This window comes from Bacillus cereus group sp. BfR-BA-01355 (assembly GCF_022663675.1).
GTDB classification, from domain to species: Bacteria; Bacillota; Bacilli; order Bacillales; family Bacillaceae_G; genus Bacillus_A; species Bacillus_A thuringiensis_S.
This window is the reverse complement of record NZ_JAKUFY010000031.1, coordinates 1-57671: the sequence shown is the minus strand read 5'-3', so window position 1 is coordinate 57671 and position 57671 is coordinate 1. Positions and strand designations below refer to the sequence as shown.

Below are 57671 nucleotides of genomic sequence, written 5' to 3'. Positions count from 1 at the left end.
TTTGGCGAATACCAGCTGGATCTAATCCATTTGTCGGCTCATCTAAAATTAAGATTTTCGGCTGATGAAGTAATGCCTGTGCAATTCCTAAACGTTGTTTCATACCAAGTGAATATGTTTTCACCTTTTTATGAATTGCATGCTCTAATTCAACAAGCTTTACAATCTCAGCAATGCGCTCTTTACTAATTGGTTTAATGGCCATGTTCGCAAAATGCTTTAAGTTTTGCATTCCTGTCATATAATCATATAGTTCAGGATTTTCTACAATCGCTCCAATTTGCTCTAGTGCCTTTTCACGCTCCGAGCGAATACTATGTCCACAAATTGTAATATCGCCCTCTGTCATTGAAATAAGACCTGTCATCATACGGATCGTCGTCGTCTTACCGCTACCGTTCGGTCCAAGGAATCCGTATACTTCTCCTTCACGAACCTCAAATGATAAACCACGAATAATTTCCGTTCCACCAATCCTTTTTCGAACATTCTCTAACTTTACTACTACGTTTCCCAATGCTGATTCCTCCTTTAGACTTCTAGTTTTTTATCGATAATATAAGCAATTACATATATTATTAGAGCACTAACCATTACCATGAAACTTATATTAAAAATGTTAAATCCATTTTCTTGAAACATATTAATAAACAGACTCTTGCTTTCACTATGATATTCTACTCTTCGTAATACTTGGAAAGCTGGAGCTAATTTTCCTAGCAAGGTTGTCGCTAAAGTAATCGCTATATTTATTACTAGGAAAATAATAACGATTAGTATATTTTGCGCCTTTTTCTTTTTCGTAAGTAACTTTACTAGAGTAATTACCAATATGATTTGTAAAACACTAAACAAAAACTCAAATAAATCGCTTATCGTATATATTAAATTATTAATTATGCCTACTTGCATAATCTCTTTTGCTTCTACATATACAGAAGTCGTAGGAAAAGCTAATACATAACTTACGTAGAAAAGAATTCCACATATCCCATACCATATAGCCATTGCGATAAATGAGAAAATAAGCATAGAAATTACATATTGTTTCCCAGATATTGCTGTAAGTCGTAACATTGGATTAGTTAGTAAGCGTGAATATGATTTCATTGTTTGTATAAACATATAAACAATATAAAAGAAAAATATAATCATAATGATTCCAAATATACCCTCTTGTCTACTGATAGCCGCATCACTTTTTCTTACAATCATTTGTGAAAATAACACAGCTTCAATTAGCACAAAGAATAAGAAAGTAACAATATATCTTTTCTTATTTACATTCCATAAATAGGAAAGTACTGACTTCACTTACTAAACACCTCCTTAAACAATTCATGAACTGCTTTTCCTCTCTGAAAACGAATTTCTTCTACATTTTCATATAGAACCATTTCTCCATCTTTTAAAAAGATCACTTCATCAAAAATATTTTCAATTTCATTTATTAAGTGAGTGGAAATTAATATCGTACAATCTTCCCTATAGAACTGTAGAATTAGATCCAATACATGTTCTCTAGAAACAAGATCAATTCCGCCCAATGGCTCATCTAGTACATATAGCTTCGCTTTTCGAGAAAACGTTAAAATAATCTGCAGCTTCTCAACCATACCTTTTGACAATGCTGTAATTTTTTCTTCTAGCGGTATTTTAAATTCCGCTATCGTATCTACCGCTTTTTGAATATCGAAGTCTTTATAAAAATCCCGGTAGAAAAATAAAGCGTCTTTTACAGTCATCCAATCATCAAAGATTGGCTTATCGGACATAAATGAAACGATTTCTTTCGTCTGTAATCCTACCTTTTTACCGTCTATTGTGATACTGCCTTCAGAAGGGTGTTGCAAGCCTGCAATCATTTTCAATAACGTCGTTTTCCCGCTCCCGTTATCTCCAACAAGCCCAACGATTTTCCCTTCCGTAATCTCTATGTTTAATTCACGGATCACTGCTTTTAATCCGTATCTCTTCCATAAGTTTTCTATTTTTAATAGCTCTGTCATTGGCTCTCCTCCCTCTTATCATGCAATGAAGAACGAAGAATTGTAAGAATTTCTTCTTCTGAAAAACCTAAATTGTCCATTCCATCTATAAAAGAATGAAGTAATTCTTTCGCCATCTCTTTTCGCAGCTCCATTATTTTCTCCCCTTCATTCGTTACATACCGTCCCATTCCTCTACGTGTTACAACAACTCCATCCCGTTCTAGCTCTTGAAATGTACGCTGAATCGTATTTGGATTCACTTGTAATTCACTCGCTAATTCACGGACAGAGGGAATTTTATCACCAGGCAATAACTGTCCTGTTACGATCTCTTTTTTTATGTATTCCATTACCTGAATGTAAATTGGTATATTTGGAGAAAACTCTATTTTCATTTCTTCCCTCCTTTTGTATTGGTGTACTAGTTAAATAATACACTGATACAAAAAGTTTGTAAATACCCATTTAATTACAAAAAGTTCTATCCGTTAACCGAATAGAACTTCCCAAACATAAATCGCTATATAGAAATAATAGTGTTATGTAAACAAAATTATAAAGAAAAGCTGTCTTATCAATGAATAAGACAGCTTTTCTTTATAATCCTATATTAAAAGTTAAACACGAAGTCATCGTCAGCTAACTTTTCAACGTTCGTTGCTTTTACGTAACCATTTCCTTTTACAGAGAAGAAATCATGGTTTTTCGTATCTGTACGTAAACCATTTAAAACGATTGGGTTAATTTCTTCTTCTTCAAACTTCGGCTCAAGTCCTAAGTTCATAAGCCCTTTATTCGCATTGTAACGAACGAAACGATTTACATCTTCTACAAGACCGATAGAAGTGTAAATTTCTTCTGTATAGGCCATTTCAATTTCATATAGTTCCATTAATAACTCTTGTGTTTCTTTTTGCACTTCTTGTTGCTCTTCTGCAGAAAGTTCTGCGAAGATTTGTTGTGCTAAAATACCGACGAATACGCCGTGAATTGACTCATCCTTTACCTTCACATAAGTTCGCTACTCCTATGCCGTTTATACAGCTTACAGTTTCCTGTAAGAAGAGACTATATCATCTACCTTCTCAGGTAGCCCTCCATTTCGATTTAAGGGATTCTCACCCACCGCTTGGCCCTACTCCTCTTGCGGAATTTCACCGCCATTGGGATAGTCGTTGAACGTTCCTTTATCTACGTATCGCACCCACCACTGTCTATACAGTTTTCGATGTCTGATACTTCCGTACATGTTATCGCTAGATAAAGGCTTCGCTGCTGATTGCCCTATCAGCTATTCTCCTTTCCATCTATTGATAGTTAGAGAATAACCTGAATGCATATATTCATCAATAATAATACAGATAAATTTACAATAGGGGGTCCCAGCAATTAAAAGGGTTTTTCAATTGGTATCTCTACCAAAAGCCGCCATAAGTTAACGGATAATAAGGTTAATAATTTCACCACTTGCCGTCAGTTTACCTTGACCAGCTAAGTAAAGTGGATAGAAGAATCCACTATAGAATAAGTAACTTTCTAAGAACACACTTGCTACCATTGCCATGTATAACTCTTTTTTCGTTACTTCAGGCTTTAATAAACGACGATAGTAACTAGTAATAATACCAGCTTTTTTCTCAAGTAACGGATGATTGTCTACCCAGTCAAAAATATCATCAATTTCTTCTTCTGTAGCTAATGTTGTGAAAATGTGACTATAACTTTTCGCATGTACTTCTTCCATAGCTCCCATGAAAGCTAATACACTTTTCGCTTGTAAATTTTCAAGATGAACAAGTACAAGTGGCATTCCTTCGCCACCTTGTTTCGTATCTAAAAGTGTTAAACCACCTAATACACGCTTATAAGCAATTTGCTCTTCTTTCGATAATTGCACCCAAGTATTTTTGTCAGACGAAACCGCTATTTCTTCTTCTGTCCAAAACTGAGCGATGTTTTGCTTCCAAAACATTAAACTGAAATCATCTTCCTTTTTATTCCAGTTAACAGCGCGCATTGAATCACCCCTATATCTATTATTGTTCTACTGAACGGTTAAATTTCCATCTAACAATGAAAAGCTAACCGTTTAGTAGAACAAACCAAGTATGAGCAGGGTTCATAACCCTGCTCATACTATTGGGTTATTCATTTAGTATGGCAATATGCCATTAAACGGTACACGCCACACACTCTTCCACGCTTAATTTACGTGTTCTCGTATAATACAGACTCTTTAAGCCTTTTTTATGTGCATAGATGTAGTAACGTGCTAATTCACGTGTTGAAATATCACTATTAACGTAAAGAATTGTACTAATTCCTTGATCAATATGTTCTTGAATTTCTGCGATTAAATCAATTAATTTAAACTGATTCATATCGTAAGAAGATTTATAGTACCAGAACGTATCTTTTGATAAATACGGCATTGGATAATATGTTGTCGCGTTCGCATATGTTCTTGATTCGATTTGACTTACGATCGGCATTACGCTTGAAGTTGCATTTTGAACGTAACTGATTGATTGTGTTGGAGCAATGGCAAGACGATATGAGTTGTATAAACCATTCTTTTGCACTTGCTCTTTTAAACTTGTCCAATCTTCTTTTGTCGGAATATGAATTCCTTCAAATAGTTGCTGAACTTTTTCAGTTACTGGGCTGTAATCTGTCGTTTCATACTTTTCGAAGTATGTGCCATTCGCATAATCAGATTTATCGAAGTCTTTAAATGTCTCGCCTTTTTCTGTAGCGATTTCCATACTTTTCTCAATAGAATAGTAATTTAACATCATAAAGAATGTACGAGCGAATTCTTTCGCTTCTGCACTTTCATAAGCGATTTTATTTTTTGCTAAATATCCGTGTAAGTTCATTGCTCCAAGTCCAACTGAATGAAGCTCGTCATTTGCTTTTTTCACAGTTGGTGCATTCGGAATAATCGTCATATCAGAAACAGCTGTTAAAGCTTCCATTCCCGCATGAACTGCTTCACGAATTTCTTTATTTTCCATTACGTTTACGATATTTAACGATCCTAAGTTACAGTTAATATCACGACGGATAATGTCATCTGTACCGTAATCATTTATTTCTGAAGTTTCTTGAAGCTGGAAGATTTCTGTACATAAGTTCGACATCTTCACAGTTCCAATATCCTTCAATGGATGTTGATTATTTGCATTTGATTTAAACATTAAGTATGGGTAACCAGACTCAAGCTGAATCATAGCGATTTTAATAAGCATATCACGTGCACTAATATCTAGTGGCTTCTTCTTCACTTTCGGATTGCTCATTAATTCATCGTACATTTCATCAATGTCAATATCATCTAAATGCTTGCCATATTCTTTATAAACCGTATAAGGCGCGAAAACATGGAAAGGTTCGTTTTTCTCAGCAAGCTCAAAGAACTTACTTGGAACGATAATTCCGATTGATAGAGACTGAATACGGCTCTTCTCATCGGCATTTATTTTTTTTGTATCAAGGAATTCAATAATATCCCAATGGAAAATGTTTAAATATACTGCGCCGGCACCTTTTCGTTGGCCAAGCTGATTCGCATATGAAAACGAATCTTCAAGCAATTTCATAACAGGCACTACACCACTTGCAGCGTTGTCGATACCTTTAATTTGCTCACCACGTGCGCGTAGCTTAGATAAGTTTAAGGCTACTCCCCCGCCGATTTTCGATAATTGCATCGCAGTATTAATGTTAAAGCCAATTGAATTTAAGCTATCGTCCATCTCTAACAAGAAACAAGACACCATTTCTCCTCTTCTGCTTCTTCCCGCATTTAAAAAGGTTGGTGTCGCTGGTTGGTAGTTTTGTTTTACAATCATGCTTGCGAATTGTTTTGCCTTCGAAACATCACCGCGTCCTAAGTATAATGACACAATTGCTACACGATCTTCATAGCTTTCTAAGTATTGTTTTTGATCATTCGTTTTTAACGCATAATCTTTGTAGAACTTAGATGCTGCCATATAAGATTGGAACTCGAAGTTTTCACCATAAGCGATGTTATATACTCCCTCTACTTCCTCCAAGCTATACTCGTCCAGAACGTTGTAATAGTAATCATGTTCTTTCATATACTCCATTCGCTCTGCCACGCTATTAAAAGGAACGGTATTCTCTCTAGCTTCTTCCATAAAGACTTCTAATGCCTCTTTATCTTTATGAAGCTGATAAAAACCGTCCTGCATTTGCGTGATTTCATTATTCAGTTCAATGTGTCGCAATCTCCCGCACCCTTTCCTTAAAATATTCTACATCGTTATTTGTTCCAGATAACTCAAATTTTGATACAATAGGCACTTCATATTTAGTAGAAATCTTGTCAGCACTTGCACCGAACATGTCTCCCCAGTTACGATTGCCGCTTGCAGATACGCCTTTTAATTTTTCATTATTGCGCTCTAAAAAGTCTAAAACACGTTCTGGTACATTGCCAAAACCTGTTGTATACGTAATAAGAATAAAGTCTTCATCTATTACTAGATCTTCATCAATTTGAACGGCCGGCATATTTAATTTGTGAATGAAACGCTTCACGTTTCCTGTCATAGAATCATATGCAACTAACATTTCCGACCCTCCCTCTCAAATCTATATTCTCTATATGTTGTTCTTGATTTCTCTATATATTGTATTACGTTTCAAAATAAGACACAAGATATATGTATAAATTCTTTCTTTTTTTAACTTTTACTTTTCGACATGATAGCCGTTTTTTTTCAATACAATGACTATGAAACAACATTCTAAAACTCATGTCAATAAAGTGCTTTTCAAAAAAGTTGTCAACGAATTTAATCTTATTTTAAAAAAAGTTAACAATATATTTTGTCATAAAACGGTAGATGCTGAAGAAATATATTTCTCCAGCATCACGCAAAAAAGAACAGATATGAAACTATAATCTGCTCTAAAAAACGATTACATTTATCAAATTTACCTTATTAAATATATTATACATATACTTTCGTTTTTCGTTACATACTAAAAGATAACTATTATAGAAAAAGATTATTATTATGGAACTTCAATTTATTTATGAAAAGTTTATTCAGAGTGCTCAATACGCAAAATATCTTTTACAAATATGTGATGTGGATTTTCATCTTTATCAAGCATTGTACATACAGGAGCCTCTTCATCAAAGTATACAATCATTCCTTCTACGTACTGATATGTATGTTGAACTTGTACAGTTACTTTAATTTCTACCGCTTCTTCATATGCTCTTTTTATTTTCTGAAGCATTTTTGCTGAACATTTTCGTTTCTCTGGATACATAACCATTCCCATAAATCTATTGCCGGCTCTATCTTTCCACATATAATCCCAATGTGGTAAAATGCCTTGTTTAAAATCGCCCATAATTCCCCTCTCCTTTATCTTTTATTTATCCCGCATTAAACGTTCGATTGGTGTCGGCTACTAATCAGTGAGGGATGCCCTGCTGATCAAAATTCCCCTTTATGAACGTGGCGTTTCTGAATATGTATAAATCACTTGCCCGCCTCGTTGTGCGTTACCAATGAAATGCTTAAAGTCTTCTCTATTTACAACAACTTCTCTGAACGTATAAAATACATCTTTCGTAACAACATACTCCGTTATTTCACCATTTTTCAGCTGATCTAAAATTGTATTTGCTAATTCTTTATCCATGTATTTCACCTCTCTGCAATATTTTATTTTATCGTATATTCTATAGGTCAACAACTGTAAAATTATCCCGCTATTTGCAGGCGGTCCGATTGGTGTTGGCTACTAATCAGTCGTGGAATGAACAAAAGTCTTACTGATTAACGTTTCATTTTATCTCGTTGTTATGCCATGATTTTATTTTCGTTATTTCGCAAACAATATCGTTTTACTATATGTCCACTAAATATCATATACTAACATAGCTACTTCTCTATATCAAACATTTCGGCATTCAATTATGCAAAGTTCCATACCACTATGCTACAATATACAAATAGAACTAGGAGGGATACTATGATTCGGAAAGCAAAAAAGACAGATGCAATGGCAATAGCTCCTTTATTGTATAATGCTCTGCATGAAATTGCTGAAAAAATCACAGGTAGCACAGTTAAAGCAGAAGTATTACTAGGACTTGAGACATGGTTCTCAAAAGAAAATAACCGTCTGAGCTACGAAAACTGTTTTGTCTATGAACAAGACGAGAGTGCAGTTGGGATTATTGTCGCTTATCACGGTAGTGAAGCAACACAGCTTGACGCACCAATTGTACATCACTTAAGAGAATTACATAAAGATGAATCAATTACGTTAGAAAAAGAAGCTGAGCTTGATGAGTATTACATTGATACATTATCAGTTTCAAGTGCACACGGCGGAAAAGGTATAGGTTCTAAATTAATTGAAGCTGCCGAAATCTATGCAACTGAAAAAGGGCATGAAAAAATCGCTTTACTTGTTAATTTAGAAAACACACGCGCCTATTCACTATACGAAAAGTTAGGTTATAAAAAAGATGAAATTGTTATGCTAGTAGGCGAACCTTATGCTCATCTCGTAAAAACATTAAACGTCAAAATTTCTATATCTTAAAAAGAAAGCACACGATTTATATAAATCGTGTGCTTTTATGTTAAATTCGTATTTAATATATTTCCATCCATCGCCTCGTGAAACGTATATGTTGTACATCCCCATGGCTTTCTATGCAAAATAGGAGAACCAGACCATCCCATTGCCCTCAGCTCCGTTCCAATCATCGAATTAAAATACTTATGACCTACAAGAGCAATACTTCCATGTACGAGAGCATAACGATGTAACAGGTAAGCCGCTTGCCTTGCCCTCTCTCTTACTTCCTTATAAGACTCAACATCTTTATGGTAGCCAAGTATCCATAACGTTCGTCCAATGAACATCCATACCTTAATTGTGCATTTCAACCACTTCGGAGCAAAAAAGCATGAAGGAACTTCAGCTTCTCTAAAAAGAGAATTTTGCATAAAAGATAAAGAATCTGTCAATTCAGCTGCTGATTGTACAGCACGCCTTTGATCACTTGTTAAGACAAATTTCGCTGCTTCAATTGCCTCTATTGTTTCTATCGGCATTTTAGCTTTTTGTATCATTGACTCGGAATCATACTGTTTCATCCATTCGTGAAATGAATTAATTGTCATCGGTTCTCTTATACGACCTAAACAACCATGACGAATAAAAGAAATCTTCATTCTTTTCACTCTCCATTCATCACTTACGAACTCTATTATGCACTAGTTCTAAATATCATACCACGCAAGAAAAGAAAGTTATATACCTTTACATCTCCCCACCACTATCATGTGTTATCGAAGCATGGGTACCATCCATCCCATCAAAATATGTATTCGTATCATATTGACGAATCTTTTTTAAATGCATATAAGAAAATAAAAATAAAATTAAAGCTATAACACTCCCCACAAATTCAAACATCATTTTACCGCCTCTAATTTCTCCCACTTCAGCAGGTTATTCTACTTTTTCATTATACCTCGATATAAAGATTTCCGCATTTTTGCTATTTTTTTCAAATAACATGGATTTTCTACATATTTTCTTACAAAAAGTGAATATTTTTCGAATTTTTACTTTGGAAACATTTACAAAGTAGGAAATATGGTTCAAAATAGGAGGAAATAAAAAAACCCAAATTTATTCTTTTTTTGGGAAAACTGTAACAAGGAGAGTTGCTTATGCAGATCGCAGAAACTGGAGATATCATCGAATTTAAAGGTGGAATGCAAGGCCGTGTTCAAAAAGTAAATCAAAACTCTGTTATTGTTGATATAACAATTATGAAGAATTTTAGAGAACTAGATATGGAACCTCTTACAGTTGTAAGTCATAAAAACTATACTGTCATTAATCAAAATGCATAATATAATAGAAAGAAAGGGCCTGTATAGTATACAGGCCCTTTCTTTCTATTAACGATTATCAATTGTTTCCGGATATAGATCGTGGTTCATCATGCGGTAGTCAGCCATTTGTTCATACTTCGTCCCCGGGCGACCGTAGTTGCAGTATGGATCAATTGAAATGCCACCACGTGGTGTAAATTTCCCCCATACCTCAATGTAACGTGGATCCATTAATTTAATTAAATCGTTCATAATAACGTTCATGCAATCTTCGTGGAAATCACCATGATTGCGGAAACTAAATAAATACAACTTTAAAGATTTACTCTCTACCATTTTTTGCTCTGGAATATAGCTAATATAAATTGTTGCAAAATCTGGTTGTCCTGTTTTCGGACATAAACTTGTAAATTCAGGACAATTGAATTTTACAAAATAATCACGGTTTGGATGATTATTATCAAATACCTCTAATATTTCTGGGCTATATTCAAATAAATATTTTGTATTTTGATTTCCTAGTAATGTTACATCTTTTAAATCTTCATCTAATCTTCCTGTCATTTTAAACATCCCTTCTCATTATACGCCGCGTTTATTTCCCCATACTAACGCATGAAGCTGGGGCAATACTTTTGCATCATTCATCTCTTTACAATTTACAGCTTTATCAATCAGCCACTCATACTTATCTAATAATTTTTTAATAAGCATCGCATCATCCACTGTTTTTGTATCATCGTTTCCTACTTGCAAGAAAAATGGTACATCTGGATAACGTTCGTGCATCTTAACTGCATATTCAAAATCATGATCATCGAATACTACTACTTTTAAACTAATATCTTTTCCTGCTAGTTTCTGAATAATAGCATCTAACTTCTGAAAATCTGTTTTCATCGTCGAACTTGGTGGTTTTGGAGAAATTGTTACTTCATCAATTTGAAGTAACCAATCTTGCCATTTACTCCCTTGAGTTTCAATTGCCGTCCGCATTCCATTTTCTTTTAATATAGAAAGAAGAAACTCAATATTTTTCAGCAATGCCGGATTCCCGCCTGAAATCGTAACATGAGAAAATTTTTCTCCTCCAATTGCAACAAGCTCATCCCAAATATCTTCTGCTGTCATCTGTCTAATTTGATTTTTAGCTGATCCATCCCATGTAAAAGCAGAATCACACCAAGCGCAGCTATAATCACAACCAGCCGTACGGATAAACATTGTCTTTTGCCCTACAACCATTCCTTCACCTTGAATAGTCGGACCAAATATTTCTAAGACAGGGATTTTACTCATCGAGCATCCACTCCCGTCTTACTTCCGCATAACTAGTCGGCGTCTCAAATAGACGAACAAATTCTACGCGAGCTCCTTTATATTCGTTCACTCGATTCTCTTTAGTTAGTGCCTCTGCCATCTTTTCATAAATCCAAACGACCATATTTTCAGCAGTCGTATTCATTGCAGGTAACGTTTCGTTTAAATAACGATGATCTAAATAAATTTCGATTTCATTCTTCCAAATCTCTTTTATATCACCAAAGTCAATTGCAAGTCCTATTTCATTTACATATCCACTAATTCCAAATACAACTTTATATGTGTGACCATGTAAGTTTTTACATTTCCCTTCATAACAGTGTAAATGGTGTGCTGCATCAAATGTAAATTCCTTGCTGACCATTACTCTTTTATTATGGTATTTGAGCTGTTTACGCTGAATATCCTTGTCCATTTTTTGCAAATTTTCTACGATGCGAAATCCAAAGAAATTATCCATTAGTTGTTCGCTCCTTCGCGTTCTTGTAGGTACGTATCTAATCCTGCTTTACGAAGTTGGCACGCTGGACATTCACCGCAACCATCACCAATGATTCCGTTATAACATGTTAATGTTTTTTCTCGAACAAACTCAAATGCTCCAAGTTCATCTGATAATTTCCATGTTTCAGCTTTATCAATCCACATAAGTGGCGTGTGAATGACAAACGGGTAATCCATGGATAAATTTAAAGTAACGTTTAACGATTTCACAAACACATCACGGCAATCTGGATAACCACTGAAATCAGTTTCACATACACCCGTTACAATATGACGTGCTCCAACTTGTTTTGCTAATACAGCAGCAAATGATAAGAAGAGTAAATTTCGTCCATCTACAAATGTCGATGGCAATTCACCTTCTTCATGTGTAATCTCCATATCCGTTCTCGTTAACGCATTTGGAGCAAGTTGATTTAATAGACTCATATCTAGTACCGTATGCTTTATTCCTAGCTCTTTTGCAATTTTCGCTGCACAATCAATTTCTAGCTTATGACGTTGATTGTAATTAAACGTTACAGCTTCTACCTCTGCAAACTGCTCTATTGCCCAAAATAAACATGTTGTACTATCTTGTCCTCCACTAAAAACAACAACTGCTTTTTCTTTTTTCATTTCACTCATTCTCCTTCTCTACTATAAATAAGAAGAAAGAACGTTCTTGAACTGTCACAATAAAAAAACAAAACAATACCTAAGGATATTGTTGTTTCCATAGTTTTTTATAGAGGGAGTTCGCGAACCTCTCCCGCGCGGTGCACGGAATTTCTTCTTTCATTGACACAGCTTATTGTAACATATTGTATACTAGCGTAAAAATTTCTGATTTTTCCGCTATTTATTATTTCATTTCTTACATTTTATAGTATGATTAATTTAATATAAGAAGAGAGGAGGCATCCCACTGAAATCCTTTATTATTTATCTCTTTTTAAATATATTATTCATCCTTATTACAATGCTCGTATATCATTTATTTTGGAATCAAAAAGGGAAACGCTCTCCTAAATTAAATTCAGCTATATTTATTGTATTGTGTTGCCTCGCTACCGTACTCTGTATTACATTTGCAGCAAAAACAAATAATGGTTTTCAATTTGATATGCGCCATATTGTATTAATTGTCGGTACATTAACGGGAGGGCCTATTGCTGGTGGTTCTATCTTAGTTGTATTAAACATATATCGCTTACTATTAGGTGGGGTAGGTGTTTTCCCATCTCTTATCGGTTCTGTTCTTCTATTTATTGTTCTACTATTAACATATAAATTTTTCAATCGAACTTCTAATCGTATAAAAATAACACTTGCTATTATCTACAGTCTCACATATGGATTTAGTTGGATACCTTTCTTTCTTTCAAAGGTTACAAATAAGACTGATTATATACCGCATATTATTGTATATGAGTTATGTTCAATGCTTGGTACGATCCTAATTTTATATTTACTACACATATTACAAACTCAAGTTCGTCTCCAAAACGAACTTATAAATGCTGAAAAGTTTCATTTAATTGGTGAAATGGCAGCGTCTATCTCTCATGAAATTCGCAATCCATTAACTTCAACGAAAGGGTTTTTACAACTGTTACAATCAGATACATGCACTGAGCAGGAACGAAAATTATATATCGACATTGCCATTAACGGCATCGAACAAGCAAATCATGTTCTTACAGATTATTTAACTTTTGCCAAACCAAGCATTGAAAAAGAACAAACATTACAGTTAGAAGAAGAATTACTACATGCATTGTCGTTAATTACACCGCTTGCTAATTTAACAAATGTACGTACTCATTATATAAAGCAAAGCACTTCTTTTTTTATCGCTGGAGAAAAACAAAAACTAAATCAATGTTTATTAAATATTTTTAAAAATTGCATTGAGGCTATGCCAAAAGGCGGTGATCTTTATTTCACATTAGTTCCTGATCATAAGCATATTCAGTTATATATAAAAGATACAGGAATCGGTATGGATTCAGAACAAGTAAAACGTCTTGGTTCGCCTTTCTATTCAACGAAAGAAAAAGGCACTGGACTTGGAATGATGGTCGTATTCAGTGTTGTTCAAGCTATGAACGGAAAAATTGATATTATAAGTGAAAAAGGAATCGGTACAACCTTTTTATTAACTTTTCCACTCATACAAAAAACGTGATGAAATAATCATCACGTTTTTTCTGTTCCTTCAACTAATTCAGCAAAAGCTTTCACTTTTCCGTGCGGTTGTTGATTTTCTTTACGCGCTTTCCAGGCGCGCTCCTCTTCTCGCTTCTTCTTAGACATATTTTTTCAACTCCTTCTTTTCTTTCTCCATGTAGTATTCCAAAATAAGAAAGAAAACTATGCACATATCAAAAAAGAAGTGGTTTCCCACTTCTTCCACTTTAGCGTTGCAAAATTGCATGTTTCGCCTCTTTTAACTGCGTAAGATGTCTTTGTTCATGCAAATCAAGAAATTGAACCCATTGATACAAATTCAGATCATTAAAAACAGGATGCTTTAATCCATTTTCAAATAGATCTTTTTCATCTATAACACTATGAAGCGCGTGTAATAGTTCTTGTCGTGAATGTTCTAGTAATTGAATTCCTTGCTGTTTTTTCATTAAAGTTTCTGTTGGTTGCATTTGCTGAGGAGCTTCTCGTTTATGTGTGCGATCAAGCGTAAGTTGGAGGTCTTTAAATGGAGTCATGTTTCTTTCGTTTTTTTGTAAAGCATATACAAGGGCAGACGTGACAGATTGTTCAACTAAATGCAAGTGGTGTAAAATTTGAGTAATACTCCATTTATCACGGCGTGGCTTTACATTCACTTCTGTATCATTTAACATTTCAATTTCTGATAATAGCGTGCTTCGGGTAGACTGTAATGAGTTTACTAAACTTTCTAAACTCACATCCATATTAGATTGAAGCATACTTGTTCCCCCCTTTTGTTGGTGAAAAGAGGTGCTCCTTATTAGAAACACCTCTTTAGTATTCTGAATTTTCTTTTATTATCTCATCATTTTCCCATTATGTCGATGTTAAACATGTGAAAAAAAGCGCATGTTTTTTACAATTTTGTGTCGTCAAACGCATGTAACCATGCTTCAATTTCTGTAATAACACTTTTCACACAGCCTTCAGCAAATGGTGATGTTAAATTTGCAACTTCTACTAATTCTAAGAACGATTTACTTCCACCTTGTTGACACAGATTCACATAATCTTCCCACGCCTCTTGTCTATTATCTCTTGCACGTTTCCAAAATTGTAGCGCACAAATTTGAGCAAGCGTGTAATCAATATAATAGAAAGGTGAACTATAAATATGCCCTTGACGTTGCCAAAAACCACCGCGCTCTAAATAATCATTATCTTCATAATCACGATGCGGTAAGTATTTCTTCTCTATGTTACGCCATGCTGTCTTACGCTCTTCAGGTGATGCTTCAGGATTTTCATATACATAATGTTGATATTCATCAACTGATACGCCATAAGGTAAAAACAGAAGTGCTGAACTTAAGTGAGAGAAGTAATATTTATCTGCATCTTCTTCAAAGAATAGCTTCATCCATGGCCATGTAAAAAATTCCATACTCATAGAGTGGATTTCACACGCTTCATATGTTGGCCAATTATATTCTGGAATTTCAAATTTACGACTTTCATATACTTGGAAAGCATGACCTGCTTCATGTGTTAATACATCAATGTCACCAGATGTTCCATTGAAGTTTGAGAAAATAAATGGCGCTTTATAATTCTCAATATATGTACAATATCCGCCACCAGCTTTTCCTTTTTTCGCAACTAAATCTAATAAATCATTATCTAGCATGAAATTGAAAAATTCATCTGTCTCAGCCGATAACTCTTTATACATCGTCTTTCCATGATCAACAATCCAATCCGCATCTCCTTTTGGAGTTGGGTTCCCTGTAGCAAACTCAAAGTTTTCGTCGTAATAAGCTAACTTCTCTACACCGATACGTGCTTGTTGTCGCTTTCTTAATTCCGTTGTAACGGGAACGATATAATCCAGCACTTGCTGACGGTAATTAGCCACCATCTCCGCATTATAATCTGTACGGTACATTCTTGCATATCCAAGTTCAACAAAGTTTTTGAAACCTAAAGATTTTGCGATTTTCGTTCTCACTTTAACAAGCTCATCATAAATACGATCTAGTTCTTCCTCATTTCCAGCTAAAAATCCGTAGTATGCTTCACTTGCTGCTTTACGTTCGCTTCTTTCTTTTCCTTGCATAAACGGAATCAGTTGCGATAACGTTCTTTCTTCTCCAGCAAAGTCAATTTTTGCAGATGCTAATAACTGTGTATATTGCGACGATAATTTATTTTCTAATTGTAAATCTTTCACGACTTCATCTGAATATGTTTTTAAATCACATTCTGCTAGAGCAAATAATTGTTTTCCATAATACGCCTCTAATTCTTCACGAAATGGAGAATTAATGAGTGCCTTATAATATTTTGTACCATATCCTTGTACAACTGGAGAGAATTCATCAAAGAAATCCTGCTCCTCCTTATAAAAAGTATCCGTCGTATCAACAGAATAGCGAATGTAACAAAGGTTTCCCATTGTACCAAAATCGTTGCGAATTTCATTAATTGAATGAATGACTTGTTTTTGTTCTTCTACAGTTTTTGCGTTATCAAACTTCTCTAAAGCAACAGTAAATTTCTCTTTTAACTCTTCAATATTTGGGCGTTTATATTCATAGTCTTTAAATGACATGAACGAGCCTCCTCTCCATTACATACCTTTACTATAATTCAATACGTATTCCCGAATTCCCTCTTAATTTTCAACAAAATTCGGCAGTTACTACCCTGAGTTCATTGCAAATAAAAAAGCCTTGGATTTATTTATCCAAAGCTCCTTTGGAACATATTATTATTTTTCATACTTCCCAATTTTTTTTAATAGATCAAGTAATTCATCTTTTTCATCTTTCGTTAACATTTCAAAAGACCGATGTATAACTTTCTCATGCCCCGGAAAAATAGAAGCAATAAAGTTCTCGCCAGACTCAGTTAATTGCGCGTAAATAACACGTCTGTCATTCGGGCATGGGATTCTCTTTACTAATCCCTTTTTCTCCAGCTTATCTACAACATATGTAATGCTGCCACTGGCTATTAAAATGCGCTCACCAATTTGCTGGAGTGGTTGACCGCCTTTATGATATAGCAGTTCTAATACAGCAAATTCCGTTGGATTTAACCCGTTACTTTGTATAGATTTATTTGTAGTATCCATAACAGAACGATGTACACGAGATAATGCAATAAATACTTTTAAAGATTGAGAAATATCTTCTCGTTCATTATTTGATGTCATACAACTTTCAACCCTTCACTTAAATTCTCAGCAATAAAAAGAAAATGCCACTTCATACTTCATGTGAATTCCGAATGAGCATTCACTCATCCATTTCCTCTCCCCTAATATATTAAGAATCATTCTTGAATAAAAACATGACAATTTTAACATAGTTTATATATAATGATAATAAAAAAAGAAGGAGTACCACATTTGAAAGTCAAATTCCAAAGCATAATTATATATATATTGCTTGTTATCCTACCGACAATAGGGATTGGTGCTACATTTTATTCGTATCATACATATAAAATGAAACAGGAAAACAAATTATCCGCTCATACAGTTCTCTTTTTATATAGAGATTATTTAGATCATCATCTTGGTGAAGCAATTTCTGCTTTAGACATGCTTGCAAAAGTTGTAGGCACCGAGACTGGTAATATAAATGGCATTAAACAAATTGTACATGATACAGATGGAAACGATGCACGCTTTTCTGGTCTATATTACGCTACACCAAAAGGGGTCATTACAATCGCATCTGAAGATGAATCAAAGCCCGTAGATGTTTCAGACCGTAAATATATTCAAGACGTTCTACAAACTAAAAAAACCACTGTATCATCAGTCATTACTGATCGCGTTCTTGGACATAAAGCTATTATGATTGCTGCCCCCATATTCAATAAACAGAAGGAGCTCTCAGGATTATTATTAGCTAGTTTACGCTTTGATTACATTTCATCTTCTTTAAATGCCATTAAACCACAATACCATTTTGAGGTAACTGATAAACATGATGTAGTTTTTCTAACCGATGATAATAATGACACAAGTGATACGCATTCTAATATGCTTACTACTCCACTCCAAAGATTAAATTGGAAGGTCTCTGTTTCACCATTACCTATTCATCAAAAAAACTTATACCAGTGGGTTGCAATAGAGTGTATCGCTACTTTATTTTTAATGTCTATTTTATTTTTACTTGCTCAATATATGTTGTTAAAACGTCAAACAAAACTTGAAAGACAACAAAATGAACTACAGAAAATTGAATTAGTTGGAACTTTTGCAGCAAGTACAGCACACGAAATCCGTAATCCTCTTACTGGAATTAAAGGACTCGTCGCTCTATTAAAAGAGAAATATAAAGATGAACAAGATCAGTTCTACTTTTCCGTAATTGAACAAGAAATAGAGCGAATCAATGAAATTGTAAGTGAATTTCTTATTCTCGGCAAGCGAACCGCCATCATCGAACAAACATATGACGTAAGAACAATTCTAAATGAGGTAGCATTAATTATTCAATCTGAGGCGAATTTACATAACATTGTATTCCATTTACATTTGCCAGACCATCCTGTTCATATCCGTTGTTCGAAAGACCATATGAAACAAGTGGTTTTAAACATTACAAAAAATGCAATTGAGGCCATGACTTCTAGTGATACACTAACCATTGTAGTAAAAAACAATGAAACACACGCACAATTGCAGATTACAGATACTGGAAAAGGGATTCCGCAACATATTCAAAAACACCTCTTTCATCCGTTCTTTACTAATAAAGATACTGGAACAGGTCTTGGACTTGTCATATGTAAACGAATTGTAGAGATGTATAATGGGCATATTTTTATTGACAGTACAGAAAACGAAGGAACGACAGTTCATATCGAAATTCCGTTACACATAGTATAATTATCCTTATCCTATAAGGGTAATTATACTTATTTCATAAAACCAGTGACAAGCATTCGCCAAAAATTATTTGATTTTCCTTCATACCCGATTTGGAAAATTGGTATTTTTATAATTGAAAACCATTTCGGTGTTTGTTTTTCTTTATAACACTGATATTGTAAAATAAGCTTGTCCAATTCTTGACTAACTTGAATTGTCTCCCTACTATTTAGCCCACTTGTTAATCCTAGTTGAATCATTTCTTCACGTTTCATATGAATATCACGTGAAAGCTTTTCTAATGTGTACTTCCTTTTTACAGTAAACATCCATATCCCCCTTATTATACTTCCATGCTCTCAACTTCACTTCTCCATTGACCTTTTGAACTACTTAATCATATACAAATTTGAAGAATCAGAAATTTTAACATTTTCTCCCTGTAATTTACAAATCTTTACCCTCACTTTGAGAATTATTACAAATTATTCTATCTTTGTAAATACATTCGCAATAATAGACATTTTTTTCATCTTCTTTTTTTACAAATTCTACGTAAACCGGGGATTCTTAATTTTCCACCTACTTTTCTTCGACATTTTTTGTTTAATTTATATAAAAAAGCAAAACATAATGATGATTGATAAAGTGAAACTTTAATCAGTGTTTTTTGTTCAGCCCCACTGATTATTAGCATTCACCAATCGTGCGTTTATAGGCAGTGAATCTCCCACCTATCCAGCCCAATGTTGAGGTGGGAGTCTTACTACCCACAAATAGCGGGATAACAATAGAAAGGAAATATTTATATGCGAAAATATACGATTACATTGTTCATCATTGTTTTGTTTTTACCGTCCTTCTTATTTCCTATTCAAGCAAATGCTCATACGAATAAAGTTGCTATTGTCATTGATGATTTCGGCAATAATATGAAGGGGACTAATCAAATGTTATCACTTCCCATTCCGCTCACTGTTGCTGTTATGCCTTTTCTTCCTTCCACAAAAGAAGATGCAATAGCTGCCCATAAAAAAGGCCATGAAGTTATTATACATATGCCAATGGAACCTATTAAAGGTAAAAAAGAATGGCTTGGACCGAAAGCAATTACAACCGATTTAAGCGATGAAGAAATAAACAACCGACTTGAACAAGCGATTCAAGAAGTTCCGCATGCAATTGGAATGAACAATCATATGGGGTCAAAAGTAACAGCGGATGAAAGAATTGTTCGCCTTATACTTGCTGCTTGTAAAAAACACGGTTTATTTTACTTAGATAGTAAAACTAATCCTAATAGTGTCGTCCCAAAAATCGGAAAAGAATTAGGAGTTCCTATTATTGAAAACCAACTATTTTTTGATGATGTGTATACAGCAGGACATATTTCAAAACAAGCCCAATTACTCATCAAAAAAATTCAAGAAAAACCTATTATGGTAGCTATCGGGCATGTGGGCCCCCCAGGTGAAATTACATCACGCGTTATTGAAACTTCTATCCCTAAAATTCGTGAGCATGCAGACTTTATTTTTTTATCTGATCTAGCATTATCCCCGCCTCCTGTTTCAAAATAAAGTTTATTACTCACAAAGAAAAGTACCTATCTATATATAACAGATAGGTACTTTTCTTTTTAACTTAAATATAATCTACATGACTCACTCTGAATCCTTTTTTCTCTATTTTTCCGATTAATTGCTTTAATCTTGTTTCATCTAACTCATCTGATATATTTACAATAACGCGGCGGATATATTGATCACCGTTATCAAGTGTAAACAACCCACCGATATTATATGCTTTTAACAATGTCCCAAGCTCTTTAATCGTTCCCTTACAATCTTGTGTTGCAATTGTTAATATATAACCACCTGTCCGCATACCAAATGAATCTTCAATAACATCAAATATATTCGAATGCGTTAACATACCGACAAATTCATTATAATCATTTAGCACGGCTAAAAACGGAAGCCGACGAATCACATAAAAGGCTCTGAAGAAGGAATCCTTTTCAAAAATAAATGCATTGGAATTGTCAAGCATATCTCCTGCACTTACATGCTCTAATCCGCTATTGCATTTTTTTTCTAATAAATCTACTTTATAAATAATACCCGTGAATTTCTTCTCATCTTCTGCTAATACCGGGATGGCTCGAAATCCCGTTTTGTTCATCGTTTGCAGTGCCTCTTCACCAGAATCATTTATTTTGCAAAATGTTACTTGCTGCTTTGGCAGAAAATGATATTTAACTCGCAAAATATGTTCCTCCTTACATGTCAACATGTAATCTATATATAATAAGGAGACCTATATTTTATGAGTGAAATTATTTTTAAAACGCTTTCATTTATTTATTAACTTGTGGCCATATCACATTCATTTTTATATAACAGAGCTTCTTGCGCCCTTAATCATTAATAATTTCACATGATAGTTCATTAAATATTCTATACCCTCTAGCCATTTTTTCGCTTCTTCTGGCGTTTTTCCCCACACAATCATGCCGTAATTATGAACAAGAACTACTCCTCCACCTTCAATGAAATTCGGAACATTGCTTTCTAATAAATCAGCGAATTTTTTTTCATCTTCTACAATTGGAATGGTCATTTCTGTTATACCTTCTTTTCCGAAAACACGTTCCACACTGCGTTTATCGAACGTTACTTCTCCTTCTTCTCCATATAACTCTGATATTAAATGACTATCTACAGTCTGCACTTGTAAAATACATCCTGCACTACTTTTTTTATAAATATCCGCATGCATAAATGACTCTGCAGCTGGTTTTTCTTCATTTTCAAATACTGACTCGCACATGCAATTTACGACAATAAAATCTTCTTCCGAAAATAGCCCTTTATCTCTTCCCTCAACATTTACTAAAAATGTTAACGGCTCTTTTGACGTACATAGCGACAAACTAATTTTGGTACCATAAAACCAATCACGAAGTGCCAATTCAGATTTCACATCTTTTAATTCATTCCATTTCTTCAGAAAAAATAACATTTCGTCACCCCCGGCATAATATTCATATAAGGTTCGAATCCTTTCTATGTAAAAGGAATATTTTTTGATTATTCTAAAAATTTAATTGAATTATCACATGAGAATGCTTTTTTGTCAATATAGTTTCGCGGTTCTTCTTTAAAATAGGCTATTCATATGTCTATACTCCTATCTATTGCCTATTTCATTTTGTACATAAAAAAATGCACTATTCTTTAATTAAAGAATAGTGCATTTTCCTCACTTTTTATCCCGCTATTTGCTGGGCAGTAAGACCCCCACCTCAAAATGCAGCGAAAGCAAAGAAGTTAGGCGGGGATCGGGCTCTGCCCGTAAAAGCCCGATTGGTGAGGGCTAATAATCAGTGGGGGATAAACAAAACCCCCACTGATTAAAGTTTCATTTTATTTCTTTATTGCATTATATAAAAACTGTGCATATTGTTCACGTGTTACGAAATTATCTCCTAAAAAATTCCCTTCCCCGTCACCTTTTGATATTTTATTATCTACTAGAGCTTTCACATATCCTTTCGCCCAATGGCCATTTGGTATATCTTTGAAATTCTCTGCACTATTTTCATTTTCTTTTAACTGAAATACTCTTTGTAGTACTACTGACATTTCATATCGAGTTAATACTCCATCTGGACGGAATATATCATTTCCATACCCTGTCATAATACCAGCTTGAACCACTGCATCAATAGCCGTTTCATACATATTTCCTTTCGTATCTGTAAATGCCGTTTTTGGTTCTAGATTATTTTCTAATTTTAAATACCTTTGTATTAGAAGAGCTACTTGTCCACGAGTAATGTTATCACCAAATCCAAATTCACCATTTCCATAGCCTATAAATAACTTTTCTTTCGCTAAGTAATTAATTGCTTCTTCTGACCAATGTCCCTTTGGTACATCTTTAAATTCTACCACTTCTGTTTTCTCATCTTCTTTAGATGTATTACCGTCTTTACTTTCTACTACATTTTGAATAACAGACCCTGTAAAGAAGATTCCTGTATCCGCAAATGGATCTTTCACACCAAATTCATATACTTTCTCACCTGGTGTACTCCATTTCACTACACCATTACTATACGTACCGTTATCGCTCTTCAGACGAATTTTCGTAGAAATCTCACCATCTTTTTCATATATAGGTACTTTTACTTCTTTATTTACTTCTGTTTCCTCTAAAAATACTTTTTGGTTTTGGACATTGATATAAGCCGTCTTACTTAGTTCTATAACTGGTCGGACATCACGGATTTCATTTGCAACAAAACTTAGAAATACTAATTTTTTCAAATTGCTCACTGGTGATAAGTCTGTAATATAATTCGCTTCTAAATCAAGCTTTTGTAAGTTTACTAGACTTGATAATGGAGTAATATCTTTTAATTCATTATTAGGTAAATCTAATTCTGTAAGCTGAGTCATTTTAGCAAGTGGTGTCACATCTTTAATTTGATTTTTCCCGACAAATAATTTATTTAATTGATTCATTTGATCAATACCCGATAAATCTTTAACATTATTACGCGTTAATACTAAATCTTTTAAAGGTAATGAATATAACGGTCTAATATCTTCAATTTGATTACCTGCTAAAGTTAAGTATGTTACATTTTTTAAAGCACTTAATGGAGCAACGTTCTTAATTTTATTATTTGCTAAATTCAAGTAATCTAGTTGTTCCATTTTTGCTAATGCTGTTACATCTTCTATTTGGTTGCCTGATAGATATAAAGTTTTTACATTTTTCATTTCAGTTAGTGGTGCAACATTTGTAATTTTATTATTACTTAAATCAAGAGACTCTAAATTATTCATCTTAACAAGTGGCGTTACATCTGAAAATTCATTACCACGCAAAGCTAAATGATTTAATTGCTTTAGGTTCGCAAAGAACGACGGATCTTTTATCTTTGCATTCGCAACTGTTAAAGATTTTAAATTTGGCATATATTTTAATGCACTATAATCAAGTATCTCGTTTGTATTTAAAAACAAATCCTTTACTTGTAATAACTCTTCTTTCGTAATTGGTGTATTTAAATCTTTTCTATTAAATACTTTTTTATTAACAAGTTCTCTTAATTTGTTATCTGTTATCATGTTTTGATTATCAACTGGATTATCCGTTTCCGTATTGCCTGAATTAGAGTTATCATCTGGTTTCTCTGTTTCTTTGTTACCTACAGTTGGATCTTTAATTTCAAATTGAACTTGATATTTGTGATCATATCCAATAGCTGGAATAAGTATATGCATTTGCATATTGTGCTTCTTCTCAAACTCGCCAATTTCAAATTGAACTACTTTCGTTCCATTCTTCCTCTTATCTTCTGACAAAACTTTCACATCATGAAATACACCAGGCTGGTTTCTATCTTCTATTCTAAGATATTGAAAATAATCGCTATCTTGCATTGTTACAGTGACAATTTTTTTGCCAGCTGCAATTGTTACTTTAGGATCTTTTATATATTGAGAAACCATAGATGGCTCGTCTTTTTGATCCTTATATATTTTAATCTCAGTATCATACGTGCGATCACTCGCTGCTGCTACCGATTGATTTGCTTCAACTTTTAGTGCTGCTAATGCTGGAGTAGAGTACGTAGCAAATGGAATTGCTAATGTTGTCGCTACTACTAGCGCCTTCATATAATTTTTTTTCAAAATAATATCCCCTATCATATATAATTTTTATAATTGATAATACTTATCAATTATCCACAAATAAATGATAATGAATATCATTATCATTGTCAATGAGAATATTACATTAAATTTATATTTTTAAAGATAAATAATAAAAAGCCCTTTATTCAAAGGGCTTTTTTACCTATCGTATGAAGAATTTCACTTTTTTCCTTCTCATTGATGACACCGATTTTTTGCAAAATATTCGCGTACAATACAAGTTTATTATATATTCGTTCTGACATGTTCTCCCTTCTTTCCTTCGACCAACTTTTTTTGTATTGGTAAATTATATGAAAGAGATGAGAAAATGTGTCCACTTTTTGCATAAATGCAAATCTTTTATTTTACGATTTACAGACAATAAAACTCCCTCCTAAAAATTAGGCGGGAGTTTAGGTACTTTCACTGTATTTAACAAACTGTCCACTGAATATTATGCTTCATAAGTTCTTCTTCAAAACTATATGGCATTTTTTTATCACAAATTACATGTTGAATACGTGAAAATGCTGCTATACGATAATTCCCTTTCACGCCTACCTTCGTATGATCACATAAAATATATGTTTTCTCAGCTAATTTCATCATCGCCTCTGACAATTTCGCTTTCTCTAATTCAAAGCTGGAAACTCCAAAACTAGGTAATAGCCCATCAATCGAAACGAACGCTTTATGAAAATGGAATTGCTGTATTACTTGCTGAGAAATAGACCCTGATACACGCGAATGCTTTGGAGATACTTTTCCACCTATAAATAAAACTTCACCGTGAAACATCTTTTTATTAATAGAAGAAATTAATTGTGTTGCGACTGGAAATGAACTTGTTACAATCGTTAAGTTTTTACGATGAACAAGGTATGGAACCATTTGAAGCGGTGTACTTCCATCATCAATTGCAATGACATCACCATCTTCTACAAATGTCGCTGCTTTATAACCAATTCTTTTCTTCTCTTCTATATGTAGCATTTCTCTTTCTAACATTGGTGCCTCTACCCCAGCGCCTGGAAGTTGAACAGCTCCACCATACACTTTTTTCAACTTCTTTTCACGATCTAATTCTTCTAAATATCGACGAATCGTTTCTGTTGATACAGCAAATTCTCTCGCTAATTCTGAAACCTTTACTTTCCCTTTAAATTCTACCTTTTCAAGAATGGTTCGCTTTCTTTCTTCTCCTACTACAGACATAGCTTCACCTCATTTATATCTCCCTCATAAACTTCCTTATTTATACAAGGTTGTAATTTTCTTTATAAGCAGAAACTTTTTCATGAATATGAATACCGCGCTTTGCTAGCTCATCAAAAATCAATTGTGGATTTTCAAAAGCTTCTTCAGGCGTAACAACACCCACCCTATTTACATTTCCATTTGCAATTAACTCTGCAGCAATCCCAAATGGAATACCGACGTTTCTCGTATAAGCTCTTAATTTTTCCCATCCTACAACAGAGCCATCAGATAACGGATGTGTATGATATAATACATGTCTTTGCTTCTCATTATTTTTCATACCTATTACTTCTACATGAAGTGCATAACCATAAACCTCTGTTTCTTGTCCTTCTTTCGATTGTAATAAATACTGCGAAATACAATCCATAATACCAATTTCTTTCCCATTTATTTCAATCTGATCATTACGCAATATGCCGTAATCATATAAAGCATGTACAAGTTGCATATTTTGCTTTGGCCAAGTTCCTCTCGTCTCTATCAGTTTGATACCTTTATTTTCTAGTGCCTTTGCTAACGTAATTGTTTCAGAATGCGGGATTATATACTGCGTTGTCTTACCATAAGGCGCTGGCAATTCTATTTCTCTTGGACGCGCAAACGGAAGTACTTGCTTAAATTCACCATCTTCATACACTGTACGCGATGGTAAATGTGGATCATATTCATATGTCGTTGTCTCTGTAATTGATGCAGAAAAAGCAATCGGACGATACGAACCGTGACTTACGCGGATCGTATCTACAGTATCCAGTTGATTTGCTGCATGCATTGCCATCATTTGCGTTACACCTGGCGTCATGCCAAATCCAGGTAAACATGTTTTTTCGTTTTGAACAAATATAGCATGCGATTCATTTTCTTCACCAAATCCATTTAAGTTCACACCGTGACACCCTGCTTCTGCAATACAGCGGGTCGACAATCCGTTTAGCTTTATCGTCGTACCGTCCATTACAATGTCATAACCAATCATTTTTGCAACCGTATCCTCGTGATTCGTTACATCTACTTTTACAAAATCAACACGAGGATCGTTGAGCCATTCTACTACTTTACGGCCCTCTTCCTCGTTAAAATCAGCTACTGTAATCGTCTCAAAAGATGAAAATTGAACTAAATCCAAAATAGCTTCACGACAAATTTTACCTGCTCCACCTAAGCAAAATACTTTCATCCAATAACAGCTCCTTTAGCAATACTATCAACTAAGCGATTAATATCTTCTTCATGTACATCACCGATATTTCCAATGCGAAACGTATCTACTTTCGAAATTTTTCCAGGGTAAATAACAAATCCATAACGCTTTAATTCGTTATATAACTGTTGAAACTCGAACCCCTCTTTTGGATAAATGAAAGATGTAATAATAGGAGATTGATATTTCTCATCTACTAGTGGCTTAAATCCGATTTCTCCCATTCTATTCACTAGTAGTTTTTGATTGTTGTAATATCGATTGTAACGCGCTCTCACTCCCCCCTCTTTTTCTAGTTCAAGTAGTGCTTGATAAAAAGCATGTACAACATGTGTAGGTGAAGTAAAACGCCATTTCCCATTTTGTTTTTCCATCGTTTCCCATTGATCATATAAATCAAGAGATAAAGAACGTCCTTTTCCTTTACACTTCAATAATTCATCACGTTTTACGATTACAAATCCGAATCCAGGAACCCCTTGAATACACTTATTTGCACTACTAATTAAAAAATCAATTTGTAAATCAGCAATGTCTATTTCAATCCCGCCGAAACTACTCATCGCATCAACAATTGTAACCTTTCCATACTGCTTTCCTAATTTACATACATCTACAATTGGATTTATAATACCTGTCGTTGTTTCACAATGAACAACTGCAATATGCGTAATCTCTTTATCTTCTTGCAATAACTTTTCTACTTCTACAATATTAGTAGGTTCCCACTCTTCTGTTTGACTGACCACTACATCAATCTGTAACATCTCTGCCATTTGCACGATGCGCTTACCGTACGCACCATTTGTACAAACGAGAAGCTTCCCATTTGCCGGAATAACAGAACCAATTACTGCTTCAACTGAAAACGTACCGCTTCCTTGCATTAACACTGTTGTATATTTCTCTTCTTCCTTCGTCGCTAACGATACAAGTTTAGCTCTTACTTCTTGCACCATCGTATTATATTCAACATCCCACGTACACCAATCGTATAGCATAACTTCTTTTACTGATTTTGTTGTCGTTAATGGTCCTGGTGTTAATAATAAATAGTGATTTTCATTCATGATCCAGTGCCCCTTTTATGAAATAATTAGTTCTTGTTTCTCGATATGTTCTATTATGTTTTCGAGCTCCTGCATCGTTTCAATCGTAAAATGAGCCCCATTTTCAACAAACCGATTACGAACTACTTCTATTTTTTCACGAAGCTCTACCGAATCCATACTCTCCACTTCCTCTTCCGTTAAACCGAGCTCACTACTTCCAAGAATTACACCAACTGTCCACATTCCAGCATTTCTACCTTCTTTCATATCTGATACTGTGTCCCCTACTTTTATCATATGGTTCATCGGATACACATCAAGTTCCATTGCATTTTTATAGCACATCCATGGATATGGACGGCCTGCTGGAACATCATCTGGCGTAACAAGAAAATCAGGTTTATATCCTTGTAACGCTGCTTCCTTTGCAACAATATCCATCATTTCTCTCGTATAACCAGTTGTTGAACCGATTTTAATGCCTCTCTCACGTAAAGAAGCGATTACTTCTTTTACCCCCTCAATCGGCGTAGCATAACTTGGCAAAATAGAAAAGAGAATTTCTTCAAACTCTTCATACATCTCATGAATGTCTACTTCTGTTGGTAATTGACCGAAGACACGCTTCCACTCATCCGCAATACGAGGCATTTCTGTTAGTGCCCTTACATGATCTATTTTTAATAATCCCATTGGCTTACGTGCTTCTTCTACTGTAATTTCAACGCCGCGTTTATGAAAAATCTTCATGAATACTTCTAGTGGTGCAAAACATCCGTAATCAACTGTCGTACCTGCCCAATCAAAAATAACTGCTTCAATTTTCATTCTGTCCATCACCCTTCTTATTTATCTTTTTTGCCATTGCGAAGTTCGGTTACGAAGTGCTTTCGTTCCCCATTCATATACAACTCTCACTACAATATTTGTAATAACAATAAGTACACTCATTGCAGCTGCTGGCGCTACATTTCCTGCATCATCCATATTTACGATTGATACGGCAGCTAGTTTAAAATCAGCTGCATATAAGAATACAACTGCTGACACAGTTACCATCGAATTTACGAAGTAGTACATCACCATTTCTAAAATTGCTGGTAAACACATTGGTACTGTTACTCTAAAGAATGTTTTATAAAACGGAATACCCATTGACTGCGAAACAAGCTCAAACTCACGGTCTAATTTCTTTAAGGCAGTCGTTGCCGTGACAAATGTTACAGAATAAAAATGAATGATATTTACTAGTACTAACACAGCGATTGTTCCGTATAAAGAATGAAACGGATTCGTTACTGATAGTCCCAGAATTTGAATCGTTGGTTGACTAAAGAAAAAGACATATCCTAATCCGAGTACTAAACCTGGTATCGCTAACGGCACTATAGAGAAAAAGTAACCTGTTTTTCTAAAAAATTGTAGCTGGTCTATTTTCTCAATTGCATATGCGAATACAAATGTTAAAATCGCCCCAATAACTGCTGTAACTGCTGAAACAATTACGCTATTTTTAAATGCTTCAAGTCCATCTCCTGTTAAACTCGAAAAATTAAAATGCTCAAATGTAAAACTCATATTATATGGCCATACTTTCACACTTGCAGCAATACCAACTGCAACAAATAATAGAATGATCATAAGTGTAATTACACTACAATATATGAATGAGATTACATCTCTTTTCTTATTAGCTATTATTCTGTATGGTACTGCTTTTGAAGATAAGAAATTCGCCTGCTTTCTTTGCGTAATACGATCAACTACAAATGCGAATATAGCTGGGATTAATAAAATCATTCCGACAGTTGCACCCATCGGCATATTTTGCTGTCCAATTACTTGTTTGTATACGTCAGTAGCAAGCACATTATATTGCCCACCAACAATTTTTGGTGCCCCAAAATCAGTAAAACTAAGTGTAAACACAACAAACATTGCACTAATTAATCCGTACTTTACACTAGGTAAAGTAACCGTGAAAAATTGCTTTGTTTTACTCGCCCCTAACATATTAGAAGCTTCATATAATCGATAATCAGATCCTTGAAAGGCAATTAGCAATATAAGAAATGCTTGCGGAAATGTATACATAACTTCAGCTATTACAATTCCTACTGGTCCATATAAAGGGATTTGTATACCTTCAAATAACCCAAACATCCCTTTCGTTACTAGCCCTTGATTACCAAATAAATATGTAAGTGCTATACCGTGCATCATCGTTGGTGCGAACAATGGTAATAACGCTACATACTGAAATACACGCTTTCCAAAAACATTCGTACGGGCAATTGCATATGCGTAAACGAATGCGATTGCAACTGAAATAATTGTTGTTGCGCCCGAAATCCATACTGTATTTTGTAAAGACTGAACTAAAGTTGGTGTTGTGAAATATTTACTGAAATTCGCTAAACCAATGAAAACTCCATCTTTATTATAAAAAGCTTGTGTAAATATTTGTAATAGCGGCAATACAAGTATGATAAGGAAGGAAAGGATCATACCGATAATTACGAGCCTTTGGATCCATTCCTCTTTCCCAATACTTCTCTTAATCTTTTTTTTCGTACTTTCTACCTTATAGTTTTCTAACATCTCCATCTATACAATGACCTTCTTTCCATATGACAACATATGATTTTCTGAGAAAGAGATTTGAATCGGCTTTCCTTTTCTAATAGCGGTTGCTTCTACTTCTGATGCTAATATATCCACTACAATTTTCTCATTATAAAGGTGTGTGTTTTCTTCTATGACTCGCACTTCCGTCCGATATACGGATCCGCGAAATTCCATACTTTCCACAACTGTTTTAATACCTTCCTTTTGTACAATTGTTACATGTTCAGGACGAATTGCATGTTCTTCGTTATTTTTCGAAAAGAAATTAATAGAACCAATAAAATCTGCCACAAACGGATTGGCTGGTCTTTGATAAATCTCCTCTGGTGTTCCAATCTGCATAATTTCCGCATGATTCATTACAACAATTTTATCAGCCATCGTTAATGCCTCTTCTTGATCATGCGTTACCATAATCGTCGTTATTCCTATTTCCTCTTGCAAATCACGCATTTCTCTACGTAATTTTTCACGCACTTTTGCATCTAAAGCTGATAACGGCTCATCGAGTAACAAAATATCTGGAGACAGAGCGAGCGCACGTGCAAGTGCTACTCGCTGCTGTTGTCCACCAGACATTTGAGCAGGATATTTATCTTTTACATTCAGCAAATCTACAAGTTTTAACGCATCTAGCGCTTTCTCTTTCACTTCTGCTTTCCCATATTTTTTTGTCTTTAAGCCGTATTCAATATTTTCAAGTGCTGTTAAATTCGGAAATAAAGCATACGATTGGAAAACCATTCCGAAGTTTCTCTTTCCAGGAGGCAATGCTGTAATATCTTTTCCATTCACAGCTATACTGCCAGTCGTTGGTTCCTCTAGTCCCGCTAAAATGCGAAGCAACGTCGTTTTCCCACAACCACTTGGGCCTAATAAACAAACAAACTCATTTTTGTTCACAGTAAAAGAAATATCTTTTAACGCTGTAAATGCATCAAACTGTTTTTGAATGTGTTGAATTGATAAATATTCGCTCATTTTTCTCTCTCCCACTCACTTACTTTTTCGGTTCTGCTTTTTGACCAAACTCTTTTTCCCATTTTTCTAAAATTTTGTCACGATTTTCTGCTGCCCATTTAAAGTCATTCTTTTTATATAATTTTTCAGTAACATCTTTCGGGAATCCCTCTGGAAGTTTATAGTCATTTTTAATTGTCGCAAATCCATTTTTCTCAAAGTATAACTTCATTACATCATCAGTAATTGCCCAATCTAAAAATGCTTGCGCTAATTTATCATTTTTCGCATTATCTTTCTTAATAAGTGCGTTCGCTTCTACTTCCCATCCTAATCCTTCTTTCGGCAGTACAACTTCAACTGGGGCACCTTTTTGTTTTTCTTTTAAAGCACTATAAACCATTGATACACCGACTGGATATTCACCTGCTCCTGCTAATTTTGCTGGTTTTGATCCTGAATGCGTATAACTTGCCATATTATCATGAAGTTTCTTCATGTAATCCCAGCCTTTATCTTCACCCATGATTTGTAGCCATGCAGAAACTGTTAAAAACCCTGTTCCAGATGATGCTGGATGTGGCATAACAAGTGTTCCTTTATACTCTGGTTTCGTTAAATCTTCATATGATTCTGGCATCGGTAAATTTTTCTTCTTTAATTCTTCTTTATTTACAGCAATCCCCGTCATAAATGCAGTATTTCCTACCCATTTTTCAGGTTGCTTATCATCTTTAAATTGCGGAAGAACACGATCTGTTCCTTTTGGAGAGTATCCTTTTAACATATCTTTTTTATCTAAAGCTAATAGACTTGATGCCGCAGTTCCCCATACAACATCTGCTTGTGTATTTTTCCCTTCAGCTAGCAATTTCGCAGTAATAACTCCTGTTGAATCACGTACAATGTTTAATTTCACATCAGGATATTTCTTTTTAAAGGAATCAAGATAAATTGGTACAAGCTCTTCTTCAATTGCTGTGTAAACAGTTAATGATCCAGATAATTTTTCATCTTTCACTTCCGCTCCAGCACTTTCTTCCTTCTTTGCACCACACCCCATTAATAACGAAAATACCATTCCAGTCGCTACAGCTTTAAAGATTGTTTTTTTCACTGTTTCTCTCTCCTTTTACAAATCTTATGTACAACTCAAATATAAACAACTAGTGTAAAAGCAGTATTAAACCAACATTAATCTTTTGTTTGTTGTTTGTTTTTGTGTAATACGTTGCTACTTCTATGTTTTTTCGCATTTTTCTGCTAATAGAAAACACTAAATTTACAAATAATTAAAAAAACCTTTATAATCCCACAAAAAAATGAGGCGTTTGTAAAAACGCCTCATTTTTGTTTCCCTTTTTTTGAATTACGATTAGCATACTTTGCGCTATTTTCTCCTTCATACTCTAATGCAAATTCTGCATCTGGTAAGCTTTCTTTCGGAGTTTTATTATTATTGATTGCCGCATTTTGTTTTACTTTTCTTTTTACCAATACATTCACCTGCTCTCAAGAAATCACTTTCTACTCTAGTTTGAAACAATTTAAAATAATTATTACTGGCAAGTGTTAACAAGTACATAAGAGGCGTTCGATGGAAATACTACGTATGAAGAAATCATTATAAAAAGGAGCGATGATTTTGAAGAAAAAAGAAAAGATTCAATCACCAATTTTAGACGAAACGCTCCCGCATCAAATGAATTTTCCATCTTTTAAAGGAACAGGAAAAACGATGCAACAACCTTTTGTGAATCCATATGATGTTGTAATTGGAGACAGTAAATATAATTCCGAGAACAGTCCACTTAACAATTGGAGTGATGAAGTAGATCCTGCCATTATGGCTGGTGATGAGTGGATCCATCCTACAAATGATATTGGGTGGATTTCAGAAGAAAATCAAGAGTTGCTAAAAAACGAATCAGATAATAAAAATGAAGCTTTTATGCATCCACAATTTGGCATTAACGACTAAAAAACCATTCTACCTAACATAGGTAGAATGGTTTCATACTATCCAATAATAATCCGTTCTTTCGGGTATTTATAGCGAGGTGGTTGTTCCCTTCCACCACTAGCTAAAATAAATGTTAAAATACCAACGCGTCCGATAAACATAAGCACAATGAGTACAAGTTTCCCAATAGTTGTTAAATCAGGCGTAACACCTGTTGATAGTCCTGTCGTTCCGAAAGCAGAACAAACCTCAACAATTAAGCTCATAAGCGATACATTTTCCGTAATAGATAAAACGAATAGCGCAGTAGCACATAACAAAATCCCCATCGTCATAACGACAGATGCTTTCAGTACATCCTCTTCATGTAACTGACGTTTGAAGACTCTAACTGTTCTACCGCCCCTTGCAAAGGTGTATAGTGACAATATACTAACAGCAAATGTTGTTGTACGTATTCCGCCCCCAACCGAACTTGGAGATGCCCCTATAAACATTAATATACTCATAAATAAAAGCGTCGGTTGTGACAATTCACGTATATCCATTGTAGCCAGTCCACCACTTCGCGTCGTCACAGATTGGAATAATGTATAGAAAACTGTTTCATGCCATGACTTTCCTGCTAAAAACTGATTTCGTTCTAGTAGAAAAATCATAATTGTTCCAACGATAACGAGTGCAAAAAATGTCGTTGTCGTCAATTTTGTAAATAACGAAAAGCGGAATAGTTGCTGTCGCCTTTTACTAAAGAATTGTTTTACTTCCATTAACACCGGGAAGCCAATCGCTCCTAAAATAATAAGCAACATATGAATCATTTGCACAATATAATCTTTTTTGTACGGAATTAGTGATTGTCCAGTTAAATCAAATCCTCCGTTCGTAGTTGCACTAACAGCGGCAAAGAAACCGTGGAAATAAGCTTCTTGCCAAGTTGGAAAATAAAGTAGAAATCTTGTACCTAATAGTATTGCTCCAATAAGTTCTATCGAAATAATTACAATTAAAATAGAACGCATCAATTCTACAAGGCCTGATAAATTCCCTTGATTATGATCTGCCATAATGAGTCTTCTTCTCTGCAAACCGATTTTTTTCCCCGTTATAATCCAAACAAACGTACCAAGTGCCATAATCCCTAAGCCGCCTAATTGTAAAATAAGGGCTAACATAATAATTCCTGCCGTAGTAAATGTATCTGAAATCGTAACAACAGACAGTCCCGTAACACTTACCGCACTAACAGATGTAAAGAGGGCATCTATAAATGTCCATTTCACACCAGCCTTCGTAACAAACGGGAAACTAAGCAATATTACCGATACAACTACCGCTAATAAATAAAACAAAACGATGAGTTGTACAGGACGTAATTTTTGTAAAAACTTTTTTATATCTCTCATTCCATCACTTCGCTACCTTTTTTCTATCGATTAAATAAAGAAAAATCTTTACTTTCTTTATTTGTAAATAACTGCTCAAATAATTTGGCAAAGACCATTCCATATACAGTTCCATTACCTCCATACGGCAATGCGTAAAACAAATTATGTATCTTTTCGTCTTCTTTTAAAATGGGGAGACCATCATGAGTACCACCAAATGCGGCTGCCCAATAGTAGTCTGCCTGTATATTTTTATACTGCGGGAACAGTTCTTTTACAATATTAATAAGGATATCACGCTTATGCAATAATTTCGTATCACCGATTGTTTGAATTTGCATCGCTTCATCTAATCCGCCTACAATAATGCGGTTTCGATACGTTCGAAAATATAAGTAGGGCCGTGCCGTTTCCCAAATTAACGATCGCTCATGCCAGCCTTCAAACTGATCTATTTCATTTGTTACAATTGCATAAGAAGTTTCTACTGTTGTATTCTTTTCTTTCTTTCCAAAAAGCGCTTCATAACCTGTCGCCATAATAATATTCTTTGCTACAATTTGATTTCCTGTTTTCGTGTAACAAATTAAATCATTTTGGTGTTTTTTTATATGTATTGCCTCTGTATGTTCATATATATTAGCTCCCATTTGGTTTGCTTTATGCAAAAAACTATGCGCTAGTAAATACGGATTCACCTCAGCATCACCTTGCATATATAACGCTGCTTGTTTTGCAAAAGAATAACGTTTCTTAATATCAGCTTCTGTAAAATATTCAACTGGAAATCCATAATTCTGTAACGTATTATATTCCTCTTGTAAAAATGAGACATCCTCACTTTTACTTGCATAATATAAACTATTTCGCGGAATAAAATGGGGATCAATATCAAGAGTCGGTATAACCTCTTCCATTGTTCTTAGCGCTTCATAACAAAGCTTATATGCTCGTACCCCTTTTTCTTTACCAAATGTATGAATAAGAGAAGTTAACGATTTATCATGAAGAAATTGTAGTAAACCTGTATTAGCAGCTGTGCTACCACACGCAATTGCTCTTTTTTCAATAAGAGTAACACTCATACCAATTTTCGCTAACGAATGCGCTATATGAGCACCTGCTTCGCCACTTCCGACTACAAGTACATCACATATCATATCACTTTCTAACGGTGGATAACAAGGTACAGAAACTCCTGTATTCCAAAACAACTTACCGGTCATAAGTTTCATAATCATACTCCTAAAATATAAATTTCTCCTTTCTATGTTTTGTTATTTTCCATAAAAAAATCCAACTAACATAGGCTAGTTGGATTTTTTTATTTTTAATTAGAACGCTCTTCAAGCCAATTTCCAATCGTCGGATATGTTTGTTTTACAGCTGTTCCACCGTAAACAATAGACATATGCCCTGTCGGTAAACATACATATTGTTTATCTGTGCTAGAAATATGGTCTAGTAACGCTTCTACTTGACATGGCAAAGCGATATGATCACGTTTCCCGGAAATATTTAAGACATTCGCCTTAATATTTGCAAGGTCTACCTTTTGTCCGCGAATAACAAGTTCACCCTTAACCAGTTTATTATTTTGATAAAAATCACGAATCCACTGTCTGTATGATTCACCTGGGAACGGAATACCATCACCAACCCACTTTTGAACCAATCTCCAGCTTTCGACGAAGCGCTCATTCTCTGAACGATCTACTAAAGCAACATATGGACCAACAAAGTTCGTAATTGGTTTTAACATTTTGTTTCCGAAATCAATCATTTCTGGCGGAATATTTCCAAATGTATCAACCGCTTTATCTAAATTGAAGTATTTCTCATCTAATAAAGGACCATACAATCCTGTTTCAGAGAAATCAAAAGGACTTGTCATGAAAATTAAATTACGAATTGGCATGTGCGGATGAAGTGCTGCATAAATGGAAGTTAGCGTTCCACCCATGCAATAACCAAGTAAAGAAATCTCGTCCGCTTTTGCAGTTCGCATTACTTTTTTTACTGCTTTTGCAATATAATCAAACACGAAATCATCAAATTTCAAATGACTATCTTCTAAACCAAATGTGCCCCAATCAAGCATATACACATCAAAACCACGATCCACTAGATATTCCACTAAACTATTTCCAGGAGTTAAATCCATAATATATGGTTTATTAATAAGAGCATATATTAACAGAATTGGAACTCTTTGTGTTTTTTCTTGTTTTGGAATGTAGCGATAAAGCTTCGTCTTATTCTTCGTCCAAATAACCTCTTTCGGCGTTAATCCTACTTGCGGCTCTGGTTCACGTAATAAAATTTCACTCGCCCTTTTCACTCGGCGGTATGCTTTTCGGTACTCTTCTGGGTATAGCTCTAATTGCTTTTCCCATTCTGTTGCGAATGTAGTCATTTTCCTATCTCCTTTTTGGTCGATTTCCTTCTAAAAAAAGAAGTGCATTCCTGCTATGGATATGCACTTTTTTCTTACTTCATTACATATATAATCCGCCGTTAATGTTTAATTGCTGACCTGTGATATACGCACCGTCACGGCATAGGTATACTACACCTTTTGCAATTTCATCAGCTTGACCAAAACGTTTTTTCGGGATTTTTGCAACGATTTTTTGACGTACTTCTTCTGGTACTTCTGCTACCATTTCAGTATCAATAAATCCAGGGCAAATTGCATTTACAGTGACATTTGTTTTTGCAAGTTCTAATGCTAATGATTTTGTAAATCCTAACATACCCGCTTTTGCTGCTGAGTAGTTTGTTTGGCCAAATCCACCTGCTTGGCCAATAATAGAAGAAATGCTAATAATTCTTCCTTCTTCCGCTTCCGTTATGTATGGAAGAACCGCGCTTGTCGTATTAAATACGCTACTTAAATTCACGTCAATTACGCGCTCCCAATCTTCACGATTTAACTTTTTGAATGTACGATCTCTTGTAATACCAGCATTATTAACAAGAATATCAACTTTACCAAAATGATTCACAGCTTCTTCTACAAGTCGGTTTGCATCTTCTACTTTAGAAACATCCGCTTGCACTGCATAAACGTCATGTCCATCTTTTCCTAGTTCATTTACTAAATTTTCAGCTGCTTCTTTACTGCTATTATAGTTAATAACTACTTTCGCTCCCTCTTGTGCTAATGCTACTGTAATTGCTTTTCCAATCCCTTTTGCTCCACCTGTTACGATTGCTACTTTGCCATTTAATTGAACCATTTCTTTTCCCCCTTAAATGAATTTGTGAACGATTGTTATGAATCATTTTGGTACTCATACTGTAGAGTCCCTATATAATTATGTTTCGCCGTTTACACGTGAAAGAGATTCTCCCTCTCTCTTTTACCTGTTATAAACAAGCGCTTTTATCATTTTTTATTTTCCGGCTTATTCGCAGGCTTTATCTCTTCTTTTACAGGTACTTGTAGTTTAGCTAGTACTGCATTTTGCTTTTCTAGCAATTCTAAAATTTGATCTACTTTTGTTTCAAGCGTACGAATATCTTGTTTCACTTTCGTCACATCACGCTTTAATGTAGGAGCTTGTCCTAAAGAATCTACTTTCTCCTCTAGAAACTCCTCAATGTTATCTACTTTATTTTCTAAGTTAATAACAAGCGTAGCCACTCTTGCGATATCCTCTTTCGTCGGCACATTTACTTGTTCTAAATAGTTTTTTGTCGTATCATTTAATGCTTTTTGATAAAACAAATTCAAATCTAGAACGCTGCCCATCCAAGCAGAATATTCTTCTGTTTTAATTGTTTCATTGAGCGCTTTTCCCCAAAATGTTTCGGTTTGTTCATAAGCATTTTTCCATGCTTGTAGTGGATCGAATTTTTGATCAATCACTTTACCTACACTCCCTTTTTCGTTTTTGAAACAATTCAACCTATTCACTATTTTCTAATATTCTGAATAAAACTTCAAGTCTATATTTTATTTTTTTCTATTTTCTAACAAATGTGTTGACTTTAAAAACAGATAGGTGTAAATTGCACTTATAAGCAAAAAATTCCATCTAACTGATTCATGAGGTGATGCACAATCATGCTACAAAATGAACCAGAACAACGCGAAAGTTTGGAGAACAACCAAGCGAAACAACCAAACTCCATGCCAAAAAACTTCTTAGTTCCCTTCTTACTTCTCTGTCTAAAAGACTGGAGTCTTCATGGTTACAAACTTATTCAAATGCTAATGGATATCGGCTTTTCTTCTGTTGACCAAGGTAATGTTTATAGAACACTACGCAAATTAGAAAAAGAAAACCTTATTTCTTCTACTTGGGATACAAGCGATGGAGGGCCGGCAAAAAGAATTTATTCTTTAACTGAATATGGAGAGCAATATTTAACAACATGTGCGACTTCTTTTGAACATTATCAAAATATGTTGCGAACGTTTTTCACGTTATACACCAATGCATTCTTTCCATTTTCTACTTCTCCAGAAAAGGATGAAAAGGATTCTTCATCTTCACCTGGTGGTACAGCAGAGTAATCTGCGTTCACAATATGCAAAAAAACATTTGGGGGTCAAACAATGGAAACTAAACCATACGAATTAGTCGATGCATTTTGGAAAAACTGGTCTCAATCACTTTCCCTTTTCTCTTCAGCTGGGAAACAATTAGAGCAACTTACTTTAGAAACATTAAAACAACAACAAGACGCTTTGCATAAATTAACATCAGGAGTAGATGAACTAGAAAAAGAACTACAACAACTCACTGCTCAGTTCAATAACCAATATACAGATTACGTGAAACAATTAACTGGAAACTCCTTAAATGATCAAATTAACGAGTGGCAAGACAAGTGGAAGGAACTTTCTGCTCATATGCAGCAACTTACTGTTTCTCCTACAAAAACATCTTTGTCAATCCTTACACAAACAAGCGGTCAATTTGAAGAAACAACAAAACAATTTATTGAGCAACAACAATTACAACGTGAAGAGGCTCAAAAACAGTTAGAGGGTTTTTTGGAAGAGTTCAAGTCAAAACAGTTGGAACTCGCAAAAAAGTTCGAGGAAAATTCAAAAAATCTATTTACTTCCATCAAGTAAGAAAAATGTGGGAGCTAACTGCAGCACAAACAAAACTCTTTCTTCCTCCTACTACATCAAGATGGCTAGCATTTTTCGATATGGAAAAGAAGGAGGACAAAATGAATCCATTTCAAGAAGCACAAACTGTTCCGGAGCTTCGTTATGATGAGATTCAAGTCGGTGATCAAGCATCCCTTACAAAAACAATTACGGATGAAGATGTTATCAATTTTGCAAAATTGACTGGAGATGTGAATCCTATTCATATTTTAGATTCTTTTGCAAAAACAACAATGTTTAAAGAACGTATTGCTCACGGTATGCTCGTTTCGAGTTTTATTTCTACCATCCTTGGAACGAAACTCCCAGGCAAAAATACGATTTATTTATCCCAAAATGTTTCATTCCGTGCCCCTGTCAAAATCGGTGATACACTTCGTGTTGTGGCAGAGGTTATTAAGAAGCGTGACGATAAAAAAATCATTACGTTGCAAACAAACATATATAATCAATCAGATGATATTGTCGTGGAAGGAACAGCGACAATACTAAAAAAAGAGTAGCAAATTTGCTACTCTTTTTTCTATCCAAGAACTTCTAATCGCACCGATTACTTCCGCGTATGACTACGTCATTTCCACATAAAATAACGTTACCAGTTTAGATAAGAACTTAGCTGAACTGGACTACTCATAAGGATGTGTATCAACATGGTAAAAACAAACAAATTATTAGTTCCAGGTGCAGAGCAAGCGCTTGAACAATTTAAATATGAGATTGCACAAGAATTTGGTGTAAGCTTAGGGTCTAATACAGCATCTCGTTCTAACGGTTCAGTTGGCGGTGAAGTAACAAAACGTCTTGTTGCTTTAGCACAACAACAATTACGTGGATAATAATATAACATATGGCTTAGAGGCAGATATTCTCTGCCTCTTTCTATTTTCAACATACATAATAGTGCTTTTTCACATACTAATCAAAGCAAAATGAAAGGAGCGATATGTGAAATGAAACGGATTAATATTAGCATGAGCCCTCCCCGCGTTCTTACTTTATCTTTTCTTCTATTATCAGTTGTCGGCACATGCTTATTAAAACTGCCCATTGCTACGACAACGTCCATTTCATGGCTCGATGCCTTATTTACAACCGTTTCCGCTTGTACTGTTACTGGGCTTGGTGTTGTAGATACCGGAAAAATGTTTACTTTATTTGGACAATGTGTCATTTTAACGCTTATACAAGTTGGCGGGCTTGGCATTATGAGCTTTGCTGTCTTAATTGCGATTATGCTCGGAAGAAAAATCGGTCTTCAAAACCGTATTTTATTACAACAAGCATTAAATCAAACGAATATCGGCGGCGTCATCCGTCTTGCCAAATCGTTATTTTCATTCTCTTTTACAGTCGAATGTATCGCTACTTTAATTCTTTCTTTTGAGTGGGTACCAAAATATGGGGTTACCAAAGGGATCTATTATAGTTTTTTCCATTCAATCTCAGCCTTTAACAATGCTGGTTTTTCTGTGTGGAGCGATAATTTAATGTCCCATTCTCATAGCATTCTTGTCAATTTCGTCATTTCCTCTCTCATCATTTTAGGTGGAATAGGTTTTACAGTAATCGTAGACATAAAAAGAAAGAAAAACTTTAAAAACCTTACACTACATTCAAAACTTATGCTTTCTTCTACTCTAATCGTCAACATTATTGCTACCCTTTTTATTTTTATATTCGAGTTCCATAACTCCCTTTCTATGAGAGGTTTTACCCCATTTGAAGAAGGAATAGCCTCTTATTTTCAAGCAATTTCAACGCGAACTGCCGGGTTTAATACAGTTGATATTTCTACATTGTCAAAACCTTCCCTCCTATTAATGATGCTCCTTATGTTTATTGGTGCTGGTAGCGCTTCAACGGGTGGTGGGATTAAGTTAACAACATTTTTAATCATATTTTTTGGCGTATTTAAATTTCTACAAGAACAAGAGGATATTGTCGTATTTAAAAAATCCATTAAAGATACTCTCATTGTCAAATCATTAACTATTACTATTATTTCCATTTCATTTATCTTTTTTGCTATTTTAATTTTGAGTATTACTGAGCGAGTTCCTCTATTGATGAGTGCTTTCGAAGTATTTTCAGCATTTGGGACTGTTGGCCTCAGTATGAACTTAACACCCCACTTAACTATAATCGGAAAAGCTATTATTATCTTTATGATGTTTTTTGGGAAAATGGGTCCTTTAACATTGGCTTTTTCATTTGCTCGTAAAAAGAACCGGAAAATAAAATATCCGAATGAAGATATTTTAACAGGTTGACAACCGTAGAAATTATCCATATAATGAGAATACAATAGCATATCTCCAAAGGGGAGTAGCGTCCAAGAAAATTTCTTGGAAACAAAGTCGTCATTACGTAGAACTTAGTTCTTCCGGCTTTGTTGGCATTTTCATTACATATGTCTAGCAAGACCTTTGCCTATTAACGGCAGAGGTCTTTTTTGTATTCATTTCCAGATTCTTCCAAAGTTAATAGGCAGGAGTATGGGGAAACTAAATAGTGGGGAAATTCTTCACTTATTTAGAACTTATAGAAATGAGAGGAGAATGTACATGGATGTATCATTATTATTGGAGTATGGTTGGGTATTACTCATCCTAATTGCACTTGAAGGAATTTTAGCGGCTGATAACGCTCTTGTTCTTGCAATTATGGTAAAACATTTACCAGAAGAAAAACGAAAGAAAGCACTATTTTATGGATTAGCGGGGGCATTTGTTTTCCGATTCGGATCGTTATTTATGATTTCGTTCTTAGTCGATGTATGGCAAGTGCAAGCAATCGGTGCCATCTACCTTATGTTTATCGCTGGTAATCACTTATTTAAAACGTATGTTAAAAAGAATACGGATGAAGAAACTGAAGAAAAAGAAGCAAAGAAAAAACAAGAGAACTTTTGGTGGACTGTATTTAAAGTTGAGGTTGCTGATATCGCCTTCGCAGTTGATTCAATTTTAGCTGCTGTTGCACTAGCAATGACTTTACCAAAAACAGGATTAGGTACAATTGGTAGTCTTGATACTGGGCAATTCGTTGTTATCTTTGTGGGTGGACTTATCGGATTAATCATTATGCGATTTGCAGCAACTGCTTTCGTACAAATCTTAAAACGTAAACCAGGACTTGAAACTGCAGCATTCTTAATTGTAGGTTGGGTTGGTGTAAAGCTAGCAGTTTATACATTAGCACACCCTGCATTAAATGTAATTCCACATTCATTCCCAGAATCCACTCCGTGGAAGCTTACATTCTGGATTGTATTAGTCGGAATCGCAGTTGGTGGTTGGTTCTTCTCAAAAGAAGTAGAAGTAAAAGTAGAAAAGAATTTAGACGAAAAAGCGCTGTAATTACAGCGCTTTTTCTTTTTGCTTTCTTCCTCTCAATATCCAGAAAAAATTCCATTATACTATCTTTTGTAAACGCTTTCTCAATATATGTATGTCCTTTTTGTGAAATATTGCACAAACTTATTGAAAGTGAGAACAATTCCATGTACTTTATTCATATAAGGAGTATTTATAGAAGATTTACTAAAGGAGCGTATTACTCATGCTAGAACAAGGACTAGATTATGTTGTCAAACTGGCTAAAAGCAAAAAGAAAATGCTAGATATAAACCCAATGCAATATTTCATTCGTGCTGCACTTGCGGGTATTTATATCGGTTTTATTATTGTACTATGTTTTAAATTAGGTAATTTTTTTCACATTGCAGATTCACCAGCAACTTATTTAGCTGCTTCTATGTTTTTCGGGATTGCTCTCGTACTTATTATATATGGCGGTGCTGAATTGTTTACTGGAAACACAATGTACTTTACTGTAGCAACTTTAAGAAAGGAAACAACGATTTCTGATACACTGCGTAACTGGGTTGCTTGTTACGCAGGTAACTTAGGTGGCGCGTTATTCTTTGCCTTACTATTTTACGCAACTGGAATTTTTGAAGCAATTGATCACGGTCACTTAATGAGTAAAGTCGTTGAAGGAAAGATGAACACACCTACAATGCAGTTATTCTTTAAAGCCATTTTATGTAACTGGCTCGTATGTCTTGCTTGCTTCTTACCTTCTCAGGTCAAAGGTGACACAGCAAAAATAATGGTCATGATGCTACTTGTTTTCACATTCTTCTTATCTGGTTACGAACATAGTATTGCAAACTTATCACTCTTTGCTTTATCTTTAGTTTCACCGCATCCTGAGACAATTTCTTTTTCAGGTGCTATTCATAACTTAATTCCTGTTACAATCGGTAACATTATTGGCGGATCAGTATTTGTCGGTATGGTATACCACTACTTAACTAAGAAAACACCTGACGTTCAACAGGAAGAAACTGAAATCGCAGCAGCTCAACAAGAAGAGATTATTCCTTTACAAGCACATATGAAACATTAAAAACTCCAAAGTTTTACTTTGGAGTTTTTAGCTTCCCACATATTTAACAACAAGGTGAGGATTAATTTCTCCTTCTTCCTTTCCCTTATCCAATCTTTGTTTCATCTTATGCATACCGATGATATCATTCGTATGAAGGTGAATTTCATTTACATATAACCCTTCTGTACAAAAGGCTTCTACAAAATCTAGTCCACTTTTTTCTCCCCATCCCATATTAAAATCAAGGGAAAGAATATTCACACCATAATCCCGAACCATTTGTAAGGTACATTCTACTGTAGTTGCCGGCACATACCCGAACGGACAACTTCTTTGATCATCCATATATACGTTCATTTTCTATTCCCTCTCTACTTTGAATATGCGACCAATACATAACATATTGCCCCAAGGCTAATAAAAGGACCAAATGGAATGGGCTTTCGTACTTCTATACGCTTTAATACGATCCCAATCCCGAAAAAACAAAGACTAAAACAAGATGCTAAAAATAAAATGATAAAAACTCCCTTCACTCCTACTATAAACCCAAGCAACGAAAGTAGTTTTATATCTCCACCGCCAAGCCCTTCTGGATACATCTTTTGCATGCAATATAACAAAATGAATATAACACCACTACCAACTATACTATCTGTCCAAGTAACTAATTGTACAAAAACACTTTCGAGAATGAGTAAAACGGCAAATGAAATTAAAATACAATCAGGAATTAACATATATAAGTAATCTGTAAGTGAAATAATAAGAAGTAGCGAAAAAAGGGATAAAATGATAATAAGCTCTCGTTCTATTCCAATCATATACACGGTAAGAAGAAATATACTTCCTGTTATACATTCAAATGCTACATACATAATCGGAATTTGCCTCTTACAATTCGTACAATAGCCTCTTTGTATATAAAATGAAATGATGGGGATTAGTTCTTTTGGCCTTAGCACATATTTACAATAATGACAATGTGAACGCGGGGTAATGATAGACTCCCCTAATGGAACCCTCATCGCAACTAACATAAAAAATGAACCAAACACCATCCCTGCTAACAGTGCATATAAATAAGTGAACATCCCTTCCTCTCCTTTCCCAAAAAACATAGCAAAAAAAGGAGAGAACTTCTACTTCATATTATCCATTATTCTACTAAAAAAGCAGGCCATTTTCTGGCCTGCTTTCCCCTCTTTTATACGATGAAATACATTGCTTTTAATGGTCCATGTACTCCGACAACAAGATTCATCTCAATGTCAGCCGAGTTACTTGGTCCTGTAATAAAGTTAATACAAGATGCCGCTGTCTCGCCATCTTCTACACGTGAGTTCATATCCTGAACTGCTTGTGTAATACGAGGTACAAGTGTTTCACGTGGAATAATAGCTAAATATACAGTCGGTAAAAAATGTAAAGAACGTCCTTGTCCTTTATGACTTTGTACAACAATTGTACCAGATTCAGCTAATGTATAATCACTAAATGCAATACCAATATTCGCTTTTTCAGCTAAACGCATATTTCCGTCTTTCCTCTCTGGATCCCATACGTTTACTTCAACGTCTCGCTTTGGAAGTTCTTCTTTAAATAAAGATGTTAAACCATATGCATCAAAACGCTCATCCGCTGATAATAAAATAGGTCCTCCGCCGTTTTCCATGATTACTTGTTGAAGGTCTTCACGTAAACGTTCATTTGTCGTTTCTACTACAGTTGTATGAATGTTTGTACATTGATTTTTAAACACTTCTAGTAATTCTTCTTGTGAATAATCTTTTAACGTTTCTATATTCACATTACTTTTCCATACTGGACGCTCTACACCTTCTGTTTTACGCGCGCGCCCAAGTTCTTTTGCAATGTTATCTAGAAAGGCATCACGGTTTTGAATTAATCCTGTCATTATTTATCCCCGCCTTTCTTATGATCTTTATACCAATCACGGAATCGTTCTTTACTTGGAGCTGGGAATTCACGAATATCCGTCCAGTTTTTAAGTGGCCCAACACCTTTTGATACACGATTACCAGATGTAAATGGACTCATTGCCGCTGGTGCCATTTTTGAACCCATTTTATATAAAGCAGCTGAAGAAGCACCCATACTAAACATTTTCATCGCTAGTTTTTCTGCAAGTGGTGCACGACCTTCTTGCTCAACGATGACTTGACGATGTTTTAATAATAAATCATGCAATGGAATTTTTACTGGACAAGCTTCTGTACATGCTCCGCATAAACTAGATGCATAAGGAAGCTCTTTATAATCATCATATCCACCTAGAAGCGGTGTTAATACCGCGCCGATTGGTCCTGAATAAATCGATCCATATGAATGTCCACCAACGTGACGATATACAGGACATACGTTAACACAAGCAGCGCAACGAATACATTGTAATACTGAACGGAATTCAGATCCAAGAATTTGAGAGCGACCATTATCAACAACAACTAAATGGAATTCTTCAGGTCCATCAACTTCCTCTTCTTGAATTGGTCCTGCTACTGTTACATAACTTGTTAATTTTTGACCTACTGCACTACGACATAGTAAACCAACTAAAACATCTAATTCTTCCATTGTCGGAACCATACGTTCCATACCCATTACTGCAATTTGTGTTTTCGGAATTGACATAACAAGATCTGCATTACCTTCATTCGTTACTAAACAAAGGGAGCCCGTATTTGCAACAGCAAAGTTACAACCAGTTACACCAATTTCTGCATCCATAAATTTCTCACGAAGTTGTTTACGAACAAACTTTGTCATTTCATACGGGTCATCAGAATTTTCATAGCCTAGCTTTTCTTTAAATACATCGCGAATTTGCGTTCTATTTTTATGAAGTGCAGGTGCAATAATATGTGAAGGTGGATCGTTATCTACTTGCAAGATATACTCTCCTAAATCACTCTCTAACACTTCACAGCCAATCTCTTCAAGCGCATGGTTCATACTGATTTCTTCTGTTACCATCGACTTTGATTTTACTACTTTTTTCGCTTGTTTCTTTTTGGCGACGTCTTGAATATACTTTGCTGCTTCCTCTTTCGTCTTCGCAAAGTACACGTGTCCGCCTCTTTTTGATACATTTTCACTTAACTGCATTAAGTAATAATCAAGATTTTCTAACGTATGTTGACGGATTTGTTCACCTAGTTCACGCCACTCTTCCCAGTTTCCTAATTCATCTGCGGCTTTTAAGCGATTCGTATATAAGCGCGTTTGTGCCGAAGATACTGCTCCGCGCATAAACGAATCTTGAATTCCATCACCAACGCGATCATTAAATTTTTTCTCACTGATTTTCATAGACATAGCTTATGTTCCCCCTTCATGAGCGACTATTCAGTACCTCAGCAATATGCATTACTTTTACTTCTTTTCCTAAACGCTCAATACGTCCGCCAATGTTTAACAAACACCCACAATCTGCACCGATTAAATAATCTGCACCTGTTTCCATTACACTATCTACTTTTTCATCTACCATTTGCTCAGAGATTGGAGTCATCTTAACTGAAAACGTTCCCCCAAACCCACAACAATTTTGCACGTTTGGCAAATCTCTCACAGTTAATCCTTTTACATTTGATAATAAAATCCCTGGTGCTTCTTTTACTCCGAGCATACGTGTCATATGACATGATTTATGAATAGTAGCTATCCCTGATAAACTTGCACCAACATCTGTAACTTTTAAAACATCTACAATAAACTGTGTAAATTCATAAGTTTTATCAGCAACTTTTTGTGCACGTTTAGCCCACTTTGGATCATCTTTGAAAACATGCGGATACTCATGAAACATTGTCGCACACGAACCAGATGGTGTAACAATATATTCTGCATCTTCAAAAGTTTCAATCATATGTTTCATCGCTTCTTTTGCTGCTTCTACATGGCCGCTATTATAAGCAGGCTGACCACAACAAACTTGTGCTTCTGGAAATTCAATTTCACAACCTAAACGCTCCAACACTTCAACTGTTGCTTTACCGACATTTGTTTCAAACATATCGACTAAACAAGTAACAAATAAAGTAACTTTCATAACTATTACTCCCCCTTTTTACAACTTCGCCAACAAACATATGGTCATCAGATGACTGAGTAGAGAAGAAATAGGCTCAACCATGGCCTATCCTCTCCCTCTCCTAAAGAAAACGCTTACTTAATCTCTCTCTATTTTATCAGAAAATTAAATTTTTAAAAGATTAAATTACGAATTTATATCGTTTTTACCTGTGACAATATGTTCTACATTTGTTAAATGATCTAGCATTGCTTGCTGCGCTAATTCTACATCTTGTTTTAACACCGCATCATATATAACTTGATGCTCTTCTATAAGTCGTTCTGATGTCGTTTGTTCACCATATAAAATAATGCGTCTTGATTCACCAATTGTTTCAGCAATCATCTCTGAAACATGATTCATGAGTTCAAGCAAAATGTTATTATGCGAAGACTCTGCAATTCCCATATGAAATTGAAAATCAGCTTTTTCGCCAGCCTTTTCATCTCCAATGCTCTTTGCCATTTCATCTAACCAATGTTTCATATTTTGTAAATTATCTTCCGTACGTTTTGCCGCCGCTACTCGAACTGCCCCCACTTCAAGCACCTTTCGTACTTCTAATAAATTCAAAATATCTTCTTTCTTCATTAATAATCTATTGTTTAATGATTTTGTTAATGAAGAAGAATCGAAGTTCTTCACATATGTACCTTCTCCTTGTTTCATCTCAATTAAGCCCATCGCTCTTAGCGCACTTAGCGCTTCACGAACAGCAGATCTGCCAACTTGAAACTGCTCAGCTAATTGATGCACAGGGAGAAGTTTGTCACCAGGTTTTAACGTACCATTTTTAATCATTGTTAAAATAGCTTCAGATACTTCTTCGTAAATTTTTTTCGGTTTAATAGATTTGTACTCCAGTTAAATCACCTCAGTATCTTCCAAACAACAATTGAAACGATTTATAAGAACTTTGCATCATAACTATTTTAGACCGAATTGATAAGAAGTACAAATGTTTTGTTCATAAAATAGTCAAATTTCCGATATTTATTACATATTAATTTATATTTTTACGTATAAAGTGAAACTTTAATCAGTAGGTTTTTTTTCATCCCCCACCTAACTTCTTTGCTTCCGCTGAATTTTGAGGTGGGGGGCTTACTGCCCGGCAAATAGCGAGATAAATATTCCCTTCAATATAAAGAACATGTCCTAAAAATTAGAACATGCCCACCTCATCCTGTACATTCAGTTTAATAATAACCGTTGTTCCCTTATCTTTTTCACTTTTAATTTTCCACTGTCCACCATGTATATGAACAATTTGTCTCACAATAGCAAGGCCTAAACCTGTTCCACCATGTTGACGACTTCTCGCTTTATCAACTCGGTAAAAGCGCTCGCCAAGATTTTCTAAATGCTCTATATCAATGCCAATTCCTGTATCTTTTATTTTTAATTCACAGTAATCATCGATTTGCTCTAAAGTTATAACGATATTTCCATTTTGATTTGTATACCGTATCGCATTATCTAACACATTATGAAGCACCTGTTGCATACGATCCTCATCAATCATGACAATGACCTCTGGATTTAAATTGGTTGAAATATGAATTTCCTTTTCTATAAACTTAATCTCATACGTATCTAATACGTCTTCAATCAGCTGTGAAAAAACGATAGGTTGCTTCTTTAACGGAAAGTGCTCACCTTCTAATTGCGCTAAGTCTAACAAGTCATGAACGAGACGCTGCATACGACCTGCTTCTTTATGAATTAGCTGCGTTACTTTTTCCTGCTGTGGTCCCTTTGCAACGCCATCTAAAATAGCCTCGCTATACCCTTTTATATAACTAAGTGGTGTTCTAAGTTCATGCGAAACATTTGCTAAAAATTCCTTACGCTTTACATCTTCTGTTTCCAATGAATTTGCCATTTTATTAAATGCTTTTCCTAGTCGTCCAATTTCATCCTCTGAAGAAACGGTAATCCGCTCCGAGAAATCTCCCGTAGCCAAATGGTTTGCAACCCGCTCCATTTGCGAAAGCGGCTTCGTTATTGCAATTATAATTTTTCTTCCAACCCATATCGTAATTAAAATCATCGCAATTGCTAGTGGTGCTAAAATAAGACCCATATCATATATTAAGTCTTTTATACTTTTTAAAGGAATATAAGAATATACAATTCCGACTAATTTTTTATTTTCCAATACAGGGATGACAACCCCCATAATATTACGTTCAAAATGTTCTTCATATCCTATCTTTGTCACAGTTTTCCCATCTAATAGCGTTTGCCTATCTCCTTCACTTATAAGAGAATGATGATGCACATCAAAAGGTAAACATGCACTTAAATCACGCGGATTAGACACGAAAAGAACGTCTGAACTAGATATTTGATCAAATGATCTTACTTTCCCTTCAAAAATTGATATTCCTTCGCGCTTATCATACTGAGCAGCAAGATTTTTCCCTTCCATTACTAATGAACCTTTTAAATTATCAACGTATAGTTTTTCATATGAGTATAAAGATACGAAATAAAGAAAGGACACTGTTACACATACTGCACACACTACTGTAAGCCAAAGTTTTTGTACCATCGTAAACATACGTTACACCTCGAATTTATAGCCTACACCCCAAACAGTTTGAATGTAGTTTCCACTTTCTCCAAGCTTCAAGCGCATCGTTTTCACGTGCGTATCTACTGTTCTTGTACTTCCCGCATAATCATATCCCCATACCTTTTCAAGTAATTGTTCCCGGCTAAATACTTGTCCTGTATGCTGACAAAGAAAATATAGTAAATCAAACTCTTTTACTGTAAGAGAAATCGGCTCACCATCCGCCTCTATTCGTCTACTTTTTTCATTGATAAGAATTGGTCCAAATTGAATCTCTTCTTGCTGTTCTTGCTTTGTATATCTTCTTAACACAGCTTCCATACGGGCAACCAATTCACCAGGACTAAACGGTTTTACAATATAATCATCCGCTCCCATACGTAAGCCGTTCACCCTATTCCACTCTTCACCTTTTGCGGTTAAAAATATAATCGGCACATCTGACGTTTTTCTAATTTCTTTACAAACTGAAAGTCCATCCATTTCTGGCATCATAATATCTAATACAACGAAATCATAATGATCTGTTTCTAGTTTTTTAAGAGCCTCTTTTCCATTTTCAGCTTCTCCCCACTCATATCCGAAGTTGTCCAAATACATTCCAACAAGCTGCCTCATATCACTTTCATCATCTACAACTAGCACTCTATATTTATTCATTATCCTTTCCTTCCCTCTCTATGAGTTGAAACGGTCCTTTTCCGACTTTAATTGTTTGTTTTATTTTCAAATTCTTCATATCCATAACGCACACTTCATCACTATCATAACTTGCTACATATCCTTCTGCTCCGCTCTCCAAAAATGCAAATGGATTCGATCCTACTTCTACAGAAGCTATTTCTTTATATGTGCTAATATCAAACTTTCTAAGTGTGTTCGAACCATGACTTAGTGCATATACGTACTTACTATCCTTCGTTATATTCACAGGCATAAATGGAGCGTGTAAAGAGCGCACCATTTCTCCCCCCTGTAAAGAATACACTAACACTTTCTCATTTACTTGATTTCCATCACCATGTCCGCCAATCCATATTTCTTTCCCATCAGGACTAATCGTTGCTCCGGTTGATGCTGGCGGAATCATAAAGGATTGAACAACTTCTTTTTTCTTCGTATCAATTGTCGTTAGTTTCGTATCATAAAAGTTTAGTACAGATAACCGATTATGATACTCTACCATCGTTATAGGACCTTTTCCTGTTGAAACATTTCCTGTCTCTTTCCCATTTATCGTAAAGAACCTTACCTTTTGAACATTTTGATCGGCAGCAAATAATTGCTTTTTATCTTCTGATACGACCACATTTACAATGCCCTTTCCAGTTTTATATTTTTCCACTTGCCTTCCTTCCGCCAATGAATATACATACATATATTCTAATTGCTTACCGTATACAAGGATTTCCTCACCGTTTGGAAGCAGTGTGATTCCGGCCATTGGCTCATTTAGTTCCCATGTCGTGATTAACTTTTTATTTTTTTTATCAATAAAACTAATGCTGCCTTCTTTTATATTCGTTGTTATAATAACATTTTTATCTTTAGCAATTGGTGTATATGAACTTCCTTGACACCCTACTAATAGAAATAAAAAACAGAGAAGAAAAACATACTTTCTCAAAAGATTCCCTCCATCTTCGGATGATTTCGTTATAATTGTAAAATAACAAATAAATGTGTGGAAAGTGTGAAATTTTCCTTTCTTACTCAATTTACATATATAATGTACAACAAATAGAATTTGAGGTGTGTCAATTATGCTATTTCCTGATTTAGCGAATAAAATTGTACGAGAAGTACGCAGACTAATTACAGAGAATATTATTATTATTAATATACAAGGCGTTATTATTGCAAGTACAGATACAGAAAGAATTGGTCAATTTCATGAAGGTGCACTCCGCTGCGCTAACCAAAAGAAAACTGTCATCATTACAACAGAAGATGAAAGGCAGTTGCAAGGTGTAAAGGCTGGAATGAATCTTCCTTTATTATTTCATGACGAAGTAATTGGTGTTATTGGAATTACAGGAGAACCTGAAAATATTTCACGCTATGGAGAAATATTGCGTAAGATGACCGAGTTATTAATTCATGAAAACTACTTTTTAGAGCAACTAGAACTTGAGCACCGTTCTTATGAAGCTTTCGTCTTTGATTGGCTTCAAAATACAGAATGGTCTCCAAGTTTTCTCGATCGCGCCAAAACACTTGGCATTGATTTATATAAGAAGAAACAACTTATTTTGTTTTCTATTGGAAAAAATGACACGATGCTCCAGCGTAAAATATGGCAACATATACGCAATATATTAACAAAAGAGCATCTATTTGTTCGGTGGGGAAATGATCGTTTTATTTTATTTACAGCGATGAGCTCCAACGAGCAAACATACCAATTTTTAAAACGATTAAAACAAGAATGCGAAGCTTTATTTTCTATTCCTTTATATATCGGGATTGGACAAACAGTTACCCCAAACAATATGAACATATCTTACGAACAAGCATTACGTGCTCTTTCTGTATCATTGGAAACGAAACAAATTGTATTTAATGAAGATTTACGTTTAGAAATGTGTTTACAAGATATTTCTGCCGAAACGCGTGAACAATTTCTAGAGCGTACCATCGAAAACTTACTATCATCTCCTGAGCTTATGCACACCTTACGCTTATTTATCGATTATAACCAATCTTATAAACAGACAGCTAAACAATTACATATACACATTAACACATTACATTACAGGCTAAAAAAGATTGAAGAGCATACAGGACTTGATCCAAAACAATTCAAAGACTTAAACGTTTTATACTTCGCACTCCTCCTATTAGATAATCATACAAAAAAGAACGATAAAACAGATTAATCTTTAGATGATTACACATAGAAAGAATCCCTTTACTTTTTTATCATTATAATGAAAGCACTGTTACCACGTTGTTTATTATAACTAAACACGTTAACAGTTTGAGGGGGATTTCCAATGTTAGAAAAGCAAATTATTCATTCATTCGTATCTATTGTTGGCGAAGATAATGTAGATACATCCAATATGGGGCGTTTAACTTATAGTTATGATGCCACTCCAAACTTCCAAGCAATGCCTGATGCAGTCATTGCTCCACGTAATACAAATGAAGTAGCTGAAGTGTTAAAGGTATGTAACACTCACAAAATTCCTGTGTATGTTCGTGGGTCTGGAACAAATCTTTGCGCAGGAACATGTCCACTTGAAGGCGGTATCGTCCTTATTTTCCGCCATATGAACAATATTTTAGAAATTGATGAAGAAAACTTAACAATTACTGTACAAGCTGGTGTCATTACACTTGATATTATTAAAGCAGTAGAAGAAAAAGGTTTATTTTATCCGCCAGATCCAAGTTCGATGAAGATTTCTACAATCGGCGGCAATATTAATGAAAATTCAGGTGGGTTACGCGGCTTGAAATATGGCGTAACACGTGATTATGTAATGGGGCTTGAACTTGTCTTACCAAATGGTGATATTATTCGTACTGGCGGCAAATTAGCAAAAGATGTAGCTGGTTACGATTTAACTCGTTTATTTATCGGCTCTGAAGGAACACTTGGCGTGGTAACAGAAGCGATATTAAAACTTGTTCCTATGCCCGAAACAAAGAAAACAATGCTTGCACTCTATGAAGATATTAATGAAGCTGCACGTGCTGTTTCTTCTATTATTGCAAATAAAATTATTCCAGCAACTCTGGAATTTTTAGACCAACCGACAATTGAAGTAGTAGAAGAGTTTGCACAAATCGGTTTACCTACAGATGTAAAAGCAATTTTATTAATCGAACAAGACGGCCCGCCCGAAGTAGTCAATCGAGATATTGAAAACATGGCTAACGTTTGCCGCTCTATGAATGCAGTTGATGTTCGCATTGCAAAAGATGAAACGGAAGCAGATGCACTTCGTACCGCTCGCCGTAGTGCACTATCAGCGCTCGCACGATTAAAACCTACTACAATATTAGAAGATGCAACTGTACCACGTTCACAAATCGCTCCGATGGTTGAAGCTATTAATGCCATTGCAAAAAAATATAATATTCCTATTTGTACGTTTGGACACGCTGGTGACGGTAACTTACATCCAACTTGTATGACAGACGCTCGTAATGCAGAAGAAATGCACCGAGCTGAACAAGCTTTTGCTGAAATATTTACGAAAGCAATTGAACTTGGTGGCACAATTACTGGTGAACATGGTGTTGGTGCGATGAAAGCTCCATATTTAGAAATGAAATTAGGTAAAGAAGGTATTGCAGCTATGCAAGGAATAAAGCAAGCTTTCGATCCAAATAACATTATGAATCCTGGAAAAATGTTCGCGAAAGACACTCGAAAAAGAGTGGTGGTTGAGCGATGACCACATTAAATAAAGAAAATATTCAAAAAGAATTTAAAGAACGATTAAGTGAAGATGAATTACTAAACTGTATGCGATGCGGTTTTTGTTTACCTACTTGTCCTACCTACATTCAATCCGGATATAAAGAGTCACATTCACCGCGCGGACGTATCGCATTAATGAAAGCTATCGTTGATGGTTTAATCGAACCAGATGAAGATGTTGAAAATACATTAAACGTTTGTCTTGGTTGCCGTGCTTGTGAGCCTGTTTGTCCATCTGGTGTAAATTATGGACATTTATTAGAAGAAGCTCGTGATATTATTAATCAAAATAAAAAATTCTCAATGCCAGTGAAAGCTGTTCGAAAAGTCGTTTTTGAAGGATTGTTCCCCCATCAAAATCGAATGAGAACATTAACAGGACTAATTGGATTTTATCAACGTTCTGGTTTACAAACACTAACACATAAAACAGGTATTATGAAGTTATTCCCTGAAACACTTGCAACGATGGATCTCATTTTGCCAAAAGTGCCAAAAATGAAAGCAATGAAAGATCGTCCTTCATTTTTACCTGCAGAAAGTACAAAGAAAAAACAAGTTGCATTCTTCACAGGCTGCTTAATGGATACTATGTTTTTAGAAACAAATAACGCAACGATGAAACTTCTTCAATTAGCTGGTTGTGATATCGTTATTCCGAAAACACAAAGTTGCTGCGGTGCATTGCATGGACATGCTGGTGAAAAGAGTGGAGCAAAAGAATTAGCAAAGCGAAATATAAAGGCATTCGAAGATTTAAACATCGACTATATTATTACGAATGCAGGTGGTTGCGGAGCTTACCTCGTAGACTATGATTATCTTTTAAAGGATGATCCAGAGTGGGCTGAACGTGCTAAGCAGTTTGTTTCTAAGATTAAAGATATTACTGCTATACTAGTAGAACTAGACTTCCATAAGCGAACTGATTTACGACTCACGCAGCAAATTATTACGTATCAAGACTCTTGTCATTTACGCAATGTTATGCGCACAGCTTCTGAACCTCGTATGTTACTAGAGGCTATCCAAGGTGCAACATATCGTGAAATGAAAGATGCGGACCGCTGCTGTGGCTCTGCTGGTATTTACAATATTGTTCATTCAGAGTTATCAATGGAATTTCTAGATTACAAAATGGACCGTGTGCATGAAACAGACGCAGCAACCATTGTTACTGCAAATCCAGGTTGTTTATTACAAATGAAATTAGGAATTGAGCGAGAAGGGCTTTCTCATAAAATGAGAGGAATTCACATTGTAGATTTATTATTAGAAGCAATTGAAACTAACTCGTAACATACGTAATAATAGGAAAACGGCTATCTCCTTCGTCTATGTAAAGAGATAGCCGCTTTTTTGTCTGCTACAACATTAAAAATATGTTACTTTATTATAAAAAAGAACAACAGAAACATTACAGTTTTGTAAAAATCAATCCATTATATTCCTCAAAAAATCGCTCAAACCATTGATACAATAGGATTCTTTATTTTCTCTTCAGGTAAATTTATCCAAAAATCCCTCTTAAAATCAAGTATAAAAACACTATAAATTCCTTTTATACTCTATATTTCTCTTATTTTTGCTCACTTCTTCTCTTAGGATAAATTAGGTAATTTTAAAGTCTATGAATTTTTTTCCATCTTTTTTCTCGCAAATTGTATGCTACGATGAATTTGTCAGTCAGACAGGCTGTCAAAAACAAATCGTGTGAAAACAAATTAAAACTTTATATAGGGGGACACACATCATGAAAAAGCGTGTTTTATTATCTGTAGCTGCTGCAACAGCTCTTACTTTAGGAGTATCTTCTCTAGATGCACAAGCTGCAACAGTACAACCATCTAACATTAAGGTTCAAAATATTCAGCATTCAAAAGTAATGATGAAACAAATGAACCAACAAGAATTACAAGCATTCTTACAATCTATGGGCGTTGAGTCATTAGCGCAATGGCAACAAGGAAACTTCCAACCAAATTGCATTATTCCTGGTCAACAACCTACTGAAAATGTTGTAACTGAGCAACCAACAGCTAAGCCAGAAACTCAAAAGCCTGCTGAGCAAAAACCTGC

At 35.0% G+C, this 57671-nt stretch carries 60 protein-coding genes, 4 pseudogenes and 2 riboswitches (1 of these 66 running past the window's edge); of the genes and pseudogenes, 17 read left to right on the top strand and 47 right to left on the bottom strand.

The window, feature by feature from the left end; all coding sequences use genetic code 11:
• The 11 genes and pseudogenes from MR167_RS13090 to MR167_RS13045 all read right to left on the bottom strand — a co-directional run.
• Positions 1-517: the 5' portion of an ABC transporter ATP-binding protein gene (locus MR167_RS13090; protein WP_000528817.1), read on the bottom strand. The gene continues 386 nt to the left of window position 1, outside the view; 517 of the gene's 903 nt are visible here — the first part of the coding sequence; its start codon is at positions 515-517; its stop codon lies off the left edge, out of view.
• Between the two features lie 14 nt (positions 518-531).
• The gene (locus tag MR167_RS13085; RefSeq protein ID WP_000843921.1) at positions 532-1314 is read right to left on the bottom strand and encodes a hypothetical protein; all 783 of its coding nucleotides are present in this window, start codon (positions 1312-1314) and stop codon (positions 532-534) included.
• On the bottom strand, positions 1311-2009 hold the full coding sequence (locus MR167_RS13080; protein ID WP_127725715.1) for an ABC transporter ATP-binding protein: 699 nt from the start codon (positions 2007-2009) through the stop codon (positions 1311-1313). Before MR167_RS13080 ends, MR167_RS13085 begins: the two co-directional genes overlap by 4 nt.
• Entirely contained in the window at positions 2006-2386 is a 381-nt protein-coding gene (locus tag MR167_RS13075) for a GntR family transcriptional regulator (RefSeq protein WP_000687506.1), read from the bottom strand. The genes MR167_RS13080 and MR167_RS13075 overlap by 4 nt, the downstream gene beginning before the upstream one ends.
• 215 nt (positions 2387-2601) lie before the next feature.
• A pseudogene (locus MR167_RS13070) lies at positions 2602-2997 on the bottom strand (ribonucleotide-diphosphate reductase subunit beta); the annotation flags it as partial.
• Positions 2998-3126: 129 nt separating this feature from the next.
• A pseudogene (locus MR167_RS33340) lies at positions 3127-3228 on the bottom strand (nuclease); the annotation flags it as partial.
• Between the two features lie 201 nt (positions 3229-3429).
• Positions 3430-4008, bottom strand: a pseudogene (locus tag MR167_RS13065) (ribonucleotide-diphosphate reductase subunit beta); the annotation flags it as partial.
• Between the two features lie 154 nt (positions 4009-4162).
• Positions 4163-6247, bottom strand: coding sequence for a class 1b ribonucleoside-diphosphate reductase subunit alpha (gene nrdE / locus MR167_RS13060; protein WP_001215843.1), 2085 nt, complete (start codon positions 6245-6247; stop codon positions 4163-4165).
• Positions 6234-6593, bottom strand: a complete 360-nt coding sequence (gene nrdI / locus MR167_RS13055; RefSeq protein WP_000959447.1) for a class Ib ribonucleoside-diphosphate reductase assembly flavoprotein NrdI — start codon at positions 6591-6593, stop codon at positions 6234-6236. The genes nrdE and nrdI overlap by 14 nt, the downstream gene beginning before the upstream one ends.
• A 477-nt stretch (positions 6594-7070) precedes the next feature.
• Positions 7071-7388 (bottom strand): hypothetical protein, encoded by a 318-nt coding sequence (locus MR167_RS13050; protein ID WP_242314792.1) that lies wholly within the window; start codon positions 7386-7388, stop codon positions 7071-7073.
• Between the two features lie 99 nt (positions 7389-7487).
• Positions 7488-7682 (bottom strand): hypothetical protein, encoded by a 195-nt coding sequence (locus MR167_RS13045; protein WP_000356686.1) that lies wholly within the window; start codon positions 7680-7682, stop codon positions 7488-7490.
• A 333-nt stretch (positions 7683-8015) separates the two neighbouring features.
• Between MR167_RS13045 and MR167_RS13040 the strand changes: the two genes are divergently transcribed.
• On the top strand, positions 8016-8594 hold the full coding sequence (locus MR167_RS13040) for a GNAT family N-acetyltransferase (protein ID WP_000619550.1): 579 nt from the start codon (positions 8016-8018) through the stop codon (positions 8592-8594).
• Positions 8595-8629: 35 nt separating this feature from the next.
• On the opposite strand, the gene MR167_RS13035 is transcribed toward MR167_RS13040, so the two are convergent.
• Positions 8630-9232 (bottom strand): phosphoglycerate mutase, encoded by a 603-nt coding sequence (locus tag MR167_RS13035; RefSeq protein ID WP_000703092.1) that lies wholly within the window; start codon positions 9230-9232, stop codon positions 8630-8632.
• An 88-nt stretch (positions 9233-9320) separates the two neighbouring features.
• Positions 9321-9476 (bottom strand): hypothetical protein, encoded by a 156-nt coding sequence (locus MR167_RS13030; RefSeq protein ID WP_002083105.1) that lies wholly within the window; start codon positions 9474-9476, stop codon positions 9321-9323.
• Between the two features lie 260 nt (positions 9477-9736).
• Here MR167_RS13030 and MR167_RS13025 point away from each other — a divergent pair, with 260 nt between their 5' ends.
• Positions 9737-9922, top strand: a complete 186-nt coding sequence (locus tag MR167_RS13025; RefSeq protein WP_001165082.1) for a YkvS family protein — start codon at positions 9737-9739, stop codon at positions 9920-9922.
• Positions 9923-9970: 48 nt separating this feature from the next.
• Here the strand turns inward: MR167_RS13025 and queF are convergent, their stop codons facing one another.
• The 4 genes from queF to queC are packed head-to-tail and all read right to left on the bottom strand — an operon-like array spanning position 9971 to position 12349.
• Positions 9971-10468, bottom strand: a complete 498-nt coding sequence (gene queF / locus MR167_RS13020) for a preQ(1) synthase (RefSeq protein ID WP_001986050.1) — start codon at positions 10466-10468, stop codon at positions 9971-9973.
• An 18-nt stretch (positions 10469-10486) separates the two neighbouring features.
• The gene (queE, locus tag MR167_RS13015) at positions 10487-11203 is read right to left on the bottom strand and encodes a 7-carboxy-7-deazaguanine synthase QueE (protein WP_000036303.1); all 717 of its coding nucleotides are present in this window, start codon (positions 11201-11203) and stop codon (positions 10487-10489) included.
• A complete protein-coding gene (queD, locus tag MR167_RS13010; RefSeq protein ID WP_000368414.1) occupies positions 11196-11687 on the bottom strand; it encodes a 6-carboxytetrahydropterin synthase QueD in 492 nt (163 codons plus the stop codon). The genes queE and queD overlap by 8 nt, the downstream gene beginning before the upstream one ends.
• Entirely contained in the window at positions 11687-12349 is a 663-nt protein-coding gene (queC, locus tag MR167_RS13005; RefSeq protein ID WP_000711598.1) for a 7-cyano-7-deazaguanine synthase QueC, read from the bottom strand. Before queC ends, queD begins: the two co-directional genes overlap by 1 nt.
• A gap of 93 nt (positions 12350-12442) precedes the next feature.
• Positions 12443-12486: riboswitch (PreQ1 riboswitch) on the bottom strand.
• Positions 12487-12692: 206 nt separating this feature from the next.
• On the opposite strand from queC, the gene kinB reads away from it, so the two are divergent.
• Positions 12693-13901 (top strand): sporulation sensor histidine kinase KinB, encoded by a 1209-nt coding sequence (gene kinB, locus MR167_RS13000; RefSeq protein WP_133963950.1) that lies wholly within the window; start codon positions 12693-12695, stop codon positions 13899-13901.
• An 11-nt stretch (positions 13902-13912) separates the two neighbouring features.
• Here the strand turns inward: kinB and MR167_RS12995 are convergent, their stop codons facing one another.
• The 4 genes from MR167_RS12995 to MR167_RS12980 all read right to left on the bottom strand — a co-directional run bounded on the left by MR167_RS12995 (position 13913) and on the right by MR167_RS12980 (position 17102).
• Positions 13913-14029 carry a DUF6254 family protein gene (locus tag MR167_RS12995; RefSeq protein WP_000038355.1) on the bottom strand — a complete coding sequence of 39 codons (117 nt, stop codon included), beginning with the start codon at positions 14027-14029 and terminating at the stop codon, positions 13913-13915.
• A gap of 101 nt (positions 14030-14130) precedes the next feature.
• Positions 14131-14664 carry a DinB family protein gene (locus tag MR167_RS12990; RefSeq protein ID WP_000941975.1) on the bottom strand — a complete coding sequence of 178 codons (534 nt, stop codon included), beginning with the start codon at positions 14662-14664 and terminating at the stop codon, positions 14131-14133.
• 137 nt (positions 14665-14801) lie between these two features.
• Complete coding sequence (locus MR167_RS12985; RefSeq protein WP_242314790.1) at positions 14802-16496, bottom strand: M3 family oligoendopeptidase; 1695 nt, start codon at positions 16494-16496, stop codon at positions 14802-14804.
• 159 nt (positions 16497-16655) lie between these two features.
• Positions 16656-17102, bottom strand: coding sequence for a MarR family winged helix-turn-helix transcriptional regulator (locus MR167_RS12980; RefSeq protein WP_000203339.1), 447 nt, complete (start codon positions 17100-17102; stop codon positions 16656-16658).
• Positions 17103-17297: 195 nt separating this feature from the next.
• Between MR167_RS12980 and MR167_RS12975 the strand changes: the two genes are divergently transcribed.
• Positions 17298-18794, top strand: a complete 1497-nt coding sequence (locus MR167_RS12975) for a DUF3149 domain-containing protein (protein ID WP_063675130.1) — start codon at positions 17298-17300, stop codon at positions 18792-18794.
• A 29-nt stretch (positions 18795-18823) separates the two neighbouring features.
• Here MR167_RS12975 and MR167_RS12970 read toward each other — a convergent pair whose 3' ends face one another.
• On the bottom strand, positions 18824-19105 hold the full coding sequence (locus MR167_RS12970) for an aspartyl-phosphate phosphatase Spo0E family protein (protein WP_000495537.1): 282 nt from the start codon (positions 19103-19105) through the stop codon (positions 18824-18826).
• 480 nt (positions 19106-19585) lie between these two features.
• Here MR167_RS12970 and MR167_RS12965 point away from each other — a divergent pair, with 480 nt between their 5' ends.
• Positions 19586-20356: a divergent polysaccharide deacetylase family protein gene (locus tag MR167_RS12965; RefSeq protein WP_001234134.1), complete on the top strand. Its 771-nt coding sequence runs from the start codon at positions 19586-19588 to the stop codon at positions 20354-20356.
• A 64-nt stretch (positions 20357-20420) separates the two neighbouring features.
• Here MR167_RS12965 and cbpA read toward each other — a convergent pair whose 3' ends face one another.
• The 11 genes from cbpA to MR167_RS12910 all read right to left on the bottom strand — a co-directional run bounded on the left by cbpA (position 20421) and on the right by MR167_RS12910 (position 33094).
• The gene (gene cbpA / locus MR167_RS12960) at positions 20421-21044 is read right to left on the bottom strand and encodes a cyclic di-AMP binding protein CbpA (RefSeq protein WP_001264214.1); all 624 of its coding nucleotides are present in this window, start codon (positions 21042-21044) and stop codon (positions 20421-20423) included.
• A gap of 126 nt (positions 21045-21170) precedes the next feature.
• A complete protein-coding gene (locus MR167_RS12955) occupies positions 21171-21800 on the bottom strand; it encodes a class II aldolase/adducin family protein (protein WP_000896006.1) in 630 nt (209 codons plus the stop codon).
• A 404-nt stretch (positions 21801-22204) separates the two neighbouring features.
• The gene (locus MR167_RS12950) at positions 22205-24487 is read right to left on the bottom strand and encodes an NEAT domain-containing leucine-rich repeat protein (RefSeq protein ID WP_137073707.1); all 2283 of its coding nucleotides are present in this window, start codon (positions 24485-24487) and stop codon (positions 22205-22207) included.
• Between the two features lie 438 nt (positions 24488-24925).
• Positions 24926-25708, bottom strand: coding sequence for a DeoR/GlpR family DNA-binding transcription regulator (locus MR167_RS12945; RefSeq protein WP_000117666.1), 783 nt, complete (start codon positions 25706-25708; stop codon positions 24926-24928).
• Between the two features lie 40 nt (positions 25709-25748).
• On the bottom strand, positions 25749-26933 hold the full coding sequence (locus MR167_RS12940; RefSeq protein WP_000862157.1) for a saccharopine dehydrogenase family protein: 1185 nt from the start codon (positions 26931-26933) through the stop codon (positions 25749-25751).
• Positions 26930-28027, bottom strand: coding sequence for a 2-aminoethylphosphonate--pyruvate transaminase (gene phnW, locus MR167_RS12935; RefSeq protein ID WP_001004780.1), 1098 nt, complete (start codon positions 28025-28027; stop codon positions 26930-26932). The genes MR167_RS12940 and phnW overlap by 4 nt, the downstream gene beginning before the upstream one ends.
• A gap of 15 nt (positions 28028-28042) precedes the next feature.
• Complete coding sequence (gene phnX / locus MR167_RS12930) at positions 28043-28837, bottom strand: phosphonoacetaldehyde hydrolase (RefSeq protein WP_000687386.1); 795 nt, start codon at positions 28835-28837, stop codon at positions 28043-28045.
• A gap of 21 nt (positions 28838-28858) precedes the next feature.
• Positions 28859-30616: a putative 2-aminoethylphosphonate ABC transporter permease subunit gene (locus MR167_RS12925; RefSeq protein ID WP_000425527.1), complete on the bottom strand. Its 1758-nt coding sequence runs from the start codon at positions 30614-30616 to the stop codon at positions 28859-28861.
• Positions 30617-31618 (bottom strand): putative 2-aminoethylphosphonate ABC transporter ATP-binding protein, encoded by a 1002-nt coding sequence (locus MR167_RS12920; protein WP_000006195.1) that lies wholly within the window; start codon positions 31616-31618, stop codon positions 30617-30619.
• A 19-nt stretch (positions 31619-31637) separates the two neighbouring features.
• Positions 31638-32714: a putative 2-aminoethylphosphonate ABC transporter substrate-binding protein gene (locus MR167_RS12915; RefSeq protein WP_242314789.1), complete on the bottom strand. Its 1077-nt coding sequence runs from the start codon at positions 32712-32714 to the stop codon at positions 31638-31640.
• Positions 32715-32941: 227 nt separating this feature from the next.
• Positions 32942-33094, bottom strand: coding sequence for a hypothetical protein (locus MR167_RS12910; RefSeq protein WP_000240799.1), 153 nt, complete (start codon positions 33092-33094; stop codon positions 32942-32944).
• A 148-nt stretch (positions 33095-33242) separates the two neighbouring features.
• On the opposite strand from MR167_RS12910, the gene MR167_RS12905 reads away from it, so the two are divergent.
• Entirely contained in the window at positions 33243-33578 is a 336-nt protein-coding gene (locus MR167_RS12905; protein ID WP_000726020.1) for a DUF3905 domain-containing protein, read from the top strand.
• A 38-nt stretch (positions 33579-33616) separates the two neighbouring features.
• On the opposite strand, the gene MR167_RS12900 is transcribed toward MR167_RS12905, so the two are convergent.
• The 5 genes from MR167_RS12900 to phaR all read right to left on the bottom strand — a co-directional run bounded on the left by MR167_RS12900 (position 33617) and on the right by phaR (position 38822).
• Entirely contained in the window at positions 33617-34966 is a 1350-nt protein-coding gene (locus tag MR167_RS12900; protein WP_242314787.1) for a TrkH family potassium uptake protein, read from the bottom strand.
• A gap of 23 nt (positions 34967-34989) precedes the next feature.
• On the bottom strand, positions 34990-36183 hold the full coding sequence (locus MR167_RS12895) for an NAD(P)/FAD-dependent oxidoreductase (protein WP_000772566.1): 1194 nt from the start codon (positions 36181-36183) through the stop codon (positions 34990-34992).
• 95 nt (positions 36184-36278) lie between these two features.
• Positions 36279-37364: a class III poly(R)-hydroxyalkanoic acid synthase subunit PhaC gene (gene phaC, locus MR167_RS12890; protein WP_000206331.1), complete on the bottom strand. Its 1086-nt coding sequence runs from the start codon at positions 37362-37364 to the stop codon at positions 36279-36281.
• 82 nt (positions 37365-37446) lie between these two features.
• Positions 37447-38190, bottom strand: coding sequence for an acetoacetyl-CoA reductase (locus MR167_RS12885; RefSeq protein WP_000250407.1), 744 nt, complete (start codon positions 38188-38190; stop codon positions 37447-37449).
• Between the two features lie 149 nt (positions 38191-38339).
• Positions 38340-38822 (bottom strand): polyhydroxyalkanoic acid synthase subunit PhaR, encoded by a 483-nt coding sequence (phaR, locus tag MR167_RS12880; RefSeq protein ID WP_000566941.1) that lies wholly within the window; start codon positions 38820-38822, stop codon positions 38340-38342.
• Between the two features lie 198 nt (positions 38823-39020).
• Here phaR and phaQ point away from each other — a divergent pair, with 198 nt between their 5' ends.
• The 7 genes from phaQ (at position 39021) to MR167_RS12845 (ending at position 44495) form a co-directional block, all read left to right on the top strand.
• Entirely contained in the window at positions 39021-39473 is a 453-nt protein-coding gene (gene phaQ / locus MR167_RS12875; protein WP_000939954.1) for a poly-beta-hydroxybutyrate-responsive repressor, read from the top strand.
• Positions 39474-39515: 42 nt separating this feature from the next.
• Positions 39516-40040 (top strand): polyhydroxyalkanoic acid inclusion protein PhaP, encoded by a 525-nt coding sequence (gene phaP / locus MR167_RS12870; protein ID WP_000448596.1) that lies wholly within the window; start codon positions 39516-39518, stop codon positions 40038-40040.
• Between the two features lie 101 nt (positions 40041-40141).
• On the top strand, positions 40142-40585 hold the full coding sequence (locus tag MR167_RS12865) for a MaoC family dehydratase (RefSeq protein WP_001067916.1): 444 nt from the start codon (positions 40142-40144) through the stop codon (positions 40583-40585).
• Positions 40586-40732: 147 nt separating this feature from the next.
• Complete coding sequence (locus MR167_RS12860) at positions 40733-40918, top strand: alpha/beta-type small acid-soluble spore protein (protein ID WP_000241212.1); 186 nt, start codon at positions 40733-40735, stop codon at positions 40916-40918.
• Between the two features lie 114 nt (positions 40919-41032).
• Positions 41033-42352, top strand: coding sequence for a TrkH family potassium uptake protein (locus MR167_RS12855; RefSeq protein ID WP_086389859.1), 1320 nt, complete (start codon positions 41033-41035; stop codon positions 42350-42352).
• Positions 42353-42390: 38 nt separating this feature from the next.
• A riboswitch (yybP-ykoY riboswitch) is annotated at positions 42391-42564 on the top strand.
• An 82-nt stretch (positions 42565-42646) separates the two neighbouring features.
• Complete coding sequence (locus MR167_RS12850; RefSeq protein WP_000383326.1) at positions 42647-43441, top strand: TerC family protein; 795 nt, start codon at positions 42647-42649, stop codon at positions 43439-43441.
• Positions 43442-43643: 202 nt separating this feature from the next.
• Positions 43644-44495 (top strand): formate/nitrite transporter family protein, encoded by an 852-nt coding sequence (locus MR167_RS12845; RefSeq protein WP_016077951.1) that lies wholly within the window; start codon positions 43644-43646, stop codon positions 44493-44495.
• 27 nt (positions 44496-44522) lie between these two features.
• Here MR167_RS12845 and MR167_RS12840 read toward each other — a convergent pair whose 3' ends face one another.
• From MR167_RS12840 to MR167_RS12800, 9 genes are all read right to left on the bottom strand, one after another.
• Positions 44523-44834, bottom strand: a complete 312-nt coding sequence (locus MR167_RS12840) for a cyclic-phosphate processing receiver domain-containing protein (RefSeq protein WP_001103766.1) — start codon at positions 44832-44834, stop codon at positions 44523-44525.
• Between the two features lie 14 nt (positions 44835-44848).
• Complete coding sequence (locus MR167_RS12835) at positions 44849-45571, bottom strand: prepilin peptidase (RefSeq protein WP_242314785.1); 723 nt, start codon at positions 45569-45571, stop codon at positions 44849-44851.
• 113 nt (positions 45572-45684) lie between these two features.
• The gene (locus MR167_RS12830; RefSeq protein ID WP_242314783.1) at positions 45685-46395 is read right to left on the bottom strand and encodes a LutC/YkgG family protein; all 711 of its coding nucleotides are present in this window, start codon (positions 46393-46395) and stop codon (positions 45685-45687) included.
• Positions 46395-47816, bottom strand: a complete 1422-nt coding sequence (locus MR167_RS12825) for a LutB/LldF family L-lactate oxidation iron-sulfur protein (RefSeq protein WP_000061930.1) — start codon at positions 47814-47816, stop codon at positions 46395-46397. The genes MR167_RS12830 and MR167_RS12825 overlap by 1 nt, the downstream gene beginning before the upstream one ends.
• Positions 47817-47832: 16 nt before the next feature.
• Positions 47833-48552 (bottom strand): (Fe-S)-binding protein, encoded by a 720-nt coding sequence (locus MR167_RS12820; RefSeq protein ID WP_000869152.1) that lies wholly within the window; start codon positions 48550-48552, stop codon positions 47833-47835.
• A gap of 168 nt (positions 48553-48720) precedes the next feature.
• Positions 48721-49410, bottom strand: coding sequence for a FadR/GntR family transcriptional regulator (locus MR167_RS12815; protein WP_254904515.1), 690 nt, complete (start codon positions 49408-49410; stop codon positions 48721-48723).
• A 331-nt stretch (positions 49411-49741) separates the two neighbouring features.
• A complete protein-coding gene (locus MR167_RS12810; protein WP_000494816.1) occupies positions 49742-51142 on the bottom strand; it encodes a sensor histidine kinase in 1401 nt (466 codons plus the stop codon).
• Between the two features lie 3 nt (positions 51143-51145).
• On the bottom strand, positions 51146-51817 hold the full coding sequence (locus tag MR167_RS12805) for a response regulator transcription factor (protein ID WP_001046396.1): 672 nt from the start codon (positions 51815-51817) through the stop codon (positions 51146-51148).
• A complete protein-coding gene (locus MR167_RS12800) occupies positions 51810-52784 on the bottom strand; it encodes a YncE family protein (RefSeq protein WP_001234158.1) in 975 nt (324 codons plus the stop codon). Before MR167_RS12800 ends, MR167_RS12805 begins: the two co-directional genes overlap by 8 nt.
• A gap of 127 nt (positions 52785-52911) precedes the next feature.
• Between MR167_RS12800 and MR167_RS12795 the strand changes: the two genes are divergently transcribed.
• The 4 genes and pseudogenes from MR167_RS12795 to MR167_RS12780 all read left to right on the top strand — a co-directional run.
• Positions 52912-54036, top strand: coding sequence for a CdaR family transcriptional regulator (locus tag MR167_RS12795; RefSeq protein WP_074789367.1), 1125 nt, complete (start codon positions 52912-52914; stop codon positions 54034-54036).
• A 117-nt stretch (positions 54037-54153) separates the two neighbouring features.
• Positions 54154-55566 carry a glycolate oxidase subunit GlcD gene (gene glcD / locus MR167_RS12790; protein ID WP_000890758.1) on the top strand — a complete coding sequence of 471 codons (1413 nt, stop codon included), beginning with the start codon at positions 54154-54156 and terminating at the stop codon, positions 55564-55566.
• The gene (locus tag MR167_RS12785; protein ID WP_000209615.1) at positions 55563-56891 is read left to right on the top strand and encodes a (Fe-S)-binding protein; all 1329 of its coding nucleotides are present in this window, start codon (positions 55563-55565) and stop codon (positions 56889-56891) included. The genes glcD and MR167_RS12785 overlap by 4 nt, the downstream gene beginning before the upstream one ends.
• Before the next feature lie 454 nt (positions 56892-57345).
• Positions 57346-57671: pseudogene (locus tag MR167_RS12780) on the top strand (CAP domain-containing protein); the annotation flags it as partial.

Bases quoted from the DNA above. Each gene is read 5' to 3' on its own strand.
- nrdI (WP_000959447.1), bottom strand. From the start codon at position 6,593: ATGTTAGTTGCATATGATTCTATGACAGGAAACGTGAAGCGTTTCATT.
- MR167_RS13045 (WP_000356686.1), bottom strand. From the start codon at position 7,682: ATGGATAAAGAATTAGCAAATACAATTTTAGATCAGCTGAAAAATGGT.
- queC (WP_000711598.1), bottom strand. From the start codon at position 12,349: ATGAAAAAAGAAAAAGCAGTTGTTGTTTTTAGTGGAGGACAAGATAGT.
- phaQ (WP_000939954.1), top strand. From the start codon at position 39,021: ATGCTACAAAATGAACCAGAACAACGCGAAAGTTTGGAGAACAACCAA.
- phaP (WP_000448596.1), top strand. From the start codon at position 39,516: ATGGAAACTAAACCATACGAATTAGTCGATGCATTTTGGAAAAACTGG.
- MR167_RS12965 (WP_001234134.1), top strand. From the start codon at position 19,586: ATGCGAAAATATACGATTACATTGTTCATCATTGTTTTGTTTTTACCG.
- phaC (WP_000206331.1), bottom strand. From the start codon at position 37,364: ATGACTACATTCGCAACAGAATGGGAAAAGCAATTAGAGCTATACCCA.
- MR167_RS12805 (WP_001046396.1), bottom strand. From the start codon at position 51,817: ATGAATAAATATAGAGTGCTAGTTGTAGATGATGAAAGTGATATGAGG.
- MR167_RS12900 (WP_242314787.1), bottom strand. From the start codon at position 34,966: ATGAGAGATATAAAAAAGTTTTTACAAAAATTACGTCCTGTACAACTC.
- MR167_RS13075 (WP_000687506.1), bottom strand. From the start codon at position 2,386: ATGAAAATAGAGTTTTCTCCAAATATACCAATTTACATTCAGGTAATG.
- MR167_RS12855 (WP_086389859.1), top strand. From the start codon at position 41,033: ATGAAACGGATTAATATTAGCATGAGCCCTCCCCGCGTTCTTACTTTA.
- MR167_RS12955 (WP_000896006.1), bottom strand. From the start codon at position 21,800: ATGTTATTTTTTCTGAAGAAATGGAATGAATTAAAAGATGTGAAATCT.
- queE (WP_000036303.1), bottom strand. From the start codon at position 11,203: ATGAGTAAAATCCCTGTCTTAGAAATATTTGGTCCGACTATTCAAGGT.
- MR167_RS12940 (WP_000862157.1), bottom strand. From the start codon at position 26,933: ATGAAAGTATTTTGCTTAGGTGGAGCAGGTAAAATTTGTCGTGAAGCT.
- MR167_RS12990 (WP_000941975.1), bottom strand. From the start codon at position 14,664: ATGCTTCAATCTAATATGGATGTGAGTTTAGAAAGTTTAGTAAACTCA.
- MR167_RS12825 (WP_000061930.1), bottom strand. From the start codon at position 47,816: ATGTCTATGAAAATCAGTGAGAAAAAATTTAATGATCGCGTTGGTGAT.
- glcD (WP_000890758.1), top strand. From the start codon at position 54,154: ATGTTAGAAAAGCAAATTATTCATTCATTCGTATCTATTGTTGGCGAA.
- MR167_RS13030 (WP_002083105.1), bottom strand. From the start codon at position 9,476: ATGTTTGAATTTGTGGGGAGTGTTATAGCTTTAATTTTATTTTTATTT.
- MR167_RS13025 (WP_001165082.1), top strand. From the start codon at position 9,737: ATGCAGATCGCAGAAACTGGAGATATCATCGAATTTAAAGGTGGAATG.
- MR167_RS12985 (WP_242314790.1), bottom strand. From the start codon at position 16,496: ATGTCATTTAAAGACTATGAATATAAACGCCCAAATATTGAAGAGTTA.
- MR167_RS12995 (WP_000038355.1), bottom strand. From the start codon at position 14,029: ATGTCTAAGAAGAAGCGAGAAGAGGAGCGCGCCTGGAAAGCGCGTAAA.
- MR167_RS12850 (WP_000383326.1), top strand. From the start codon at position 42,647: ATGGATGTATCATTATTATTGGAGTATGGTTGGGTATTACTCATCCTA.
- MR167_RS12980 (WP_000203339.1), bottom strand. From the start codon at position 17,102: ATGACATCAAATAATGAACGAGAAGATATTTCTCAATCTTTAAAAGTA.
- MR167_RS13035 (WP_000703092.1), bottom strand. From the start codon at position 9,232: ATGAAGATTTCTTTTATTCGTCATGGTTGTTTAGGTCGTATAAGAGAA.
- MR167_RS12785 (WP_000209615.1), top strand. From the start codon at position 55,563: ATGACCACATTAAATAAAGAAAATATTCAAAAAGAATTTAAAGAACGA.
- MR167_RS12840 (WP_001103766.1), bottom strand. From the start codon at position 44,834: ATGAACGTATATATGGATGATCAAAGAAGTTGTCCGTTCGGGTATGTG.
- phnX (WP_000687386.1), bottom strand. From the start codon at position 28,837: ATGAAAATTGAAGCAGTTATTTTTGATTGGGCAGGTACGACAGTTGAT.
- MR167_RS12830 (WP_242314783.1), bottom strand. From the start codon at position 46,395: ATGACAGGATTAATTCAAAACCGTGATGCCTTTCTAGATAACATTGCA.
- MR167_RS13040 (WP_000619550.1), top strand. From the start codon at position 8,016: ATGATTCGGAAAGCAAAAAAGACAGATGCAATGGCAATAGCTCCTTTA.
- MR167_RS13050 (WP_242314792.1), bottom strand. From the start codon at position 7,388: ATGGGCGATTTTAAACAAGGCATTTTACCACATTGGGATTATATGTGG.
- MR167_RS12920 (WP_000006195.1), bottom strand. From the start codon at position 31,618: ATGAGCGAATATTTATCAATTCAACACATTCAAAAACAGTTTGATGCA.
- MR167_RS12810 (WP_000494816.1), bottom strand. From the start codon at position 51,142: ATGTTTACGATGGTACAAAAACTTTGGCTTACAGTAGTGTGTGCAGTA.
- phnW (WP_001004780.1), bottom strand. From the start codon at position 28,027: ATGAATGAAAATCACTATTTATTATTAACACCAGGACCATTAACGACA.
- MR167_RS12945 (WP_000117666.1), bottom strand. From the start codon at position 25,708: ATGTCTGTAGTAGGAGAAGAAAGAAAGCGAACCATTCTTGAAAAGGTA.
- MR167_RS12865 (WP_001067916.1), top strand. From the start codon at position 40,142: ATGAATCCATTTCAAGAAGCACAAACTGTTCCGGAGCTTCGTTATGAT.
- MR167_RS12925 (WP_000425527.1), bottom strand. From the start codon at position 30,616: ATGGAGATGTTAGAAAACTATAAGGTAGAAAGTACGAAAAAAAAGATT.
- MR167_RS12860 (WP_000241212.1), top strand. From the start codon at position 40,733: ATGGTAAAAACAAACAAATTATTAGTTCCAGGTGCAGAGCAAGCGCTT.
- queD (WP_000368414.1), bottom strand. From the start codon at position 11,687: ATGGATAATTTCTTTGGATTTCGCATCGTAGAAAATTTGCAAAAAATG.
- MR167_RS12895 (WP_000772566.1), bottom strand. From the start codon at position 36,183: ATGAAACTTATGACCGGTAAGTTGTTTTGGAATACAGGAGTTTCTGTA.
- kinB (WP_133963950.1), top strand. From the start codon at position 12,693: ATGCTCGTATATCATTTATTTTGGAATCAAAAAGGGAAACGCTCTCCT.
- MR167_RS13080 (WP_127725715.1), bottom strand. From the start codon at position 2,009: ATGACAGAGCTATTAAAAATAGAAAACTTATGGAAGAGATACGGATTA.
- MR167_RS12885 (WP_000250407.1), bottom strand. From the start codon at position 38,190: ATGGTTCAATTAAATGGCAAAGTAGCAATCGTAACAGGTGGAGCAAAA.
- MR167_RS12835 (WP_242314785.1), bottom strand. From the start codon at position 45,571: ATGTTCACTTATTTATATGCACTGTTAGCAGGGATGGTGTTTGGTTCA.
- MR167_RS12845 (WP_016077951.1), top strand. From the start codon at position 43,644: ATGCTAGAACAAGGACTAGATTATGTTGTCAAACTGGCTAAAAGCAAA.
- MR167_RS12820 (WP_000869152.1), bottom strand. From the start codon at position 48,552: ATGAAAGTTACTTTATTTGTTACTTGTTTAGTCGATATGTTTGAAACA.
- queF (WP_001986050.1), bottom strand. From the start codon at position 10,468: ATGACAGGAAGATTAGATGAAGATTTAAAAGATGTAACATTACTAGGA.
- MR167_RS12970 (WP_000495537.1), bottom strand. From the start codon at position 19,105: ATGTTTACTGTAAAAAGGAAGTACACATTAGAAAAGCTTTCACGTGAT.